Here is a 57,671-nt window from a genome sequence, read left to right as displayed (position 1 = left end):
TAATTCTTTTTGGTGTCATAAAACCCGTTCTCGGTATAAATGTAGTTTGTTTTCCCTGTTATGGTTGAAGGCCCAAACACATAAGCATGCCCGGAGTTAGTGTAATAATCAAGATGGTTCGATTTTAATACATACTTAGGATTAGTAAGTGTAACGGCAGTAAGAAACTGGTATTTTTTCTGGTTTACAAAGTACCTGCCCGATTTGCTCTTTAAAGTATTTTCATTATTTACAATGGTGCCATATGAATTATAATACGCCTGTTGTGCAGTCCTGTCAAAATAAACAGTATCGGTGGTAAGCCGCATATCGGGCGAGCGCATAACTACTTTGCCGCTTGCAAATGCAAAACTTTTATTACCGTTATATTCGGCATATTCGCTATTCATGTGCAAAGTATCGCCCTGCGTTATGCGTACATTTCCGAACAACTTAGCATAGTTTTCCTGCTCAAAAAGGTAGGCTTTATTGCAGTATATGTTGGCTCCGTTGTGCTCAAACTGCACATTGCCAATAAATACTACTGCACCCGGCACTTCATTCTCGTCGGCATTAAGGTATTCATTTTTTACCAGCTTTATTTTCTTATCGTTTTGTGCAGTAACGCAAAAGCAGGCTAAGAGCAGTAAAGCTGTATATACTAAGTGCTTTTTCAAATTCTAAAAATTTAGTGCAAATTTACGTAAAATCAGCTAATAAGGGGCTCAATCTCTAACGATGTGGATAAATATATTATTATCTGCTCCAGCAGATATTTAAGCCGGATAGCGTAATTGTTAATTATCAGTGAAAATTCTTTATATTTATGCATCCAAAAAAGAATATAAACAATTACTTAAATACGACTAATTATGATGACAACACCTTACACAGTCAACCCTCCGGGGCAAAAAATTGTTATTTTATCTGCCAACGCCGTAGGTAAAATAAGCTTTGAAAATAAATGCCCTGACATTCCGCTTTCCCCGTTGGTAGAGGCAACCTACTTTAGTGACTCAGACCAGATAAAAGTAAGCGCAGTAGTGTTTCTTGATGCAGCCATTGCTGATCCCTCTTTTGATGTTTTCCAGGATTTTCAGCCTTATGTTGAGGGTGAGCCACCTGTAAAATTTTACATCTGCTATGATTATAAGCGTACAATGGCAACAGAGTTTAATGCCTATCAGGTGAATTTTACACTCGACCCTGCTGCAGTGCATGGAATAGAGATAAGTAAAATTGCTGAAGTAGAAACCTTTTTATGGGACACAGACCCTAAGGCATCAAGGGGTACTGTAACCAATGTTCAGCGTAACTAAACTGAGGTTTTAATAGTAAAAAGCAGGCACAATGTATAAAATACCATTGCGGATATACCTATGGTGTATTGCCATGTGCCTGCCTGTTATAGCTTTTGCGCAGGCAGATACAACCCTATCATTGCTTAATCAGACAATAAAAGAAAAGGGCAGACAGTATAAGCAGCAGCCTGACTTTTATAAAGCCCATACTTTTTTCCTGGCGAAAGAGTGGGATTCTGTTATGGTATATTCCATGCGGCAGCTTGAAAAAAATAACAGTAGCGAAGTTGAAGACTATTCCCGTTACTTCCGTGCTACGGGGTTTGCAAGAAAGGGGCTTTTGGATGAGGCATTAAAAGAATATGCCGCCATTAGCCAACAATTCGATTTTTATTATAAAGTGCGGCTTTCTATAGGCGAAATACTGCTGGAGCAAAATAAATTTAAACTTGCCATACCATACTTTAAAGAGATTGAAGCACTGGAAGACACGCCCGCACTTGGCTTTAAGGTAAGCAGCGTGGCGCATAACCTCGGCCTTTGCTACCTGCACCTGGGCAGGTTTAAAGAAGCGGAGCAATGCCTTTTTAAAGGGTTTAAAATGCAGGAGAAGTCAAAAGACACGCTTGCGCTTATTGGTTCTTATATGGATATTGCAACACTTTATTATGAGCAATATCAGGATGATAAAGCCATACCTAACTTTATAAAGGCATATGAGCTTTCTAAAAAAGTGAATGATTTTGCGCTTAAGCAAAATGCAGCCCTCAATATGGCGGTGGTAGAGGAGAACAGGGAAAATTTTACAACCGCGCTAAACTATCGTAAGGAATATGAAGCATGGCGCGATTCTTTAAATAACCGTAACAAGGTATGGGAACTTGCTGAGCTTGAAAAAAAGTTTGCTGTGGCCCAAAAGCAAAAAGAGGTAAACCAGCTTATCAGCGAAAATAAAGTTAAGAAGGCAGAGCGCGACAGGCTTGTTTATACATCAGGTATATTGCTGGTTCTCATTGCTGTACTGATTTATTTTTACAGGCAAAAAATAAAGATTAACCGGATAATAGAAGCGCAAAAGGTAAAACTGAATGACCTTAATGCGGCTAAAGACAGGCTCTTTTCTATAGTAAGCCATGACCTGCGCAGCTCTGTAAGCGCTCTAAAAAGCAGTAACGCTTATTTATTGCAGCATTATGAACAGAAAGAATATGAAGTGCTTGACGAACAGCTTCATAACAGCAGCGAAATAGCCAACAGCACCTACAACCTGCTCGACAACCTGCTCAACTGGGCATTGCTGCAAACAAAGCAGGCCTACTTTAATATGGAGGCTTTGCGACTGCTGCCACTGTTAGAGCAGGTGGCTTATAATTATACTGCGATTATGCATGCTAAAGACATACATTTTACTATTGATGTGCCTGCAAGGGCTGTTGTGTTTGCAGACCGTGAGAGCCTGAAGCTGGTATTGCGCAACTTGCTGGACAACGCTATTAAATATACTGCCGGTGGAGGATTAATAAAAATTGATGCAGCGGTTAAAAAAGATAATAAAGTACAGCTCAGTATTACTGATACAGGTAAAGGAATGACAGCTGAGGTGATTGAAGAAGTATTAAAAGAATCGGATGTGCTGATTAATAAAAAGAATGGAACAGGAGCCGGATTAGGGCTTCAGTTGTGTAAATCGATACTCCTTAAAAACAAAGGGGCTTTAGCGATAGAAAGCGAGCCCGGAAAAGGTACTGCTATGATTATTACCTTACAAATGCCACACAAAAATGGATAAGCTTAAAGTTTTAGTAATAGAAGACACGCCTGCCGAAAGCGACAGGCTTCTGGCTGTATTGCACGCCAATAACTTTGAGGTTGTGGGTGTTGCTGCCTCGTTTAAAGATGCAATGGCACTATATTATTCAGCTACGCCTGATATTGCTATTGTGGATATATTCCTTAATGGCAACCCTGAGGGTATCACTTTTGCCGAAGCCATAAGTGCTGTGCCCGGAGCCGTGAAACCGTTTATTTTTTTAACAAGCTCTAACGACAGGCAGATATTTGAAAGGGCAAAGCTAACCCATCCGTTTAGCTTTCTGCTCAAGCCGTTTAATGAGCTTGAAGTATTATACGCTATAGAAATGGCAATCGAAAAATTTTACGGTCAGCATGAGGTTACTGAAGAAGAAACAAATGCAACGGTAAGCCCGGAGTATTTGTTTATAAAGAAAAATAAGTCGCTTAAAAAAGTAGCAATAGCAGATATTGTATATATAGAAGTAGAAGAGCGCTACTGTAATGTGATTACACAGCAGGAAAAATTTGTGGTAATGATATCATTAAACCGCATAGCTGAATATTTAAATCCTGCGGTGTTTTTTAAAACCCACAGGAATTTCATTATCAATATCAGCCACGCCTCCGAAATTATACCTTCAGACAATCTTATACTGATGCAGGGAGGGCATAAAGTTACGCTCAGCGATAAGTATAAGGACTTTCTTAAAGACACCGTTATTTTTAAATAATCAGTCTTTAACCCGTACAAAAGCTGCCTTTATTTAACAGGCGGCTTTTTTTTATGCCTGTAAATATCGGTTTCATGACAAGATATTGCCGTTTCATGGCATTTTTCTGCTATTTAGCTTTTTCCGAGTATAAATTTACATCAGTAAAAGCAGTAAAAATGGCCATTTAAACCTGTTAAACCAATTACTTAAACACGGAGGAAACCGAAAATCCATTTCTAAATAACAGAGTAGGTAACAACTATAAAAATTACAATTTATGAAAGCTTTAAAAGTAGAAAACGGAGCAGTTTATAACGATTTTGATTATGCAACTGCGGCACAGTGGTGTACACCTTCAGTATTAGGATGCAGTGCCTGTATAGGTGCAAGCGCACAGGGAGGTATTGTTACGCTAACCATTACATTTAACACGCCGTTTGGCAACTGGACTAAAAGTTTCCAGTTCGATACCAATACCAGCTTTACCTGGCAGCCAATACCAAGGGTTAAACTGGTAATCGCCATCGCAAACCTTACAGAGGCTAATAACACAGTAAGCTTTGACCTTAGCGGGCAAATATGTGTGGATGTGCCTTTCATCGGCTGGAAATGTGTTGGCCTGTCGCACCATTTTGATATTCCGCTGCCATTTGCTGCTGATGCACTACAGGCCAGCAAGCTTGACGACAACCAGTTTGCTGCATTACTTGCGCTGCATGCCAGTGGTGCAATGAACTCTTGCAACTGCAACCACTAAAAAAAGTTTCCCCTGTGCAAAGCAGGGGGAAATTTACAAATCTTATTCATCCAACTAAAATTTACTGATCATGTTTAAAAAAGAAAACTTAGAAGCAGCAGCACAATCAATGAACCTGTTGATTGTAATTGATACAGAGTATGTAAAGGCTAATTACCCAAGCCCGAGCCAGGACCAAAACAATCCTACCGGAATAGACCACAATAGCCAGTTTATGATTTGTACCGGCACACGGGGTGTAATCAGCGGGCAGGGTACAGCTGATCTTAGCTTTAAAGCTAATCCGGGTGATTACCTTTCGGTATATGGGCAGTCTATTTATGCCAATTCTGATGATGCGGTAATAGTATATGACCTTAAATACTGGAACGGCGACCAAGTGTTTAATAACTTTCAGGTAGATACCGTGTCGCGCACAAATGTTGTGTTTCCTCAAACCGGTACCGCAAACGGATTGCCGGCGGTAACAGGCCCTGCCAGTTTTATTTCACTTGACTCAAGGGTAAGCAAGCAGGGTACAGAAAACTTTTATGTGTGCTTTGCCTTATATACGCTTGCCGCTGACGGAGAAACGCAGCAGCTTTACGGATACTATTACTGGGATCCTACCATAACTGTTTCCTAACAGTAACTAACCTGAACTAAACCTGTTTAACAAAAAAGCCGCACTTTAATGCGCGGCTTTTTACTATTTTATTATTGTCTGTTTCCTGTCCGGCCCTACAGATATTACTTTTATAGGCACTTCCAGTTCTTTCTCAATAAACTCAATATATTTTTTAAGTTCCTGCGGCAGCTCCTCATAAGTACTCATACCGGTAAGGTCGGCTTCCCAGCCTTTTTTCTCTACATATACAGGAGTAACATTTTCAGGTTCTATGTTATATGGCAGGTGGTTTATCCTTTCTCCTTTATACTCATAAGCGGTGCAAACTTTAAGCGTTTCAAAGCCTGAAAGCACATCTCCCTTCATCATGTAAAGCTGTGTAACACCGTTCACCTGAACAGCATATTTAAGCGCAACCAAGTCTAACCAGCCGCAGCGCCTTGCCCTGCCTGTAACAGAGCCAAACTCGTTACCCACTTTAGCCATGGTTGCCCCGACTTCGTCAAAAAGCTCGGTAGGGAAGGGGCCGCTGCCCACGCGGGTAGTATAAGCCTTAAATATACCAAAAACCTCTTTTACCCTGTTTGGTGCAATACCCAAACCTGTACAGGCTCCTGCCGCAGTAGTGTTAGATGAGGTTACAAACGGGTACGTACCAAAATCTATATCCAGTAATGAGCCTTGTGCGCCCTCCGCAAGTATAGATTTACCTTCTCTCATGGCTTTGTTCAGGTACTCTTCGCTGTCTATAAAAGTAAGTTCCTTTAAAACCTCAACGGCTGTAAAGAATTCCTCTTCAAGCTCTTTAAGGTCATACTGCAGGTCAACATCATAAAAGTCGATCATTGCCTGGTGCTTATCGGCAAGAGCACGGTAACGCTCTTTAAAATCATCCATTTCAATATCACCTATGCGGATACCGTTCCTGCCGGTTTTATCCATGTAGGTAGGCCCAATCCCTTTTAAGGTAGAGCCTATTTTAGCTTTGCCTTTGCTTGCTTCAGATGCCGCATCCAAAAGGCGATGTGTAGGCAGGATAAGGTGTGCCTTGCGCGATATCAGCAGCCTTGTTTTAACATCGATATTAAATTTTTCAAGCCCTTCCAGTTCTTTCTGGAAAACCACCGGGTCCATCACCACGCCGTTACCAATAATGTTTACTGAGTTTTTATGGAATATCCCCGAAGGTACTGTGCGAAGCACATGCTTAATACCATCAAACTCTAACGTGTGCCCCGCGTTCGGGCCACCCTGAAAGCGGGCAATAATATCATATTTAGATGTAAGTACGTCAACGATTTTTCCTTTTCCTTCGTCGCCCCACTGTAAGCCAAGCAGTAAATCTACTGTCATTTGTTGTATTGTTGTTTTGTGTTATGTAGTTTATATAATTCCTTAAAAACAAAAACCAATCCTTGTTAGGGTTGGTTTGGTGTTGCTGCAATCAGCTATATTTTAATTTTCGGGTGCAGGCTGTTGTTTCTTCTGCCCGTACAGGTATAGTGAGTGGTTATGTATCTCTATACCGAATATTTCTTCTATCGTCTTTTTAATAGACTGGATACGCGGGTCGCAAAATTCTATTACCTCGCCGGTATCTGTCATAATGATGTGGTCGTGCTGCTTGTCGAAGTATGATTTTTCATAATGCGACTGGTTTTGCCCGAACTGGTGGCGGCGCACCAGGCCGCAATCCAGTAGCAGCTCTATAGTGTTATACAGCGTGGCACGGCTAACACGATAGTTCTTGTTCTTCATTTTTATATACAGCGACTCGATATCAAAATGTTCCTGGCTGTTATATATTTCCTGGAGTATGGCATAGCGCTCAGGAGTTTTCCTGTGGCCCTTGTCTTCCAGAAATTTAGTGAAGACATTTTTTACAATATCCTGATTTTTATTATTATCCATTTGCCTGTCTGTCAAAATGCAAAGATAATCTATTTTTTCCTGAACATAAAGTTTTAGTTATGCATTCGCTATCCGTGTTACTTTATCTATACCGTCTATCTTTTTGATATTGTCGATAAGCTTTTTCAGGATGGTGTTGTTTTGCACTACTACCGTTACCTGCCCGTTAAAAACCCCTGCATTACCGCTAAGGCTTATACTTTGTATATTTACATGCATATTATTACTGATAACCTTGGTAAGCTCATTAGTAAGCCCTAATGTATCCATTCCTGTAATTTTTAGCGTTGCCTTAAATTCTTCCTGAGATGAATCTATCCATTTGGCAGGTATTATACGGTAAGCATAATTACTTTGCAGCCTTATGGCATTGGGGCAGTCTTTTTTATGGACTTTAATGCCCTCATTTATGGTAATAAATCCAAACACATCATCACCGGGAATGGGGTTACAGCAGTTGGCCAGCTTATAATCAAGCTTGTCTTCGTTCTTACCGAAAACAAGCAGGTCATAATTTCGGCTTATTTCATCCTTCTGTATCTGTTCCTGCGAAACCTGTGGCGAACGCTTAATACGGTTCTTAAAGAAGTTCATCAGTGTGTTGCCCTTCATGGCCGCAAAATCCTTAAGCTGCTGGTTATCTATAGTGCCCACGCCCACACGGTAAAACAGGTCGAGGCTTGTTTTAAGCTTAAAGTAGCTTACCAGCTCATTTATTGTAGATTCGTTCAGTGTAACTTTTAAGTGCCGCATCTTGCGGGTAAGTAGCTCTTTTCCTTCTTCGGCAATTTTTTTGGTATTCTCGTTAAGGACATTCTTTATTTTGTTGCGCGCGCGGGATGTTGTTACATAATCCAGCCAGTGCGAATTTGGCTTTTGGTTGGCTGAGGTTATAACCTCTACCTGGTCGCCGCTGTTAAGCACATGGTTAAGCGGTACCAGTTTACCGTTTACGCGCGTACCTCGTGTATGTACACCAATTTCTGAGTGTATGCTAAAAGCAAAATCTAAAGAGGTGGCACCTTTGGGTAACGATTTTATCTCACCTTTAGGAGTAAAAACATAAATTTCTTTGCTGTACAGGTTCAGCTTAAAGTCTTCTACAAAATCTACCGCATTGCCCGATGTATTCTCTAATGCTTCTTTAAGCAGGTTAAGCCATGTTTCCAGCCCATGCTCTTCGCTGCTGCCCTGTTTGTATTTATAGTGTGCTGCATAGCCTTTTTCGGCTACTTCGTCCATCCTTTCACTGCGCACTTGTATTTCTACCCAACGCCCTTTAGGGCCCATTACGGTAATGTGCAGCGCTTCATATCCTGTAGATTTTGGCGAAGATATCCAGTCGCGCAGCCTGCTCGGGCTTGGGCGGTAATGGTCGGTTACAATAGAATATATTTTCCAGGCCAGGAATTTCTCGTCATTCTGGTTTGCTTTATAGATGATACGCAGTGCAAACTTATCATATACCTCTTCAAAGCTAACACCCTGGTTCAGCATTTTGCGGCGTATGGAATATATAGACTTTGGCCTGCCCTTAATTGTATATTCTATCCCTTCGGCATCCAATGATTTCTGTAGTACGTCAGATATCGACTTTATATAAGCATCCTGCTCTTCTTTACTTTCTTTAATTTTGCTTACGATGCTGTGGTAAACATCCGGCTCTGTATATTTAAGCCCTAAGTCTTCAAGCTGGTTTTTTATGTTATACAGCCCCAGCCTGTGCGCCAGTGGCGCATATATGTATAATGTTTCAGATGCTATTTTGGCCTGCTTGTAGTCAGCCATAGAATCCATCGTTTGCATATTGTGCAGCCTGTCAGCAATCTTGATAAGTATAACCCTTACATCATCATTAAGCGTTAGCAGCATCTTGCGGAAATTCTCCGCCTGCATTGATATTTCCTGGTCTGTTTTTACCTGTGCTATTTTGGTTAAGCCTTCTACAATCTGGGCTATTTTAGGGTTGAACATATTTTCTATATCTTCAACCGTAAGCTCTGTGTCTTCAACCACGTCATGCAGTAGTGCCGAGGCTATAGAGGTGGCACCCAGTCCAATTTCTGAGGCTACGATTTTTGCCACGGCAATAGGGTGGAAGATGTAGGCTTCTCCCGATTTTCTCCTTTGGTCTTTATGTGCATCAACAGCAACATCAAAAGCTTTTCGTATCAGCTTTTTGTCTTCTTCGGTAAGTGTCTGGTAACTGATGCGGAGTAACTCCTTATATTCTTTGGCTATTGCCTTGTTTTCCTGCTCAAGATCTATCTCTGTCATACAACTGTTTAGTATAGCCTAAAGTTACAGAAAAGATTTGTTATTAACAATATGCTGAAAGCCAATATTAACTATCCTGATAAACAAAAAAAGGCGGAAGCATTATTGCTCCCGCCTTTAATAAACCCACAAAAAATTAAACATTAACGTAATCCACCCGAAGCGGTTACTTTTTCACCTGTTACCCAGGCTGCATCATCAGAGGCAAGAAAAACAGCAACACGGGCAATATCATCCGGCTGGCCCATACGAGCCAGTGGTGTGGCAGCTATTATGCCCTGTTCAAACTCAGAGCCTTTCATGCCGGCTGCATCAAGTCCTTCTGTTTCGGTAAGGCCCGGTGCAATGGCATTAACCCTTATTTTTCTGGGCGCAAGCTCTACTGCAAGCGCTTTTGTAATGGTGTCTACAGCACCTTTTGTAGAAGAGTATATACTGGTGTTTGGCATTGGGCCTGTACTCACTACAGAGCTAAGGTTAATTATGCTGCCGCCTTCGGCAGGGAAGTACTTAAGTGCCTCTTTAGCAGCGAGCAGCGTGCCAAGCACATTGACATTATACTGGTGATAAAACTCTTCGGCAGAAACATCTTCAAGCGGGCCAAAGTTATAAATGCCTGCATTATTTACAAGGATATCTACCTTGCCAAACTTTTCGGCAGCCGATTTAAAAATACGTGCCACATCTTCAGCATTGGCAACATTGCCCTGTATTGCTATGGCCCTGCCACCATCTGCCTGGATATCATTCACGGTTTTATCTGCTCCTGTTTTATCTGAAGCATAATTTACGGCTACCAAAGCGCCATGAGAGGCAAGTTTTTTTGCAATTGCAGCACCTATTCCTTTAGAAGCGCCGGTTACTACCGCCACTTTACCTTTTAGATTTGAATTCATATTTATATATTTAAATTTTTCGATGTTTTTAATTTGGGATTTTTATATCTCATATTGCTGGTACAATATTACGAAAAAAATTAATACATTGAAATATTTCGATATGTTTTTTTACTGCGAAAAAGCAGAAAGGTAGTTTATGTAGTCAGTAAAAACTTTATCGTCAATAGAATAACGCATTTCCCGGCCTTCTTTTTCGGGTATAACAAGCCCGGCATCTATAAGCTGCTTAAGGTGGTGCGAAACAGACGGCTGCGCAAGGTCTATCATTTCCCTTATGCAGGCACATGCCATGCACTTGTTCTTCTTTATCTCCTGTAAGATCTTTAGCCGGTGGGGGTCGCCCAAGGCTTTAGATATGCGCTCAAATTCTTTTGCAGTCATAGTATTGAAAAATGCAAATTTATCAATAAATGGCCAAAGCTGAAAACTACTTAACATTTGGTTTGAGCGTGTCGATACTAAAAACAGTATAAAAAGCACTCAAAAGTCTCGAGCCTGCCGTCTTTAAAATACAGCCGCCATTCGTAAAGCGCATTTTCATCTTCCGGGAAAAAAGTAATGATCTGCCCGGTTTCACCGTTTTCATCTACATACTCTTCTGCCATGCCTGCTGCTATGGGGTATGCTTTTTTAAAGTATTTAAAAGTTGTACTATGGTCGAACCAGTCATTCTTGAACTGGATGTACATATTGCGCCTGCGGCTGAAATCGATACTCCGGAATTGAAGCGTGTCGTTTATTATTTCATACCGTGCACCTTTATAGTCCGCTACTGTAACAGTATTTCCGGTAGAGCAACTTTCACCGGGCAGCGGGTCAGTAACTTCATAATTGCCATTGTATTTTTTATCGAAATCTTTTTTAGATATGGTAAGCGGTATCTTCTGGTTAATACTTAAATCATCCCATGACATGTATTCATTCTTCTGTGCTGTTGCACAGAGCGTAAAAAGCAATACAAATATGGTTAGTAGCTTCATGGGAATTCTTTATTTAGCCGAATTTAAAGAAATTATCTTAAACCACAGCACTATCAGTTTTAGCAACTGTAGCGGGAGAAAGTGATGCCTGAAAATCGAGGAAGTCTTTTTTAGCTGCAAACTGCATGTTAGAAAGTGCTGCGCTAAAGTGGTTCAGGCTGTTAAAAAAGACAGTTAAAGCAGCTTCATTAAACATATCGTACTCAAAATATACCCATTCCTGTGAAAGATATTTTTCAAAAGCATCTTTGCTGTTAATGTTTACATGCTCATAAAACGGTTTTTCAGCCATTTGCCTTACGGCTTCTTTAAATGGCTTCTCGCAGTTGTAAAGCCTCTGCATTTTCGCCGGTATGGTATCTGCCTCGTTGCTTGTATTTAAAAATGCAGTAGCGTCGTGCAGCGGCTCAAGTGTTTTTGCTAATACATCCGAATCCTGCATTGTTTTCAGGTAAGCCTCATATTTATTTTTGTACTCTTCCTGTTTTCCCTGCTTTACGGCTAGGTGGTAATAGTAGCCGAATATTTTTGTTTCGTTGGCTGTAATGCTGTTCCTGTAATCGGTAAGTTTTATATTTAGGGTTTCGAGTAAGGTTTTGGTATCTTTGGCCTTATAGCGGTTACCGTCATAATCATACGTTTTTACCATAGTGCCGCCGGCAGCTATCTGGTTAAGTACGGCAATATCGCTTTCAAGCCCTATGCATTCGTTAACATTGCTTATAGTGCTCTCACAAAACAGCTCTTCTTCCGTTACATGCTCTTCTCCTGCAAGCGACTCTAAAGCTACAATGCCCAGATTAAGCTCATCATAAAAGCCGTTATATTTCTTATTGAATGAATATCTTTCAACGTCTTCGTTGTATTCATTCCTGAAATGCTCTTCGGTATGTGTAGTGGTATTGCCCGAATAATATACTTTAGAAAAGAGTTTTTCGGTAACCATTTGTTGCGTTACTTCTTTATCAGTAAACAAAGTCAGCGCATTTGCATTATCAGTATCGGGCTTTATAATATTGAGGCTGTTAAGGCGGGCTATCCTGTCGGCATCACTCGGGTGTGACGACCACTGGTCATCAAACTCCAGTTTCGATTTATTGAGCTTTTTAATATCCGAAATAGTGACATGCGGTAAACCATGCTTTACGGGTAATTGCAGATTATGTATTACCCTTTCCATCACGATGTGCTGTTGCGGATAAATGTTGACAGGCATGCGGTTGTCTCGTATTTTTTCGCCGTAAAAGTTCAGCACGCTGTTATATGCACTATCTGATAGCCCTCCACGCAACAATGATGTTACAAGTGCCTGAGAACCGGTAACATTTGCTGCAACTTCATCAGCATGAAACTCCATCTCCCGTGAAAGTGCGAGGTAGTTTATGTTCAGTACATGGTAAACCTGCTTAAGTACCCATTGTATGCCTGTTACAACCTTAACCCCGATTGCTACAAAAATAGCAAAGAACCCGCTTATGCTTGCCCAGCGGCTTATAGCATTACTATATCCGTTATTTTCAAAAAGCATGTTGTGGATGATGCGATTTACATTATGCACATAGCTGCCCACCTTCATGCTGCGCTGCGAAAAGTGCCCGAATTCGTGGGCAAGAATACCTTTAAACTCATCTACCGTAGTGGTGTTCATCAACCCTATACCTATCATCAGGTTTTTTCGAACGGGCAGGAACATGCTCCAGAACCCTGAGTTGTAAAATACAGCCGCATTTACATCGGGTGTAAGGTAAACATGCTTGGGGAATTGTGTTCCTGTCTGCTCAACAATATCTTCTATAAGGGCAAAGATCTTTGGTTCTTCTTCGCGGGTTATTTCGATAAGGTCATCCCTGTTTGCTTTAGAAGATGACACCACAAACTTAAGCAGGAAAAAGAGTACCAAAAGCCCCAGACTTATTACCCCTATACCAAGCATAAAAGTGATACCGTGGCGCCCACTTACAATAATATAAAAGCCTGCGTATGCGCATGCAACGGTTAATGCCACTGCCATTGCAATAAGTATAATGTAGGATATAACAAAAAGTATAACAGATAAAATAGCCTTTGTAGCTTTCTGTTTAAAATCTTTAGAGACGGTAACCTGGTTCATTGTTTATGGTAAATTAAATCCTCTTTGCCTTTTAGCTTCAAAAATAAGTATTGCAGCCGCCACCGAAACGTTCATCGAGTCGATTTCGCCATGCATAGGTATAATGATGTTTTGCTTTGCAGCATTGCGCCATTGTGGTGTTAATCCTGAATCTTCGGTGCCAACTACAAGCGCGGTGGGCTGGGTGTAATTCTGCGTGTGGTAGCTCACGGAATTTTGGAGCGTAGCGCTGTAAATGCTGATGCCTTTTTTATTAAGATAAGCTATAACCTCTTCTGTGCTGCCTGTGGCTACGGTATTGGTAAATAGACAACCCACACCTGAACGTATAATATTAGGGCTGTATAGGTCGCTTTTCGGGTTGGCTATAATAACAGCATCAAGGCCTGCGGCATCAGCAGTACGCAGTAATGCTCCAATGTTGCCGGGTTTTTCCGGGGCTTCTGCCACAAGTAGTAAAGGGTTTTCTCCCAATGCGAGTTTTTCAAGCGAATGATCTTTTGCTGCCGCTACGGCTATAAGCCCTTCGGTGCTATCGCGATAAGCCAGTTTTTGGTAAACTTCTTTTGTTATTGCAATTAGTTCTGCCTGTGTGCCTGCCAGTTCCCGCACCTGATTTTCTGTCAGCAGTTCCGGTACAAAAAGTACGGTTTCTATTTTATACCCACCCTTGCGGGCCAGCATAACTTCGCGCTGCCCCTCTATTAGAAAAGTGCCGCTTTGCCTGCGTGCTTTTGCTTTTTCCTGCAGTTGCACCAACGATTTTATAAAAGGATTCTGTATGCTGCTAATCTGTTTCATTACACTTTATAAAATTCCGCGGGCCTTAATTTCAAGATATTTGTTGATGCTGTCTATAGTAAGGTTTTCAGGCTTTGTAAGTACCGAATAAATACCGTATTTGCGGAGCTCATTTACGATGAGCCTTTTCTCGAATGCAAATTTCTCGGCAATCACCTGGTCGTAAACTTCCTGAATGGTATCCGCTTTTTTATTGATAAAAGCATCAAGCTCCGTGTTTTCGAAAAATACCACTACGAGCAGGTGGTTCCGGGCAATACCCTTAAGATAGGGCAGTTGCCTGTTTAAACCGTCCAGCGTTTCAAAGTTCGTGTAGAGCAAAATCAGGCTGCGCTGGGTAATGTTCTTTTTTATATCGGCATAAAGCCTGCTGTAATCACTCTCAAAAAAGTCGGTTTTAATATTATACAAGCTTTCGAGTATGCGCTGCATCTGAGAGGTGCGCCTTTCGGCTGCCACGCGGTTCTCTACCCGTTTGCTGAAGGCTAGCATACCGGCCTTATCCTGCTTTTTAAGGATAACATTGCTTAGCACAAGCGTTGCATTTATGGCATAATCTAAAAGGCTTAGCCCCTCAAAAGGCATTTTCATAACACGCCCTTTATCTATAACCATATAAACATTCTGCGAGCGCTCATCCTGAAACTGGTTTACCATCAGCTCATTTTTCTTGGCTGTGGCCTTCCAGTTTATGGTACGGATGTCATCTCCAGATACATATTCCTTTATCTGCTCAAACTCCATAGTGTGCCCAATGCGCCTTATTTTTTTAAGGCCGTACTGAAAAAGCCGGTTAGAGAACGCCATTAGGTCATACTTTCTTAACTGGATGTAAGAAGGGTAGGTGGGCACCATTTGTCCGTCACCAAACGCATACCTGCGCGAAACAAGGTGCAATGGCGAAGAAACATAAATGTTTAGCTTACCGAAGTAGTACTCGCCCCTTTCTACAGGGCGCAGGCTGTATTCAAAAGTGTCTGTTGCACCTGCTTTCAGGTGCCTTTTAATGCTGAAATTCCGCATCTGGAACTGCACAGGTACTTCATCAATAACTTTAAGGCTTACCGGAAATCCATAACTGCTTTCTGCCTTTACCTGAACCGGGTTTTCATCTCCGTTAGAAAATTTTTCGGGTGCCGTGCGCTCTGCTTTAAAACGGTCATTCCCGGCATAAAGCAGCAAGATGTCTATAAGTGTAAAAGCAGCCAGTATATAGACCAGCATCCATAATGCGGTATAAAAAGCAGGGACAAAATAGGCTATGATAAATCCTGCTATAATGCCGCAAAGGATATAGAAAAAGAAATTGGTTAAGTATAAGCTCCTGAAAAACTTCATTAGCGCGGTATTTCTACAGTATCAATTATCTGCTTAATTATTTCCTGGCTGGTAAGGCCTTCCATTTCGCGCTCGGGCGCTACCACAACACGGTGCTGCAATACAGGAATGGCAGCTTCTTTAATATCTTCAGGCGTTACAAAGTCTCTGCCCCTTAAGGCTGCATAGCCTTTCGCCGCGTTTAATATTGCAATAGAAGCACGCGGAGAAGCACCCAGGTACAGGAATGCATTTTCACGTGTGTTGGTTACTATGCGGGCAATGTACTGAATTAGCTGTGGCTCTACCATAATGTGCTTAACAAGCGCCTGGTACTTTATTATCTGTTCACTGTTTAACACAGGTTTTATATTTTCGAGCTTGTTGCGTTCCTGCAATGCATTTTCGCGTTGCAGTATAGATATTTCCTCCTCAAGGTTAGGATACTCAATAGTAATTTTAAAAAGGAAACGGTCTAACTGTGCTTCCGGCAGCCTGTAAGTACCTTCCTGCTCAATCGGGTTTTGTGTGGCAATGGTAAGGAAAGGTGCTTCCATTTCATAGCAGGTACCTTCTACAGTTATCTGCCTTTCTTCCATTACTTCAAACAGGGCGGCCTGCGTTTTTGCAGGGGCACGGTTAATTTCGTCAATCAGTACAAAATTTGAGAAAATAGGACCCTTTTTAAAATCAAATGTTGACTTGGAAAGATCAAATACCGATGTACCCAGGATATCCGAAGGCATTAAATCGGGTGTAAACTGTATCCTGCTGAAACCCAGCGACAGCGTTCTTGCGAGGAGTTTTGCGGTAATGGTTTTTGCCACACCGGGAACACCCTCGAGCAGCACGTGCCCGTTTGCCAGTATGGCAACAAGCAGCCTGTCTATCATTTTTTGCTGGCCTACAATAACGGTGCTTATTTCCTGCCTTATCGCCTCTATGCCCTGCTGTAGCTCGGCAAGGTCAAGGCGCGACTGAAAGTTAATGTTCTCATCGTTTACGGAAGCAGTTTCATTATTTATCAGTGCATCTGGCTGTTGCGGCGCTTCGTTATTATATCCGTTTGTTTCGGGGTTGCTATTTTCAAATTCTGTCATAACCTCAGTTTTTCAATTGCTTTGTTAATTTCTATTACATCAGCCTCAGTGCTTGCAAACTGCTGGCGGTGTTTTTTTATTAAATGTATAATTTTCTGGATGTCTTCTAATGGTTTACCCGACTTAAGGTGCAGCTTTTCAGCAAACGAATCATCAAGCGAGTAGGTGTCTATCAGGTATTCATTCCTTATTTTTTCAAGAAAATAAATAATCTTCTTATCGATTATGTTGCGATGGTCTCTTTCCTGGTAATACAGGTTACCTATGGTTTTTGTAAAAGCTACCGTAGTATTCCTCAGCGGCTCTGTTTCGGGCACTATGCGCTGCTTTCTTTTGGCGTTAAAGAACATAAAAATAATAAGGCTCCAGAAGGCAACCCAGAAAGCCGCATGCAAAGCAGGTTGGTTTAATATGTATCGTAAGGGCGAACCCGACAAACGCTCGTTTAAGTTGCTGCCGGTATTCCAGTACACATCTGCCTGCGGCATATAGGCAAGCACATCCTGTGCATATTTATAATGGTCGTCTTTCAGCAGGTGAAAGTTGCCAAAAGCGGCAGGCTGGGTATGCAGTAAAAAATTACCCTGCCCAAAAGGTACGCTTATGTAGTTAACATCTTTACGGTTTAAAAATTCCTGGTGTCCTAAAACCGTTGTTACCGCAGTATCAATCGATTTAAAGTAAACAGGCATTGCGCCCTCCCTTAAGTAGTACTTTTCAGATTCTGGATTATCAATATAGGTTAAAATAGAATCGCTTATATAATAAAAAGATTCAGTCCTGACTTTCAGGGTATCTAAAATTTCCTGCGGAAACTCGTGCATGCTAAGGAAAACCGTATTGCCGTGCTCTGCGAAATACATCAGTTCTGTTGCCGATTCCTCGTCCAGATTATTTCGGTCAGAAATGCTGATGAATGAGCCTTTAACCGAATATTCTTTTGCATCATAGTCATACTGGTCATCAAAATACTCGTATGGCGTTATGTTAAATTTATTTACATCATGCCCCTTAAAAAGTGATGGCAGTTCTTTATCAAATACAAACAGCCCAAATGGTATTTTATCATTTGGGTCATAAGTTTGAGACCAGTCAATAGGTTTCGGGCGGGTTGCATCAATAATGATTATTATCGCGAGTACGACTACAATTAATACAACATAAAGGGTGACTTTCCTGTTCATCTTTAAATTGTATTTATAGTTTTACGGAATGCTTTTTCCGCTTTATTAAATGCTGCTTCATCTATGGGGAATTCTCCATACCAGCTGTAATCATATACGTAAGAAAGATACTCAAACTCTTTTCTCAGGTTGCTGTCTTTAATTTCATAGGCATATTCTGAGTTGGTTTTATCCCAGTGCCAGTTTATTATTTCTTTTACCGACATTTTTTTGAGTAGCCACAGGTAGTAATAGCGTATGGCAAGGCGGTAGTTGGCAGACTGGCGTGTTTCTTCTATCAGTGAAGGAAAATCCATCTGCCTTATATCTTCTTCGGTAAGGTCATGCGTTGCAATGTTCTTACCCGATTTACCAAATATCCATCCGCTTTCTTTGTTAAGAACTGCTTTTACAATCATGTATATGGCAAAAAGTACTATAGCTCCCGCCAGCAAGTACCCCATATATGACATTATGCCTGAATTAGCGCCTTCTTCACCGGCTCCGAAAAGGTCGCGTAAAAATTCGCCTACAGATTCCCAGAAACGATCCCATGCCGATTTTGCCCTTGTCTTGGTTTCATACCTAAACTCGCCATCGCTATAGGCATCCTTAAAATCATCGTTAAAATTTCTTGGGGTGAAAGAGGGTGGGGCAGCTACGGCAGCGCTATCAGCGGCCACTGCAGTATAGGCTGCGGTGGTATCGGCAGCCTGCAATGGTGTATAAGGATGAGCGGCTACTGCAAAAAGCAGCAGTATATATATAAAATATTTATTCAATGTCTGTTCCTATTAGGTCAATGTCAGAATGCAGCGAGTTATTCTCTATGTTTTCCCTGCTGCTGTAATATATCATTCCCTGGTTTATTAAAAGCACATTGGTAAGCAGGTAACCCACCACCGAGGATATAAGGAAAGAAACCAGCATCAACACACCCATTGTTGACAATGCATCGGCCTGGTCTTCGGGTCCCTGTATTTCCGTAAGAGTAAGAAAGCCACCAATTATATAGGGAATAAGTGATGTTATGGTTTGTACCACATAAAGAATAATAATAAATATGGCAGTAGAACCTGTATGCGCCCAAAAATTGGAAAATACGTTATTATAGCCGTTTCTCATGGAGGTAAAAAAGCCGTTGTTATTGTTGAGGTAGTCATAAAATGACTGAAACACCCAACAACTGATGAAGGCAAAAACAAACAGGGCAACAGGTATGCCTATAAGTATCATAATCAGCAGTACGCAAATAACACCCAGTATTGCAGCGATGGGTAAAAAGGTAATGAGCGAAAGCAGTGAGAAGATAATTACTCTGCCAAAGCTCTTTTTAATGCCGCTAACAAGCTCTCCTGTTGTGGGAGAAGGTTTGGTTTCCATAATGCGCAGGTAAACCACGGGGAAAGCATAATTTATGGCACTTAATACTAAAATAAGGATACCGCAAAAAATAGCGGTGGCTATAAAAAAGCCGGTATTGTCGTAAAAATAACTTTCGAGTAACTGGTCCTGCTGCGGGTTGGTAAACCTTGTAAAAAGCCCTTCAAAAAACACTTTGGCTCCCAGGTACATTAGCACAACAAGCACCAGCAAAAAGCCACCTGCAATTTTTATATAATTGCTAAAGTAGTTTTTACCCGCAACCCTGAAAAAAGTAAAGGTATCATTAAAGATATTATTGAAATTCCTCTTTTTAAATAGCTGGAACATTAGCTTTCATTTTTTTATTTACCCGGAAAGGATATATCAGGAAATACCACGATATAACCGAAAGTGTAAACAATATTATAAATATATTAAGTGCCCGCGGCATATCCGGCGAGTAACGCGTAACAAAGCCTTCCAGCATACCTGCGGCAAATGTAAAGGGCATTGTGCTCAGTACTATTTTTATACCGTCTTTAAACCCGGTTTTTAATGAGGCAGTGCGTGAGTAGGTCTTGGGGAAGAGTATAGATGCCCCTAATACAAAACCTGCCGCCGCTTCTATCACTATGGCAAATATTTCCATAGCGCCGTGTATCCATATACCGCGAACGCTCTCCCAAAACACATCCTGCTCATAAAAGAAGTACTGGAATGAACCCAGCATAATACAGTTTTGCAGCAGTATATAACCTGTGCCGAAGCCTGCAAAAATACCTGCCGTAAAAGATAACAGCCCAACCCTTAGGTTATTTAGTGTTATACCTATGGCGCTGCCCCAGTTACTGCCGCTTTTATATACGGCAACCGGGTTTCCTTCTTTGATGTTTTCGAGTGTCATGTTTACGTAATAATCACCCATGATAAGCCTTACAAAAGAGCCATCATTAGCGGCAGATACCGCCCCTATGGCCGTAAACAAAAAGAAAAGTATAAACGCATAAAGTACATAGCGCCTGTTGCGGTACACAATAAGCGGGGCTTCGGTTTTAAAGAAATGCACAAGCCTGTTGGTCTCTTCGCGTTTGGTTTTATAGATTTTCTGGTATATGACAGAGGCAAGATGATTAAGATAGGTAACTGTCTTGCTTTTAGGGTAATAGGTCTGTGCGTATGATAGGTCATTTACCAGGTGAATGTAGAGGCTGGCAAGCTCATCCGGATTTTTTTTGGTTTTACCGAAAATAGCCTGCTCAAATTCAAGCCATTTTTCTTTATTTTGTTTTATAAACGCAGCTTCTCTCATACAAAGGCTAAAATATAAAATATGTCAGAACTATCAATAACCACCACACAAAATGTTAATATAAATTTTAATGCGGCTACGCTGGGAGAACGCATTCTTGCCTACCTGCTCGATCTGGTTATCTGGATAGCCTACTTTGTAATAATATACGGAGTACTTTTCCGGGTTACAGGCCTCAATGATCTTTTAAATGAAATGGATACATGGTCGGCTATGGCTATTTCACTTATTTTTTACCTGCCTGTAATGTTATATACCCTTATTCTGGAAAGCCTGATGGAAGGGCAAACGCTTGGCAAGCGCATCATGAAAATTAAAGTGATAAAGATAGACGGCTACCAGGCGGGTTTTGGTGACTACCTGATCCGCTGGATATTCAGGCTGGTTGAGGTTACACCCCCATTATCGTTTGTGTCTGTTATAGCGATGATGGTTAATAAAAAAACACAGCGCCTTGGCGATGTGGCGGCGGGTACTGCTGTTATAAGCCTCAAGAATAATATCAACATTAACCACACCATACTGCGTGAGCTTGATGACCGCTATATTCCGGTTTATCCAATGGTTATAAAGCTAAGTGACAACGATGTGCGGATTATTAAGGAAACCTATGAAACCAGCCTAAAAACAACTGACTGGGCTATGATACAAAAACTACAGGAAAAGATTGAAAAGGTTACAGGTATAAAATCGGTTTCTGCAAATGCTACTGCTTTTATAGAAACCGTGCTGAACGATTATAACTACTATACACAGAAAATGTAATGTTCCACCTGCTGGATGTATTGGGTACTATGGCGTTTGCCATATCGGGCGTGCTAACGGCTATTAATAAAAAAATGGATCCGTTTGGCGTTTTCGTCATTGCCTTTGTAACAGCAGTGGGCGGGGGAACACTGCGCGATGTCCTGATTGGGCGTACACCTGTAGGCTGGATGCGCGACCTGACGTATGTTTATGTTATTACTGCAGGCTTTTTTACCGCACTGCTGTTCCGCAGGAAGCTGGACAGGCTGCGCACTTCTTTATTTTTGTTTGATACTATCGGGCTTGGTGTTTTTACGCTGATAGGCCTCGAAAAAGGACTGGAAGCAGCCCTGCACCCGGTTATATGCATCGCGCTTGGCACCATGACGGCCTGTTTTGGCGGTGTAATACGCGATATACTCTGTAACGAAATACCCGTTATTTTTCGAAAAGAGATTTATGCAACCATTTGCCTGCTTGGCGGAATGTTGTTCTTTTTGTTATTATGGCTTAATGTGCCGCAAACACTTGTTTACCTGCTTACTTCGGGTATTATAATTGCCATAAGGCTAATGGCTGTTTATTATAAATGGGCATTACCGCCTTTAAGCAAATGATTTATTTAGTTACATAAACCCATCCTACAATTGGTTCCGGATATTCAGGGTCATTGAGTTCTAATACAAAATAGTATGTGCCCACAGGTACTGTGTTTCCTTCAGGCCCTACCTTATCTACACTTGCAATACCATCCCAGTCGGCGGTACTGTGGTTGCCTGTCCATACCAGGCTGCCCCAGCGGTTGTAAATACTCATTTTAAAATTAAAGAATATATTGCGCAATCCTTCTACAAAAAAAGAATCATTATAGCCGTCTCCATTAGGGGTAACATAGTTATAGGTAGTTGGCGGGCATTTTTTTGTACTCAGCATAAACGACGTTAAGCTGTAACAGGTCTGGTTATCTACCCTTACAAAAATTTCCTGGGGGTTAGCTGTGCTGTTATATGCCGAAGTATTTAAAATACGGTTGCTGTCCTGGTTGGCATCGGCTTCTGAAGCATAAAAATAAACAGTATCGCCCGGTTGGGTTTTAAGTGTTTCTTCATAAGCGGAGAAGTCAAATATTCCAAGTTCAAAACCTAAATTACAGGAAACAAAGCTTTCCGGTTTTTGCAGGCTTGGTGAAAGCGGAAGTGATACAAGTGACGAATCGGTATTATTCGTTTCATCCGTTTCAACCACCATACCTGTACCGTCACCAATATCATCTGCTACAAAGAGCAAATCAAAATTGAGTGGGATGTCATCAGGTATCACAAGGCTGATAGTGCTGCTCTCGCTGCCCCCAATGGGAATATCAAGTATTGTTTCGGCATATTCTAAAAAAGTACCGTTTATATAAATTGATATTGGCAGCCCGCCGGGAAGTATATCAAAACTATTGAAGTTGTTCACCGTAAATTCTACTGTTACAATGCGGCTGTCGCACTGCAAAATAATATCCGCTATGGTTATGGTAGCGTCAGGGAAAAGGCAGTCAATGGCAGTAAGAGTAAAACTGGTGGTGTCGTAGCAACCGCTTTCATTTTCCAGCCTAACGTAAATGGTTTGCGGATTATTGCCGTCAGAAATATAAGCGGAAGGGTCTGCAATATCATTATCTCCCGTGTTGGCATCATTTTGTGTAGTATGGAATGTAACCATATCTGAGGGGTTATTTTGAAGCAGTGCTATGTAACCTGAAAAATCGAATATACCTATGTTAGTTCCATTATCCGTTTCACACTCGGTCAGGTTAGGCAGTACTTCTGTTATAACAGGGCTCACGAATAACGTACCGGATAGTGTTGCGGTATTATTTGTTTCGTCAGTTTCTGTTTCTATGCCCTGCCCGTTTCCTGTATCGTCAACAACAATTGTAATATTCAGATTTAAATTGCTGCCCGGTATTGTTGCCGTTACCGTACCACTTTCAGATCCGCCAATGGGCATGTCTGCCAAAGTAGCGGCAGTTGCTACTAATATACCGTTATTATAAATAGCGATAGGCGTTCCGGCAGGCAGTATATCCTGGCTGTCAAAATTATTTACAGTATAGGACAGGGTTATGGTACGCGAATCGCAGCTTTGATCTAAGTTATTGATTACAATAGTCCCGTCAGGATAAAGGCAATCGTCTGTTACTAAAAGGAAAGAACCAATAGAAACACAGCCTTCCTCATTTTCGATCCTCACAAATATTTCCTGTGGGTTACTTGTTGACTGGAATGACGATGTGTTGGTAATGGGGTTTTGTGGTACATTTGCATCAGTTTCTGAGTTGTAGAACGTAACGATATCTTCCGGTTCTGTTTTAAGCGACTCTTCATAACCTGAAAAATCAAAAACAGCTAAACCCGAACCATCATCACAACCTATAACGTTGGGTATTACTGCCGGTAGCGGTGGCGAAAGTATTTGTGACACTTCCAGTATAAAGAAGTTATTTTCTTCGTCAGTTTCGGTTACTATGCCACCCTGCCCATTGCCCTGGTCATCTACTACAGCCAATAACTCGAAATCCTGTGGTGTGCCTGCCGGTACGGTAATTATTGCCGTTCCACTTTCACTGCCTCCAATAGGCAGTGCCTCCACAGTTACGGCTGAACCGGCCTGCTGCCCGTTAGCATAAAATGTTATGGGTGTACCTGCCGGTAAAACATCAGTACTATTAGTGTTATATACAGTATAGCTTATTTCAAAAAAGCCTGCGTTACAGCTTGTTGTTGCATTATCTATGGTTATGGTTGCGTCGGGTAACTGGCTATTTAATTTGGTAACAATTGCATTTATCATTACAAAATCCTGACCCGATTGCAGTGTTATATCGGCAGTTTCATCGCCAATGTTTATATTGTTTTGTATATCATAAATGTCCAGGTCCATGTTATACAGCGTGTTTGACCCTGTAACACTATTTGTGCCGTTAAAAGCGTTGTTTACAGGATTAAGCGCATTACTAAGCGGGTTACCGTTGATACTCAGCGTTTCGCTTATAGCTAATGAAGAGTCGCCTTCCCAGGCAAGGAAACCTATTTTGGCTCCAACATTATCAATAACATTAAGGCTGGGCAGTGTTATGTTTATTGCTGTCGGTACATATTGAAGCCCATCGTAAAGGTTAAGCTGGTTAAGCGGCAGGTTAGGGTTGTAGTAAAATACTATAATGGCCCAGCCACCAAAATTTGTTTTAATACCGCAATAAAGCTGCTCTGCAACTACTGCTGTAAGATCTAATTCTGAAACTGTATAGGTTCCGTTTCCGGTTGCCTGTACCAAATCGGTAACATCTGCAAAGGCGCTGAAATAAGCCCGTGTTTGCCCGTCGGTATTCAGCGCCATTAGCGGAAAATCACGTTCAGCGGTTATGTCAGTACCGTTAAGCTTTATATCAAAATCGCCAAAACCTGAGCCTGCCCAGTACAGGTAAGCGGCAACAACTTCATCATCGGGGTTAAGGTTTAAATCTTCTGATGAAGATGTATTTATAGTACATGTAGCCGTTGGGTTGTTTTCGGCAGGATTAAGAGTATTGCCAACAAATGTAAAGTCGTACCTTCCGTTAAATTGCTGGTATAGCGATATGTCCTGCGCATTTGCGAAGTACCCTGAAAGCAGTAATAGTATAGTGTGTAATAGTCTTATTTTCACGTTGGTTAGCGATTTTTGCTTAAAATTAGCAATTATTTACTAAAACCAAATTATTTGAAGAAAAACAACATAAAGCAATCAGGTTGAGTTATTAAAAGAAAAGGTATATTTTTACATCTTAAACTAAAGCTTAATGTATAGCATAGCGCAATACACCCCGACATATTACACGCAATGGAATGATTTTGTGGCCAACTCCAAGAATGGGACTTTTTTATTCCACCGTGATTATATGGAGTATCACAGCGACAGATTTACTGATTTCTCCTTGCTTGTGTTTGAAAAGAACAAACTTGTCGCCGTTTTACCCGCCAACAGGGTAGGGGATGTTGTATATTCTCATCAAGGGTTAACGTATGGGGGACTTGTTTATGGCTTTAATGCTAAACAGAGAGATGTAATTGCGATATACAGAGAACTGCTATTATGGCTTGATACTGCAGGGATCTCAAAATTACATTTAAAGCCTATACCGGCTATTTACCATAAATTACCGGCACAGGAACAGGAATATGTATTTTTTTTACTAAATGCCGTTTTAGAAAGGCGAGACGGGCTTTCTGTTATAGATTATGCTAAGAAGATACAGCCAACAAAATCAAGAAGGGAAGCTATTAAAAGAGGTGTAAAAAAGAATTTGAAAATTGTTGAAGAACCTGATTTTAAATTATTCTGGACTGAAATTTTAATGCCAAACCTTAAAAAGAAACATGATGTAAAGCCTGTGCACACTGTTGAGGAAATAGAATACCTTTATTCGAGATTCCCTGACAGTATAAAACATTACAATGTATATTTTGAAGGAAAGATAGTTGCAGGAACGACTATGTACCTTACAGATACAGTTGCACACCCGCAGTATATTTCGGGTCAGGAAGATAAAAATGCTTTGGGTAGCCTTGATTATCTTTATAATTATTTAATCGAAACATATTCAGGTAAAAACTATTTTGATTTCGGGCCTTCTACAGAATCAAATGGCAGAAAACTTAATGAAGGATTAATTTTTTGGAAAGAAACTTTTGGTGCTCGCACAATAATTCAGGATTTTTATAGTGTAGCAACAGATTCTTATAAGCTGCTTGATAACGTTTAATATAGATTAAATTGAAATTTATAAAGTCTATAACTGCTAATCCCGTATTTAAAGTTTCTTCGTTAAATGCTTTGAGTGTGCTGGTTAAAATACTGGGTAATATTTCCTAATATCATAAGGTTATGTCAGATAACAGTAAAGCATATCAAAGTATTCTGAAAGCCTCGGCCATATTTGGCTCTGTTCATGTAACCACGATGATTATTTCTGTTATAAGAACCAAAGTACTTGCTGTTTTAATAGGCGCTGGCGGTTATGGTATATTCGGACTTTTAACTTCTACTATAGAATTAGTGAGGCAAGCTACAGGGCTAAGTATAGAAACAAGCGGCGTTAAAAAAATAGCTGAATCAAACTCAGGCGATAAAAATGAACTATCAAGCCAGGTAAATTTATTACTTTACATAGCGCTTTTTACAGGTATTTTTGGTGCAATTATTACCACTCTTTTTGCCGGACAGCTTAGTGATCTCACATTCGGTAATCAGGAAAAATTTATTGCAATAGCTTTTGTTGCAGTGACGATAATTTTTAAACAACTAACTTCTGCTCAGTCTGCTGTTATGCAGGGGACTTCAAATTTAAAGTTACTGGCAAAATCAAATTTTATCGGTAATGCAGCATCACTAATAATAACCTTACCCATTTTTTATTTTTATGAAGTTGATGCTATAGTCCCGGCAATAATACTTACTTCAGTAATTAATTACTTTGTTTCAAATTTTTTTTTAAAAAAACTTAGTTTACAATCAGGAAAAATTCCTTTTCAGGAAGTCATCAAAAAAGGGAAAGAAATCTATATATTCGGCGCTATGCTATCATTAAGTGCATTTTTACCTGTATTGTCCAATTATTTTATTCAGGTATTTATCCGCTTAAATGATACTATTGAAACTGTAGGGCTATTTAATGCAGGACAACTTTTTGTAAATGCATATGTAGGAGTTATTTTCACAATAATGGCTACAGAATACTACCCTCGACTTGCAGCAATGAAGAAAAATTCTGTTCAGCAGGGTGAAGCTTTTAACCAGCAGGCGATTATATCAGTTTTAATTATTGTACCTGTTATTGTTGTATTTATGTTTTTTAAAGATCTGATAATAAAAGTACTTTTTTCAAGTGATTTTGCAGGTGTTGTCTCTCTGCTTGTTTGGGCTGTACCCGCTATGCTTTTTAAGGCAGTATCCTTGTCATTAGGTTATATTATCATTGCCCGTGCTGACTCTACTATATTTATAAAAACGGCGATAGTTTATAATTCCTTATATTTTATACTTTGCACCTCAGGTTTTTATCTTTATGGTTTAGAAGGTTTAGGTATAGGTTTCTGTATTTATTTTCTTTTACATTTAACTGGCAATTATTTAATAATAAAAAGTCGGTATGGTATAAATATTACAGATGAAATGCTGAAAGTTCTATTAAAAGGACTGGCAATTACAATACTAGGCTGCTTAATAAGTTCTGCAGATAAAAATATATACAGTTACTTAGCATTTGGTTTACTTTTTACAGTAACTGCTATTTACACAGTAAGAGGAATAACTAAAAGGGCAGGCTTAAAGGATATTTTCAAAAAAGTCAGTAAAGAAGATGAGTAAAAAGCAAAGTTATAGCAAGCATATTTACAGCAAAATAAAATTCTACCTTACGGTAAACTGGTATAAAACCCTGTATTTTAATTTTAAGAAGTTCCCTCTTGCAGTTGCTCTAAAACTTCCTGTTTTCTTTTACGGCCCGGTCAGGTTCCAGTCTCTGAGCGGTAATATAATTGTTAATGCTCCAATAGAAAGAGGAATGATTGGTTTTGGCCAGCCCTATGAAAAGAATACAGTTCATGCAGGAGTAGCCGAAGTAGCTATACGTGGTGAGGTTATCTTTAAAGGTCACATTCAATTTGGTAAAGACTATTTTTTTTATGTAGAAAAAAATGCTGTCGCAAAATTTGGCTATATGGCGTCTGTAGGTACAAGAGGTAAAGTTATTTGTATGCATAGTATTACCTTGGGAGACTATGCTCGCTTAGGTTCTGAATCACAAATTATAGATACAAATTTTCATTCTATGGCAGATACTGTTACAGGTGAAAAATATGCTATGACTGCACCTGTTATTATTGGTAACTATAATTATATTAGTAACAGGGTAACTATATTACAAGGGACAGTAACACCTGATTTTTGCACAATCGCCTCAAATAGTTTGTGTACTAAAGATTATTCTGCATTTGGTGAAAATATACTTATTGGTGGTGTACCTGCTAAACTACTCAGGAATAATATATCACGCGATTGGAAAAATGAGAAAGATCTTTTAGACAAATGGCTTAAAATAGATAATCTGTTTAAAGATTTTTAGTTTACGCTGTTCTATTTTAATCCCCATGCCTTTAAATATTGCTCTGCTATTTTAATATAACTATGCTCCCTTTCAATAAAACTGCGGGCATTTTTACTAATTTCTATAATCTTTTCTGGGTTTTCTATCAGGTAAGAAAGTTGATCAACAATTTGCTTTGCATCAGGCACTGCATTAATGGCAACCGTTTCTTTTAAGTTGTAGTGTTCTGTAAATTCAGTCTCGGCTCCTGTAAATACAACCTTACCTTTAGCCATTGCTTCCAGCGCATTATATCCCTGATCGTATCCATAAACCTGGTCGAGTAATATATGGGCACTGTCATAAAGTTTTATGTATTCTGCGTACGGAATATTTTCAGTAACAATTATCTCTACTTTATCGGCATATTTTACACTTATTATCTTTAGGGCTTCTTCAAAATATGCAATACCTTTTTTTAAGTAACTAAGCCTGTTTATGCCCAAAAAGATTATAATTTTTTCATTAATAACGGGTTCAATATATTTTAGCTTATCAGTATTAATTGGGTTGGGTATAAATTTAGTTGTAAATCCCATTTTACGCATGGGTAGCTCATAATCAAGATCGGATGTTATAAGCACATTGCTTAGTTGCAAAACATGCTCAAAAAGCCTTCTGTAACTTTCATTGGTATATTTAAGAGAATATTGAAAATACTTTTCAAGGCTTCTGTCATAAAGATAGGGCGATAGAACAGAATATTTTAATTTACCAGTTAAGTTGTAGTCTACAATAGGTGTTTCATCGCCACATATCAGCAGGCTTATCTGTTTATTATTTTGTAAAAGCTTATTGTAAAGTTTAATCTGGTAATGTGGGTAGGTTTCTAAAGCATCAGAATTAATAAGCTGAATGTGGTCAAAACCTCTTAATTCTGGTATTAGACGTTTAAAGTTTATTGCTATCTCAACTTTATGTAAATCAATACTTGTAAGTTTCCTGAAAGCATTTAATGATTTCGTTATAAATCGGTTCTTGGTAGTAAACTTAGGCGAAATATCATAATCAATACCATAGTTTTTAAAACCGTCTCCTGTGCCGAGTATATATACTTCGTGCCCAAGATTAGTAAGCCCTTCTTTAAGGGAATTGTGTAACCTGCTGTACTCGCCTATTAAAAGTATTTTCATTAACTGTACTGCTAAATCTTTTATATTTGTGTAAATATAAAAACATTTTGGCGGGAGAGTATACAAAAGAAGATATTGAAATTCTTATAGCCACAATGGACAGGCAGGATGATGGCTTCCTAAAATCCATGTTTCCGTTTACGGATTATCACGAATACAAATTACTAATAGTCAACCAAACTACAGAAGAAAATAAACTTCATATACAGCATAATAACATACGCGTTTTTAACGTATTTGAAAAGGGACTTTCAAAGAGCAGGAACCTTGCACTAAAAAATGCAAATGGTAAAATTTGTATTTTTACAGATGATGATGTTATTTTTAAAAAGAGCTTTACAGAGTCTGTCGCTAAAGCATTCAATGAGTTTCCTGACGCTGGGTTAATAAGCTTCATGACTGAAGATGAAAAAGGTCAGCCTTTTAAAAAGTATGCCGACAGCACTAAAAGAATAGTTAGTACAAAGGACTGCCTCAACATAATGTCGATTGAAATGGTTGTTAATCTTCAAAATGTAAAAAATACAGGATGCAGGTTTGACGAGCGTTTTGGTTTAGGGGCACAGTTTGGTATGGGGGAAGAAGCGATATATTTAAGTTGTCTTTTACAAAATAATCTTGAACTATACAGCTATCCTGAAACAATAGTTATTCATCCTAAGTTAAGCACACATACAAGCATATCAGTTAAAGATAAATATTATATACAAGGGGCTTTTTTCTCTAAACTGTTAGGGAGCAACTACATGTATTGGCTTTTGCTCAAAATTATGTATGAATTCAAGCAACATAGAATAAGATTAAATCAAATTATACCAGCAATTACTGCTGCTAAAAAAGGCAGGGCAGATTTTTTGAAATATGAATGAAAATAAAGTAGAGGATTGTAAGATAATTCAGCTTCCTAAAATAGAAGACCGCCGTGGTAATCTTTCGGTTATAGAAGGTGATATACTTCCATTTGATATTGAGAGGGTGTATTATTTATATGATGTGCCCGCAGGAGCTGAAAGGGGAGGTCACTCACATATTGAGCAGCTTGAATTTTTAATAGCACTAAGTGGTAGCTTCGAGGTTATCGTTAGTGATGGTAAAGAGGAAAAAACTTTTATGCTCAACAGGCCCGACAGGGGCTTACTTATCCCGACGGGTATTTGGCGTGAACTTAAAGATTTTTCATCGGGTGCTGTTTGCCTTGTTATAGCTTCTGATGTTTTTAAAGAAGAAGACTATATCAGGGATTTTGAGGAGTTCAGGCAGTCAAAGCTATGAAACTGCTTTACATCACAAATAAAATAGCAGGGGTAGGGGGCATTCAGCGGGTTCTGTCGGTAAAGGCGAGTTATTTGGCAGAATATTATGGTTATGATGTTACCATTCTGGCAACTAACCAATTTGATAACAGTAAGATTGAATATCCTTTAAGTCCAAAAATTAATACCATTACTATTAATCCTAAACGGTCTCTGTTGTTTTACTTTTTCTCGTATAAAAAGCTAATAAAGCAAGTTATAGCTATAGAAAAGCCGGATATAATCATAATGTGCGATAATGGTATAAAAAGTTTTTTGCTTCCTCTGTTAATAAAATATATACCATTGGTTTATGAAAGCCATACCACACAGTACAATGTTGCGAATGAAAACAAAGGGATAGCCCGCATATTTTATAGAATTGCAGCCAGGCTAATTCGCAAATTTGATGCTGTTGTGGCCTTAACTAAAACTGGGGCGGCAGAGCTTAATACATCTAATGCTCATGTTATTCCTAATCCGCTGTGGATAAACGCAGTTGAAGAATCTTCATTATCAGCAAAAAAACTTGTGGTACTTGGCAGGCATGATTACCAGAAAGGATTTGACAGGTTATTTGAAGCATGGAAAATCGTTTCAGCGAAGCATCCTGGCTGGGAATTGGAAATTTACGGAGAGGATAACCCTGATTATGATATTAAAGCTATGGCCGCCGCTTTGAGCCTTGACAGGATTATTTTTAAAAAGCCTGTACAGGATGTAGCTGTAGCTTATGCTGATGCTGCAATTAACCTGTTGCCATCGCGCTATGAGGGGTTTGGACTGGTTATAATAGAGGCCGCAGCATTTGGCGTACCTACAGTAGCCTTTGACTGTCCTGTTGGTCCCGGGGAAATTATTACCAACAATAAGGATGGCTTACTAATTCCTGATGGAGATATAAAAGCTTTTGCAGAAGCAATATGTATGCTTATAGAAGATCAGTCTTTAAGAAAAGAACTGGGAAAAGAAGCCATAGTCATGTCACAGCGTTATGCCATAGTGCCTGTTATGGGACAGTGGGACAGGCTGTTTAAGTCTTTAAAGCGAGCAGAGGTAACCTAAACGGTAAATATCGAGTACAAAAAGGCTGGGATTGTTTTTGAGTATCATCTTCCGCATTATCGGTTCCGTAAGTTTAAATCCGGCTTTTACAATTGCTGTTAGTCTGTACTTTTGCAGCAGTCTGTAGCTTTTCATCAATGGGTTTACCATGCCAATTTCAGGGAAGCTTTCCATAAGTTGCTTTTTTGTGGCAACAGAGTCGAGCGCTTTTTTAAAGAAAACTTCATTTTCTTCTATTCCCAAATGGTAGATTGGGTTATCAATTTGTATTACCGGAACCCCCGACCTGAAAAGACTGTAGCTGAACCATACATCGAGTCCGTAAAATTTACCTCTGCCATTAAAGTTATTTTCCATAAAAACATCCTTACGTAGCAGTATATTACCCGAAAAAACAAATCCATACGGATTTTGCTTTCTTACGTCAACCGGTTTTTCTTCGCGGCATCGGCCATACTTATAGCGTAAAATCCTGTTCTTTTCGGGTGGCTCGGGCGTATAAGCATAACCTCCAAAAACAGCAGGAGCACCTTCGGTAATATAAGGCAGATAATCTTTTATAAAAGTTTCTTTAACCGGTAATACATCCGCATCAAGGAAAAGCAGCATGTTATACTGTGCGGTTTCGGCAAGCAAACGGCGGGTGTATGTCCGCCCCATGTTACTGCTGTTTTCAATCAGCCTGCAGTTTTCCAGGCTGTTAATTATGCTGTTATCTAATGTGTATTCTTTATCAGAAAAGTCATCTGTGGCAATAATTTCATATAAAATACCCAATGCATCACATTGCTGCTTTACCTGCTTTACAAGCGTTACTACGTTATAGTTATATGTGGGTATCAGTACAGAGAGCATCCTTAGTTTTATACCCTGCAAAAGTAATAAAAGTAAAGCCTTAACTGTTTAAAAATACACAGCTATCCGTTATCTTTGGCAAAACATATATTTTCAGGTTATGAAAAGGCAGGACTATTCAGCAATTATATACCAAAATATTTTAGATAATAAACAAACGCTGAAGCAGCAATATGAAAGCAGCAAGAGCGGTATTGGGTATTTTTACCTTGATAACCTGTTGCCTGAAGAACTTGCTTTAGAGATATATAATGCATTTCCTGAAGCTAAAGATATGGTATGGAAAAAATCCATACGCGAGGATAAATATGTTGCGGCGCAGATGAATTTGTACAACCCGCTGCTCGAAGAGATAATCTATGCCTTTCAGGATGCAAAAATAGTTGACCTTGTAGCCGAAATTTGCGGACTTAAAGGAGCTATACCCGATGAAAACCTGTATGCCGGCGGTATATCTATGATGGGGCACAAACAGTTTTTAAATCCTCACTTAGACAATTCACACGATAAAGACAGGAAGCTGTGGCGCATACTAAACCTGTTGTATTATGTGACACCGGAATGGGAAGAGTCGTATGGCGGTAACCTGGAGCTATGGCCTGATGGTTTGAAAAACCCTCAGATAACAATACACAGTAAATTTAACAGGCTTGCAGTAATGGCAACGCACAACAGGTCGTTACATTCGGTGTCGCCTGTTACACATAATGGCTACAGGTGCTGCGTATCTAATTATTACTTTTCGCAAAGCCCGGTGCACGATGATGATACCTTTCATGTAACATCATTCAGGGGCAGGCCCGAAAATAAGCTGACAGATAAAATACTACAGGCCGATGCATGGCTGCGCATGGGCATAAGGAAAATATTTAAAAAGGGAATTGTAGAAAACCCTCATGTATATAAAAAGGATAAAAATGATTAAACTGTTTTCTGCACCACTTCAAAAAGCGAGCCGCTGTCGCATTTAAGGGTCTTGCTGGGGAATTTCATCAGCAGCGCATAATCATGCGTTGCCATAATTATGGTTTTACCGTTCTGGTTAATTTCTTTCAGCAACTGCATTACCTCTACACTGGTTTGCGGGTCAAGGTTTCCGGTAGGCTCATCGGCAAGTATAACCTCAGGGTCATTAAGCAGGGCGCGGGCTATGGCTACACGTTGCTGCTCGCCGCCTGATATCTGGTGCGGCATTTTGTGCACGGCATTCTTCATACCAACCTTGTCAAGCACCTCGTTTATCTTCACATCCATTTCACGCTTTTCGCTCCATCCGGTGGCTTTTAGCACAAACAGCAGGTTGTCGTAAACAGACCTGTCGGGTAACAACTTAAAATCCTGGAAAACAATACCTATTTTCCTGCGGAGGTAAGGTATATGCTTATCGCGCAGCTTGGCAAGGTCATAATCTACAAAAGTGCCTTTGCCTGATTTAAGCGGAAGGTCGCCATACAGGGTTTTCATAAAGCTGCTTTTACCTGTACCCGTTTTTCCGATTATGTATAAAAACTCACCCGGATTTACCTCAAGGTTTACATTGGTAAGCACGGCATTATTACCCTGGTAAATGGTAACGTCATCAAGTTTCAGTACAGGTTGGTACATAAGGTATAGGTTTTTTAAGTTTGGTAAAAATACTAAGTATGCGGCTGTATTCAAAATTTTATTTTAACGCATTTTTCGTGCGGCTGCTATTGCTAAAATCATACTAAAAGCCACAAAACATCCGTTAAATACCATTAAGAATTGATATATTTGGCTATCCTAATAAAACAAGAAATATGCGCAAGATAAACAGGCTGCTTCTTTTTGCGGTGCCGCTAATGGGCATGAGCCTCTCGGCACAGCAATCTACCATTTACACACACGAACTTCAGGAATTTGAAAAAGGCGTAGACCTTTACAATCAGCAACAATATCAGGCCGCACAGATACTTTTTGAAAAAGCACAAAAAGAGTCGGCAGATACAGAGGTACAGGCAGACTGTGCCTATTACATAGCCAATTGTGCCATACGCCTTAACCAGATGAATGCCGATGTGCTTATGGAAGATTTTGTGGAAGATTACCCCACAAGCCCTAAGCAAAACCAGGCTTATGTTGAGGTGGCAAGCTATTACTTCGGGCAGGGGCAATATGCACAGGCTTTAAAGTGGTATGACAGGGTAGAGGAAAGCACCATGAGCAATGCCGACAGGGAACGCTATAACTTCCAGAAAGGCTACAGCTACTTTAGCGCAGGCGACAAAAAGCAGGCTGAAAAGTATCTTAATAAAGTGGTTAACAGCAAAGAGTATGGCTCTCAGGCAAAATATTATCTGGGCTATATTGCTTATGAAGGTGATAACTATAAACAGGCTACCCAGTACTTTGAGCAGGTGGAAGACCAGGACAGGTATAAAGAAAAGATGTCCTATTTTCAGGCCGATATGAACTTTAAGCTGGGTAACTTCCAGAAAGCGATAGAGCTTGGTGAGCCGCAACTGGCAAAGAGCAATGCACAGGAGCGAAGCGAGCTAAACAAGATTATCGGAGAAAGCTACTTTAACCTGAAACAATATGACAAGGCAATACCTTACCTAAAAGAATATAAAGGTAAAAAGGGCCGCTGGAACAATACCGACTTTTACCAGTTAGGCTACGCTTATTACAAGCAGGGCGATTATGAAAACGCCATTGCTGAATTCAATAAAATAGTGGGCGGTAACGATGGTGTTGCACAAAATGCCTATTACCATTTGGGCGAAAGCTATTTAAAAACCGGCAAAAAACAGGAAGCGCTTAATGCATTTAAGAATGCATCTGAAATGGACTTTGATGCCAAAATTCAGGAGGATGCCTACCTTAACTATGCTAAGCTTAGTTATGAAATAGGTAACCCGTACCAAAGTGTGCCCGAGGTACTCAACGCTTTCCTTACAAAATACCCGCAAACGCCGTTTAAGCAGGAAATACAAAATTTGCTCATTAGTTCTTATATCACCTCTAAGAATTATACAGAAGCACTTTCATTGCTTGAAAAGAACAAATCGCCCGAAAACAGGCTTGCTTACCAGAAGGTAGCTTTTTACAGGGGTATGGAGCTTTATACAGATGGCAATTATCAGCAGGCACTTGCTTTATTCAGGAAATCTATAGCAGAGCAGCGTGATGCCCGCTTTACCGCCCGTGCAACGTTTTGGAAAGGCGAAACAGAATATGTTTTAGACCAGTTTAGCGAAGCACTGCTTAGCTTTAAGCAGTTCCAGCAGTTTAGCGAGGCTAAAACAACGCCCGAGTACAAGAATATCAATTATAACATAGCCTACACTTATTTTAAACTGAAAGAGTATGAGCAGGCTGCACAGTTCTTCCAGTCGTATATAGATACAGCCAAGAACGACAACACAAGGCTGAATGATGCCTACCTGCGCCTGGGCGACAGCCACTTTGTTTCGGCTAAATACTGGCCTGCAATGGAGGCTTACAACAAAGCCATAGAGATGAAAGGAATTGATGCCGATTATGCGCTGTACCAAAAGGCGATAAGCTACGGCTTTGTTGACAGGAACGAAAAGAAGATAGACGACCTTACCAAATTCATACAGTCGTACCCGAAATCGAAATTTGCGGACGATGCGTTGTACGAACTGGGTAATACCTATGTTGCCGAAAATAATACTACCAAAGCACTGCAAACGTATGACAGGCTTATTGCAGATTATAAGGGCAGCTCTTATGTGAGCAAGGCAATAATGAGGCAGGCGCTTATTTATTATAATGCCGAACAGGATGCTAAGGCACTTGACAAGTTTAAAAAAGTAGTAGCCGAATTCCCTAATACGCCTGAGGCTATGGAGGCGGTATCTACCGCAAGGCTTATTTATGTTGACAGCGGGCGTACTGATGAATATGCGGCATGGGTTAAAACACTCGACTTTGTTGATGTAAGCGATTCTGACCTTGATAATACCGCTTTTGAAGCTGCCGAAAAGCAATACCTGCAAAACAACCTAAAGCAGGCAATATCGTCGCTTAACAGCTATCTGGCTAAGTTCCCTAACGGTATATCGGCACTTAAAGCACACTTCTACCTGGCGCAGGCATATTTTGCTGATGGGCTTGAGAAGAATGCTGTAGAGCATTATGAATATGTAATATCCAAATCAAGGAGCGAATATACAGAGCAGGCGCTGGCAAGGCTGTCTCAGATACACCTTAAGGCAAACGATTATGCAAAGGCAATACCGGTGCTGAAAAGGCTCGAAACTGAGGCTGAGTTCCCGCAGAACGTAACCTTTGCGCAAAGCAACCTTATGAAGAGCTACTATGAGCAGAAAGACTATTCCAATGCAGTAGCCTATGCCGATAAGGTAATGGCAAACAACAAGATTGAAGACAGGATAAAAAGCGACGCGCAGATTATAATTGCACGTTCTGCCATAAAAACCAATAATGAAGAAAAAGCAAAGGCGGCTTATGCCAAACTGCTTACCATAGCCAAAGGTGAACTGGCTGCCGAAGCGCTTTATTATGACGCTTATTTTAAAAATAAAGAAGGCAAGTTTGAAGCTTCTAACGCATCGGTACAAAAGCTTTCTAAAGATTATTCGGGATATAAGTACTTCGGTGCCAAGAGCCTTATTGTAATGGCCAAAAACTTTTACAGCATGAAAGACAGCTTCCAGGCTACCTACATACTGGAGAGTGTTATAAAGAACTTTACCGATTATCCGGATGTAGTAGAGGAGGCACAGAAAGAGCTTGATGCCATTAAAGCCGAAGAGGCCAAACGCAACTCATCTGTTCAGAATTAGTTTTAATATAAGCCATCTAAATTAACCATGAAGATATCATTTCAATATACATTAGCCATAGCACTTGTACTTGGCGCCGCAGGCGGGGCATTTGCACAAAAGAAAGATGAAAACATAGGTACAGAGGTTGTAAACGTGGTAAAGCCATATACGCCTACAGTATCGGATGCCTTTAAGGTAAAAGAAACACCTGTAATAGAAGATGAAGAGAACACCCAGAAAGAGCAGATAGAATATAATATCTTTTCTTTTCCGGTAGCTTCTACCTTTACCCCTGCAAAGGGCAGGGCAGCAGGTGTAGAGCCTCAAAAACGTGACAAACTTTATAATAATTATGCTACACTGGGTATTGGCAATTATGGTACCGTTAATGCCGAATTGTTTATAACTGAAAACATAGACCGTAACCAGTATGTTGGCGGTATGTTAAGGCACCTTAGCAGCCAGGGCGGTATAGACGGAGTGGTGCTCGATGATAAATACTATAACACCGCTGTAGATCTTACCTATGGCAACAGGCAAAAACGCTACAGTTGGAATGCCGATTTGGGATATGAAAACCGGGTGTATAACTGGTACGGGCTGCCCTATGAACTTCCGGATGAGGTTATTGCAGGCATAGATGAGCAACAGGCTTATAACACTATAACCGTGGGGGCTGATATCACTATGGAAGAAAGCCTGTTTTTTAGCGATGCTTCTATACAATACAAGCGTTTTTGGGATGGTTTTGATTCGGCAGAGAACCGTTTTATACTAAAGCCTGCTTTTGACCTTAGCGTGATGGAAGAGAAAATAAAGCTTGACCTTGTGATGGATTATGTAGGTACCACATTTGATAATGCCGCACTTCCGGAAGAGCGTACCTATAATTATTTTAACCTGGGGGCGCAGCCAAGCGTGCTTTTTCAGCGCGATGATTTTTCGGTAAGCCTGGGTGCGGGTTTGTTTTACAGTATGGGTAAGGCAAATGATGAAAATGATAATAAGTTTTTTGTGTACCCACAGGTTAAAGCTTCATATAAAGTAGTGGAAGGTATTGTTGTAGCCTATGCCGGTGCAGAGGGTACGCTTAAACAAAACTCATACGAACAGTTTTCAATCCAAAACCCTTTTGTGTCTCCAACACTTGAAATAGCGCCTACAAACCAGCAATATGATATTTACGTAGGGTTAAAAGGCAAGCTTGCAAGCAACGTGTCCTATAACATTAAGGGTTCTTACATGAATGAGGATGACAGGGCTTTCTTTATAAACAGCAACAGTACTTTTGATCCGACTATGAATCTTGAAGGTTTTCAATATGGCAATTCATTCGCCGTACTGTATGACAAGTTACGTACTATAAGCTTCTTCGGCGAATTGAAAGCTGATTTTTCAGATAAAGTATCTGCCGGAATAAATGCTTCTTATTTCAGCTATGATACAGACCAGCAGGAGGCATGGAACCTTCCGGAGCTAAAGGCTTCAGCCAACCTTGATGTGAAGATAACCGAGAAATGGTCTGCCGGTACTAACCTGTTTTTTGTGGGAGAAAGAAATGATGTTCTTTTTGTACCCACAACCGACCCATTAATTAATACACCTGATTTTATAACCTTAAAAAGCTTTTTCGACCTTAATGCCCATGTTGGGTATCAGTATAATGAAAGGCTTTCGGGATTCCTGAGGCTTAACAACATAGCGAACCAGGATTATGAAAGGTGGGTTAATTATCCTGTGCAGGGATTCCAGTTTATGGTAGGTGCCTCTTACAAATTTAATTTATAAAGACAATTGATAATATAATAAAAGCCTGCAGGTACAACCTGTAGGTTTTTTGTTTAACAGCCATGCAGCACTTAAAACAAAAAGTTATAGCCTACTACAGGCAGCAGGTACAGGATAAAGAAGATGCTTTTCGCGATATGATAGCAGCGTTGACCGAAGATGCCGCTAACGATGCCAAAGGCTCGGCTGGCGATAAGCACGAAACAGCCCTTTCTATGATGCATTTAGAGCAGGAAAAGCTCAATGCCAAATTAGGTGAGATACTTGCCCAAAAAGCTGTTCTCAGCAAACTGGATGCTGATGCCGTACATAAAAAAGTGGCGGCAGGCAGCTTGGTAAAAGCTAACGGAATGTATCTGTTTCTAAGCCTCGCGCTTCCTAAAATTACTGTTGAAGGTATTACGGTTATAGCACTTTCGCCCCAATCGCTTTTAGGAGCTAAACTTTTGGGAATGGAAGCCGGCGGCAGTTTCGAGATTAACGGCACAAAATATACTGTTGAAGATATTGTTTAAGAGAGTTCTTGTTTATTGTTAGCTGTTATTTTCAAGTTTTCAATCTTAGTGTCTAAGCCATTAAGCATGCCATAATAAAGAGCTAAAAATACAATTAGAGTTGTGATACGATCTGAGTAATCAAACTCATTTTCAATGTCTTTTTTAGGAGGTTTATACATCGCAATATTTTCCCGAATTGCAAGTTGATTTTTAGGATCGCTAAACTCTGGTCTCCCTAATTGTTCATAAAAACGGTTCAATGTTCTCAGCCGTTCGTTTTCGCTCATTAGTTCGTGATGTGAATCATATAATGGCATTACAATAAAAAGTATACCAGCTATCCCGCCTATCTGTAGTACAAACTTTAAAATGATAAGTATGTTTAACTTCATAATTCATTTTTATGATGTAAATATAGCTATCCTTTTAATATTATAATTTGTAATCAAAATATACCAATCAGTTTACCTATTGTTTATTAAAGTCGCGAAATATGATTTTTTAGCTTAAAAATGTAATCTAAATCAATATTATCGTTTTAAAATTTAAACTTCAATCGCATATTTGCTTTGTTGTATTAACAGCAGTAACCAGTAAAGCAAAGCAACCATGTGCGGAATTTTAGCAATAATAGGAAAAGGAAAAGACGAGGCATTAGTAAAACAACTCAGCAAAAGGATGTCGCATCGCGGCCCTGATGAGAGCGACCTTCATGTAACAGAAAAAGGACATATACTAAGCCACGAACGCCTGTCTATTATAGATGTTAATGGGGGCAGGCAACCCATACAGGGCAGCCAGAATGCATGGATGGTGCACAATGGCGAAATATACAACCATAAAGAACTGCGCGAAACGGTATTAAAACACCATACTTTCCGGACGCATTCTGATTCGGAGGTTATAGTGCACCTGTATGAGGAGTTTGGTTATAACTTTTGTAATATGCTCGATGGTATGTTTGCCTTTGTTGTGGTTAACGGAGATGATTTTATAGCAGGGCGCGATCCGCTTGGCATTAAGCCTCTGTATTATGGACTTGACGAAAGAGGACGCATATATTTCGCAAGCGAAATGAAAGCCATTGCCGACCAGTGCCAAACGTTCTCTACTTTTCCTCCGGGGCATTACTACACTCCGCAAACTGGGTTTGTAAAGTACTACAGGCCACAGTGGGAAGACGCTGCTAAAGCTGTTGAGGAGACTGATTATACAGCCATAAGGGAAACACTAACCGCCGCTGTAAAGAAAAGGCTGATGAGCGATGTGCCTGTGGGTGTATTGCTTTCTGGTGGGCTTGATTCATCATTAACATCAGCTATTGCAGCACGATTAATGAAGGAAAAAGGCGAAACGCTGCATTCATTTTCTATAGGCCTTACTGCTGATGCGCCCGATGTTGTGGCAGCACGCGAAGTAGCAGCATTTTTAGGCACGCAGCACCATGAAATATATTTCACGGTAGAAGAGGGTATAGCCATACTCGACAAGCTGATATGGCACTTAGAAACGTATGATGTAACCTCGGTAAGGGCAAGTACGCCAATGTACTTTCTGTCACAGGCAATTACACAAAAAGGCGTAAAAGTTGTGCTTTCCGGCGAAGGGGCCGATGAAATTTTCGGGGGCTACCTGTATTTCAGGAATGCGCCTTCGGCTGCCGATTTTCAGAAAGAAACCATAGAGCGGGTACAAAAACTCTTTACCGCCGATTTGCTGAGGGCAGATAAATCTACCATGGCACACGGGCTTGAGGCAAGAGTGCCGTTTCTTGATAAAGCTTTCTTAGAGCTTGCTGTTAAAATTACCCCGTCAGAAAAACAGCCACAGACCTACAGTGGAGTAGAAAAATATATACTTCGCAAAGCCTTTGATACACCACAACAGCCTTACCTGCCGGATAGTGTATTATGGAGGCAAAAAGAACAATTCAGCGATGGGGTAGGCTACAACTGGATAAACAGCCTTATAGATTATTGCGCCGATATGGTAACCGATGATGAGTTGGCTAATGCACAGGAACGTTTTCCGTACAACACCCCGGCAACTAAAGAGGCATATTACTACAGGTCGGTTTTTGCAAAGCATTACCCGCAGGTTAGTGCAGCACAAACTGTAAGGCGCTGGATACCCAAGTGGCAGGCCAACACCGACCCAAGTGGCAGGGCTAACGAAGCACACGTAAATGCGGACACTGACTTGTCATGCCCGGTAAAGATTAATATAGCAGTATAATTTCAGGTTTTTTGGAATTTAGTTTGTTTGTTTGTAGAGAAGCGCTCCCGCATGGGGGCGTTTTTTTATTTAGTTGTTTATTTTAATAAGTGATGTATGAGTATATAGTGTATTTCACATATCATCAGCATAGTTTGTAATGAATGATTAGTTTTAATAAATTGTTAATAACTTGGATGCTAAATACCCCCGTTTTGCACAAATATCCTTAGCGTTTTCTTATATTTGTTCGTTAAACTTAAAATTTCGTTAAGAATATATTTTTATGAGTGAGGAAATAAAGAAGAACAATTATTCGGCAGACAGTATTCAGGCCCTGGAGGGAATGGAGCACGTAAGGATGCGTCCTTCCATGTACATTGGCGATGTGGGTACAAGAGGTCTTCACCACCTGGTTTATGAGGTAGTAGATAACTCTATAGATGAGGCACTTGCCGGTCATTGTGATACTATTTATGTTACCATTAATGAAGATAATTCCATTACTGTAGAAGATAATGGCCGTGGTATACCGGTAGATATACATAAAAAAGAAGGCGTATCGGCACTTGAAGTGGTTATGACCAAAATTGGTGCCGGCGGTAAATTCGATAAAGACTCCTATAAGGTATCGGGCGGTTTGCACGGTGTGGGTGTAAGTTGCGTTAACGCACTTTCAGATCATTTAAAAGCCACTGTTTTCCGTGAGGGTAAAATATACGAGCAGGAATACGAAAGGGGTAAGGCAATATATCCTGTTAAGCAGGTTGGGGAAACAGAAAAAAGGGGTACTACTGTAACCTTTAAGCCTGATGCAACCATATTTACCCAGACTACAGAGTATTCTTATGATACGCTTGCGGCACGTATGCGTGAGCTTTCTTTCCTTAATAAAGGCATAACCATAACACTTACTGATAAAAGGGAAACCGACAAGGAAGGTAACTTTGTTGCGGAGACATTCCATTCGGAAGAAGGGCTTAAGGAGTTCGTTAAATTCCTTGACGGTAACCGTGAACCAATTATTGCCAGCGTAATAAGCATGGAAACCGATAAAGGCGATGTGCCGGTTGAGGTTGCCCTTGTTTATAACACCAGCTATACAGAAAATATATTTTCTTACGTAAACAATATTAATACCCACGAGGGGGGTACGCACCTTTCCGGTTTCAGGAGGGGGTTAACCAACACCCTTAAAAAGTATGCTGAAACTTCGGGGATGCTCGAAAAACTGAAATTTGAAATTTCTGGTGATGACTTCCGCGAAGGCTTAACGGCTATTATATCGGTTAAGGTAGCAGAGCCTCAGTTTGAAGGGCAAACCAAAACCAAACTGGGTAACCGTGAGGTGGTTGCACCGGTAAGCCAGGCGGTATCTGAAATGCTGGAGAACTATCTTGAAGAGAACCCTAACGATGCCAAAACCATTGTGCAAAAGGTTATACTTGCGGCACAGGCACGCCACGCTGCTAAAAAAGCCCGCGAAATGGTGCAGCGTAAAACTGTTATGGGTGGTGGCGGACTTCCGGGTAAACTTTCTGACTGTTCTGAGCAGGACCCTGCAAAATGCGAAATATTCCTTGTAGAGGGTGACTCTGCGGGAGGAACTGCAAAGCAGGGCAGGGACAGGGCATTCCAGGCAATTCTTCCGCTAAGGGGTAAAATACTTAACGTAGAGAAAGCTATGCACCACAAAGTATTCGAAAATGAAGAGATACGTAATATTTTCACGGCTCTTGGTGTAACTATAGGTACAGCTGAAGACAGCAAGGCGCTTAACCTTGAAAAGCTGCGCTACCATAAAGTGGTTATTATGTGTGATGCCGACGTTGACGGCAGCCACATCTCTACACTTATCCTTACATTCTTTTTCCGTTTTATGAAGGAACTGATAGAGAACGGGCACGTGTATATTGCAACCCCGCCTTTATACCTTGTTAAGAAAGGTAACCGTAAAGAATATGCCTGGACGGATGCACAGCGCGACCAGATTAACCATAATATGGGTGGTGGCGCCAACATTCAGCGTTACAAAGGTCTTGGAGAGATGAACGCAGAGCAGCTTTGGGATACCACTATGGATCCTGAGCGCCGCACGCTGCGCCAGGTAAGCATAGATAGCCTTACCGAAGCTGACAGGATATTCTCTATGCTTATGGGTGATGAAGTACCGCCACGTAGGGATTTTATTGAGAAAAATGCCGCTTATGCCAATATCGACGCATAAGTTTGGTCTCAAAATATTTTTTGCAGCAGCAATGTTCGTTACAACGGATAAAGCCGTTGCGCAATCAAATACACAGGTTTTAGAACAAATGGGGCATCTTATAGACGATGCCCTGTTTTTTTCTGACCAGTATGTAACCCCTGCTACAGATGCAGCCGTTTATCAGGCGGCTTCAGGGTGGATAACAACTCCGCGCAAGCGCGAGTTATGGGATGTTTCCCTCGGTATTCATACCAATGTTTTCTTCACCCCAAAACGCGACAGGGAGTTTACCATCAACAATTCCGATTTTACTTTTTTCCAGTTAGAAGAAGGGACTTCTGCAACGGTGCCTACCGCCTTGGGTAATGACGACCAGGTATATCTTTCCGGTATGCTTGGCGATAGCGAAGTAAGGCTCGAAACGCCTCAAGGCATGGATATGCAAACCGTTGCTTATCCCTATCTTCAGGGTTCGGTTGCACTTTGGGGTGGCACAGAACTGGTGGCAAAATACTCTACCCGGGTTAAACTGAAAAAAAGCAATTACCAAGTGTATGGTTTTGGTGTGAAACACAATATCAGCCAGTATTTGGACAGCCTGACACAGAAAAAATTTCATATCGCCGTTTTAGCCGCTTATTCTAATGAAGATGTTTCATTCAATTTTCTTGATATAAAAACCGATTACGGCACACTTGGCATAAGCGAAATTAATGGTATTGTAGACACATGGCATTTTCAGGCAAGCGCTTCTAAAGAGTTTGGCAGGTTCGAGGTTTTAGGCAGTTTTATATACAGCACCAGCGATGTAGAATATAAGGTGGGCGGAGAGAAAGGAAGTATAGAAGCGATAATACCACTACAGGATGTATTAAACACCAAGCTGAGGGAAATTTACAAAACAAGGGTTAATTATATAGGTGAAGCAGGAGTTTCTTATAAAATTAATAATTTTTCTGTGCAAACTATACTTGCTTTTGGTAAATTTGTAAACACAAATATCTCTTTACAGTATTTATTTTAAAAATTAACCAATATAAAAAAGACATTATATTATGAAAGTTACCATTGTAGGCGCCGGTAATGTAGGCGCTACCTGTGCAGACGTAATATCATACAGGGGAATTGCGAGCGAAGTGGTTTTACTGGATATTAAAGAAGGTTTTGCAGAAGGCAAGGCTATGGATATCATGCAGTGTGCAACTACTACAGGCTTTAACACAAGAGTATCTGGAAGCACTAATGATTACAGTAAGACTGCAGGCAGTAATGTTGTGGTTATCACTTCGGGCATACCAAGAAAACCGGGTATGACAAGGGAAGAGCTTATCGGTATAAATGCCGGTATAGTTAAATCTGTTGCTGATAATGTGCTGCAGCATTCGCCTGATGCAATAATAGTAGTGGTATCTAACCCAATGGATACTATGACCTATCTTACCCTTAAGGCTACAGGCCTGCCAAAGAACAGGATAATAGGTATGGGCGGTGCGCTTGACAGCTCACGTTTTAAATATTACCTGTCAACTGCGCTTAACAAGCCTGCTAACGATGTTCAGGGTATGGTGATTGGTGGCCATGGCGACACAACCATGATACCGCTTACAAGGCTTGCGTCTTATAACGGCGCGCCTGTATCTCAGTTCCTTTCTCAGGATGTGCTTGATAAAGTTGCTGCCGACACTATGGTGGGTGGTGCTACGCTTACAGGCCTTTTAGGCACTTCTGCATGGTATGCGCCGGGAGCTTCTGTAGCTTATCTTGTAGACAGCATACTTAACGACCAAAAGAAGATGATACCATGTTCAGTAATGCTGGACGGCGAGTACGGGCAAAACGATATTTGCATGGGCGTGCCATGTATCATTGGTAAAAACGGTATAGAAGAGATTGTAGATGTACAACTTAACGATAAAGAAAAAGAATTGTTTTCTAAAAGCGCTGATGCTGTGCGCAGTATGAACGATGCTTTAAAATCGGTTCTTGCTTAACAGTTAGCATAAAGTTAAAAAGGCTGCCGCATGGCAGCCTTTTTTTTAAGATATTATTTGGAAATAAATTGTTTAATCTTTTGGTAAATTATATATTTGCTCGTTTTTAAAAAAAGGAATAATTAATTTTTAGTACTAATGCAGAATAAGGGACTCATTAAATTTTTCGCAATAATATTTGCGATAGCATGTATCTACCAGCTTTCTTTTACGTTCGTAGCCGGCAAGGTTGAGGACGATGCAAAAGAATATGCCAACGGCGATACTAAAAAAGAGGTAGAATACCTGACCATGATGAAGGATTCGACAATTTACCTCGGCTTTACTTATGATGAAGTAAGGGATAAGCAAATAAACAAAGGCCTTGACCTTGAAGGCGGTATTAACGTAACGCTTGAAATATCGGTAAAAGATATAATTAAAGGGCTTGCTAATAACTCTGACAATCCTGTTCTAAACAGGGCGCTTGACAGGGCTACTACCGAAAAGCAGGGTAACCAGGATTACCTTGAAGCTTTTTTTATTGCTTTTGAAAATGAGTCCAAGGGTAATGTAAAGCTTGCTTCTCCGGAGTTGTTTACCAACAGGATAATGGGTGATGATGTTAACATCAATATGACTAATGAAGAAGTTAAAACCGTTATCAAAAGAAAGGTAAGCGAATCTATAGACAGTGCTTTCCGCGTACTTTCTGAGCGTATAGACAAGTTTGGCGTTGTTCAGCCAAATATCCAGAAGCTTGGCGAATCAGGAAGGATTCTTGTAGAGTTACCGGGTGCAAAAGATATAGATCGTGTTCAGAAACTTTTACAAAGTACAGCACAACTTGAGTTTTGGGAGACTTATAAAATAACTGACCTTCAGAACTTCCTGCTTGCTGCAAACGAGACTTTAAAAACTACTGAAAAAGCTGCAGAAGTAAATACTAAAGAGGAAGCTCCGGTTTCTGCGATAGATACACTTTTAACAGATAAAGCTAATGATTCTGCTGCTGCAGTAAAAGGTAACAATCCTCTTTTTGAAAAACTTATTCCCGGCCAGGGAGGCCCTGTTATCGGTTATGCAACAGCAGCCGATACTGCAAAGGTAAACTCTTGGCTAAACAGGAATGATATCCGTTCATTATTACAAGGCGACCAGCGTTATGCTAAATTTGTATGGGGCAAGCAGGATGATAGGCTTGAAGGCAGGCTTGAGCTTTATGCGCTTAAAAGCAACCGCGAGAACACTCCGCCGCTAAGTGGTAATGTTATTACAAACGCATCTGATAGTTTCGACCAGATGGGACGCCCATCAGTAGAAATGCAGATGAACGGTAAAGGTGCCCGCGACTGGGAAGCACTTACAGGTAAGGCATTTTCTGAGCAGGGTAATATAGCTATTGTTCTTGACGATGTGGTGTATTCTGCACCGGGTGTTACAGATGGTGCTATTTCTGGCGGGCGTTCACAAATTACAGGTTCATTCAATATAGAAGAGACAAAAGACTTAGCAAACATATTAAGGGCAGGTAAACTTCCTGCATCTGCAGATATTATCCAGTCAGAAGTAGTAGGTCCGTCATTAGGACAGGAAGCTATTGATTCAGGTATTACTTCTGCACTTGTAGGTTTATTGCTTATATCGCTTTGGATGATTGTTTACTACGGTAAAGCAGGCTGGTATGCCAATATAGCACTTGTGGTTAACCTTTTATTCCTTTTCGGTTTCCTTGCAAGTATTGGTGCGGTACTTACATTACCGGGTATTGCAGGTATAGTGCTTACTATGGGTACTGCAGTGGATGCGAATATTATTATTTATGAACGTGCTAAGGAAGAACTTCGCTTTGGCAGGACAATAGACGAAGCTATAAAGATAGCATTTAGCTGGAAAGGCGCTATGTCGGCCATTACAGATGCTAACGTAACTACATTCCTTACAGGTTTAGTACTTCTTGTATTTGGTACAGGTCCTGTAAAAGGCTTTGCTACTACACTACTTATAGGTATCATAACATCACTTTTCACAGCGATATTCGTAACAAGGATGTTGCTTGACATGGGTAAAAACACTAACCTTACTTTTGATACTACACTTTCTAAAAACTGGTTCAGGAACTTTAACTTTAACTTCCTTGGCAAAAAGAAAATTGCCTATGCAGTTTCAGGTATCCTTATTGCCGGTAGCCTTGTGTCGCTGTTTACAAACGGCCTTGACCAGGGTATCGATTTTGTAGGTGGGCGTACATTCCAGGTAAGGTTTGATAAGCCTGTATCTACAGAAGATGTAAGGAACGATCTTACAGCTGCCTTTGGCAGTGGCGTGGATGCTAAAGTATTTGGTGAGGATAACCAGTTAAGGATTACTACTAAATATAAAGTTGACGAATCTGGTGTTGGTGTAGATAAAGAGGTTAACACCATTATGTATGATAACCTTAAAAAATACTACTCAGGCAACATTACATACGATCAGTTTGTTAATACTTATGAAGGTAAGGAACTGGGTATAATGCAGGCTGTTAAAGTTGGCCCTACCATTGCAGAAGATATCAAGACAAACTCATACTGGGCGGTTATCGGTTCACTTGCAATAGTGTTCCTGTACCTGATGATAAGTTTCCGCAAGTGGCAGTACAGCCTTGGTGCCGTAGCTGCTGTAGCGCACGACGTTATCATAGTATTGGGTATTTACTCTGCATTCTATACAATTGCTCCTTTCCAAATGGAAATGAACCAGCACTTTATAGCTGCTATCCTTACAGTAATTGGTTACTCGCTTAACGATACCGTTATTGTATTTGACAGGATACGTGAATTTGTGGCGGGTAAAATGCCGGGCACTTACGCCGAAGTAGTTAACAAATCGATCAACACTACCATATCAAGGACTATCAATACATCACTTACAGTAATTTTTGTATTGCTAATCATGTTCATATTTGGTGGCGAATCTATCCGCGGATTTATCTTCGCCATGCTGATAGGTATATTTGTAGGTACTTATTCATCACTGTTTATCGCTACCCCTATAGTAGTAGATACAGTTTCTGATAAAGAAAAAGCAATGATAGAGGAGCAGCACGCTGAGCCTGTTACAGAAGCTTAACAGTACATATACCAAAACATATAAAACCTGCCTGGATTTTCAGGCAGGTTTTTTGTTATATATTAACGCTATTATCTAATGATTGCAGGCGGTAAAAGCAATTTTTAAACTATATTAGCGTTAATTTTTAAAAACATAACCAAAAGATTTTTTTTCTATGCTGAACATTCAAGATGCCGATAGCCTGGCAGTTGCTAATGAAGCCCTGATGGAAGGGCAGGAGCCTGTTGCAAAATCATTGTCTGTATGGGAATTATTAACCAGTGGCGGGCTTGCAGGTAACATTATCATGATTATACTAGCAGTACTGCTGTTTGTTGCCATTTACCTGTACATAGAACGCACTATGGCATTAAAGGAGGCCTCTAAGATAGATAAAGGCTTTATGAACCAGATTCGCGACCATATAACCCACAGGCGCTTTGACAGTGCCAAGCTGTTGTGTCAGCATACCAATACACCCGTATCACGTCTTGTAGAGAAAGGCATATCCCGTATCGGGAAACCCCTTGAAGATATTAATACCGCTATAGAGAATGCCGGTAAGCTTGAAATTTATAATTTAGAGAAGAATGTAAGTATACTGGCAACAATTTCCGGTGCCGGGCCTATGATTGGATTTTTAGGTACTGTGGTTGGTATGATACTTGTATTCTTTGAAATAGAAAAAGGCGGAGGACAGATACAGATAGACCTGTTAGCGGGTGGTATCTATACTGCGATGACTACTACAGTAGTGGGGCTTATAGTGGGTGTATTTGCCTATATTGGCTATAACCACCTTGTAGTTAAGACTGATAAGATTGTTAACCAGATGGAGGCTACTGCTGTAGAATTCCTCGACCTGCTAAATGACCCGGTATAATTATGAAATTCAGGAGCAGAAATAAGGTAACACCGGAGTTTAACATGTCATCGATGACGGATATCGTATTCCTGTTGTTGATATTTTTCATGCTGACCTCTACTATGGTTACCACCAATGCGCTTGACCTTAACCTGCCAAAGGCTAAAGGCAAGACCGAGAATAACCAGAATGTATCGGTAAATATTACCAAAGAGCTGGAGTATTTTATAGACCAGGATCCTGTTGCCGAAGATAACCTTGAAGCACAGCTTTCGGGTATAATGGCGGGAGCCGAAGATAAAGCCATCGTACTGCGGGTGGAGCAGGGGGTGCCGATAGAAAAAGCTGTTACGGTAATGGATATTGCCAACAGGAACCATTACAAGATAGTACTGGCAGTTAATCCTAAATAGACCTGTTATGGGACAACGCGTTCAAAAAATATACAGAGAACCTGAGGAGGACAAAGAAAAAAACAAAAAGGCATTTGCAATTACAGCCGCAATATTTGCTGTGTTGCTGCTGCTTTGCTTTTTTTTAGGCTTAACCTATATGGATCCGCCGCCTGAAAACGGTATTGCCATTAACTTTGGTACAAGTGATTTTGGTATGGGCGATGTGCAGCCAACGGAGCCGATAGCTTCTGCGCCACAGCCCTCGCAGTCGTCTGCCGACCCGACGCCTGTGCAGTACGAGGTGGTAACACAGGATGTAACCGATGCGCCGGTAATAACTAATAAAAAGCCTAAAGAAAAACCGAAAGAGGATAAGCCTGTTAAACCAAAACCCGAACCGGCACCCACACCATCCAAAAGTACGTCTGATGCGCTTAATAGCCTTATAAATGGCCCTAAGAGCGATGGTAAGGCAACCGGAGGGCAGGGTAATGATAACCAGGCAGGAGATAAGGGAAGAATTGACGGTACGCTTAACGGCAGCTACGGCAACGGCGGTGGGGGTAGCGGTACGGGGGGCGGTAACTACCAGCTCGGAAACAGGAATGCTTTAGCAAAGCCTCAGCCAAAATATACCTGTAATGAGCAGGGCGTTGTAGTAGTTCAGATTTTTGTTGACAGGAATGGTAAAGTTATAGATGCTAATGCAGGTGTAAGAGGTACTACTAATTCTGCAAGCTGTCTTTTAGATCAGGCAAAGCAGGCAGCGATGAGAACCACTTGGGAAGCTGACCCGGATGCGCCGGATAAACAGGTTGGCAAGATAATTTACAACTTTAAACTTACCGAATAAGCACAAAAAAACCGCCATCAGGCGGTTTTTGTTTTTATAAAGTTTCGGTTCTGTTTTTTGCGGTAAACATAAGGTAGAAACCGGCAAGTATAAAAGGTATGCTTAGCCATTGCCCTGTAAGTAAAATAGGGTTGTCGCCTTCAAACCCTCCCTGGCTTTGCTTAACAAATTCTGCTAGAAAGCGAACTGTCCATAGTAATATAAGGAATACGCCAAATATAAGCCCGTGTTTTTTGCGGGCATCAGTTTTCCAGTACATATAATACAGTATAATGAAAACAATAACATAGCCTGCCGCTTCATATAACTGTGCGGGGTGGCGGTAAGGTATGGCAGCAAGATAATCGGCAAATCTCGGGTCTTTCTCTATAAGCTCATAAGCTTGGTTATAATCCTTTACACCGGTAATCTTAGTTACATCATATTTGTTCAAATTATCCTCACCACGAATAAACCTAACAGCAGTAGGAACATTCTCCGGGCTGCTTACAGGCTCACCTAATATTTCAGAATTAAAAAAATTGCCAAGCCTGACAAAGATACCACCACTGGTTACAGGTATCACCACCCTGTCTAGCACCCATAGCAATGGCCTGTGAATAATTTTCCTGCTGTACCATATCATTGCCAGTATGATACCTATTGCAGCGCCATGGCTGGCAAGGCCTGCAAAACCGGTAAATTCAAATTCAGGCTTAAATTTAAAAGGGAGTAATATTTCTTCAGGGTGCTGGCTAAAATAATCCCAGTCATAAAAAAACACGTGCCCCAGCCGTGCGCCAAGCAGTGTGGCTACAAGCGTATAGATAAAAAGCTTGTCCAGCTTTTCTATCGATTCGCCTTCGCGTTCAAATATTTTTTTCATTATGAACCATCCGAGGCCAAAGGCTACCACGAACATAAGGCTGTAATAGCGTACCATTATAAAGCCAAGGTCTAGCCCTTCGCTGGGATTCCAGGTAAAGCTTAAAGCATGTGCCATAGTGCAGTTTTATTAGTTGGCGTAAAAATAGCGAAATGCAGCCTACAAGCCTAACAAAAAATATTAATGTTTATGGCTGCATCTCTTTGGCGGCACAGGGTCGTAACCACTGCCACCCCAGGGGTTACAGCTTGCAATGCGCTTAGTGCCGAGCCATAAGCCTTTAAACAGGCCGTGGGTTTTAAGCGCCTCTATCATGTATTGAGAACAGGTAGGGGAGTAGCGGCATGCAGAAGGCAGGAAAGGCGATATACCCCACTGGTAAAAGCGCACCAGCGCCACAAATGGCAATATGGCAAGCTTTCCTGCTTTCATACCGTTATGCTATAGAAAAGGTTGTACCCTCTTTTGTATCTTTAAGCTCTATGCCAATGTCTTTAAGCCTGTCACGTATCTGGTCAGACAGTGCAAAGTCTTTGTTAGCCCTTGCTTCATTACGCATGCCTATAAGCATGTTAACCACACCTTCCAGCCTGTCGTTTGTAGTATTTGTTTCGCCCTCATTTTTAAGTCCGAGAACATCAAAAACAAAGCCGTTCATGGTCTTGGTGAGCAGGTCAAGGTCAGCTGCGGTAATGGTTTCCTTACCGTCTTTCAGCAGGTTTATATAACGTACCCCCTCAAAAAGCTGTGCAATAAGTATAGGGCTGTTAAAGTCATCGTTCATGGCATCATAGCATTGCTGCCTCCAGCCACTAATATCAACAGATGATGTGCCCGATGTTTTTATACCGGATAAGTTATCTATTGCCTCCATAAGCCTGTTAAAGCCTTTTTCTGCGGCAAGTATGGCATCATTACTGAAATCGAGTATGCTGCGATAGTGTGCCTGCAATATAAAGAAACGTGCTACCGATGGTGTAAATGATTTACTTAAAACAGAATTATTGCCCGAAAATATTTCCCTTGGCAGGATGTTATTTCCGGTTGATTTTGACATTTTTTTACCGTTAAGCGTCAGCATATTGGCATGCATCCAGTAGTTAACAGGTGTCTGCCCGGTGCAGGCTTCATTTTGTGCAATTTCGCATTCGTGATGCGGAAACTTAAGGTCCATACCGCCACCGTGTATATCAAAATGATTACCCAGGTATTTAGTACTCATGCTGGTGCACTCTAAATGCCAACCTGGGAAACCGTCGCCCCAGGGCGATGGCCAGCGCATTATATGTTGTGGCTCTGCTTTTTTCCATAGCGCAAAATCCTGCGGGTTCCTCTTTTCAGATTGCCCCGAAAGATCGCGTGTATTGGCTATCATATCTTCAATATTACGCCCGCTAAGTTTTCCGTAATTATGTTTTTCATTAAACTTAACCACGTCAAAATAAACAGAACCTTCAGATACATAAGCATAACCGTTATCCAGTATGCCCTTAATGGTTTCAATCTGTTCTATAATGTGCCCTGTTGCAGTAGGCTCTATGCTTGGTGGTAATGTATTAAACAGCTCCATTATCTGGTGGAAATCTACACTGTATTGCTGTACAATTTCCATAGGCTCTACTTTTTCGAGCCTTGCTTTTTTTGCAATTTTATCTTCGCCTTCGTCGGCGTCATCTTCAATATGCCCAACATCGGTAATATTACGCACATAACGCACCTTATACCCTAAATGTTTAAGATACCTGAAAACAAGATCGAAAGAAATAAAGGTGCGGCAGTTGCCTAAGTGTACATTGCTGTAAACCGTTGGGCCGCAAACATACATACCTACATTACCGGCATGTATAGGTTTAAAAAGTTCTTTCTCTCCGCTTAAAGAATTGTATATCTTTAAAGTTTGTTCCTGGTATAAGTGCATTTTTAGCTTAATGATATGATGGTTTGCAATATATATTAAAACTGTGTATCAAGCTTAATATAATCTAAAAATTCCCTGCGCACATTTTCTTCTTTAAACCTTCCTCCAAATTCAGAAGTAACAGTGCTGCTCTCAATATCGCGAATTCCACGCGAATTAACACACAGGTGCTTGGCATCAATTACACAGGCTACATCTTCAGTATTAAGTACTTTTTTAAGTTCTTCCACTATTTGTATGGTAAGCCTTTCCTGTACCTGTGGCCTTTTAGCAAAAAAATCTACGATACGGTTCATTTTAGAGAGTCCCACAACGGTACCATTAGATATATATGCCACATGTGCACGCCCTACTATAGGGAGCAGGTGGTGCTCGCAGGTTGAGTAAATTGTAATATTTTTCTCTACCAGCATTTCTCCGTATTTATACTTATTTTCAAAAGTAGAAGAGCCGGGCTTGCGTTCCGGGTTCAGCCCGCCGAAAATCTCTTTTACAAACATCTTTGCCACACGGTTAGGAGTACCCTTTATACTGTCATCTGTAAGGTCCATTCCTAATGTATAAAGTATTCTTTCTACATCTTTTTTTATAGACTCTATCTTTTCTTCATCGGTCAGGTCAAAAGCATCAGGTCTTAGTGGTGTTTCGGCGCTTGTGGCTACGTGGTTTTCGCCTATTTCGTCTTTTTTATCTTCGTTAATTATCATTTATTATAAAATATCAGTTATGGCTTTTATCAATTAGTCTGCAAAGATAATTATAAAAGTTGATTTTGCTTTAAGTACTTAATCTGTAAATTCTGCGTTATGTAATAATGTTACTATTGCTATAAAGCTGTTTATGTGGCTTTTAAAGTATATTCTATTCTTTTTTGAGATTTATATAAAAATTTCCGGAAATGTTGGTAGGGATATTTATCTTTCAAATGTTTTATTGATAAAAAAATAGGGCATAAATGTTTTATTTATGTCAATTTTATGTAAATTTCGCGTTTTAAAAAAATACCTTTTCAAATGAAGAAAAATTATTTATTACTGCTGCTGTTAAGCTTATTAGGACTTACCACCTTTGCCCAGGCTCCCGGTTGTCCTGATGTGACCGCAGGCGCAGTGCCCGCAATTTGCCAGCCACCGCAGCCTGGTGAAGAATGCCGTACGCTTACTGCTGATTATTTTGAGACAGGTGCTACTACGTCTTATTCGGTTTCATCCGTTCCATATGCGCCCCCTTATCCTTTTATAGGCGGAACACAAATATCAGTAAATACTGATGACGTATGGTCTTCAGCAGTAAACCTGCCTTTCAGTTTTTGTTTTTATGGTAATAACTATACAAGTGCCTTTATCGGTTCTAACGGTGTTATTACTTTTAATACACAAACAGCAGGAGGCTATTGTAACTACGCCTTTAGCCAGGCTATACCAAATACAGGTTTCCCTATCAGGAATGCTATTTATGGCGTGTATCAGGATATAGATCCAAGTGTTGACAATAATTTTGCGAATCCTAATATTAACTATCAGGTTTTAGGTGCTTATCCGTGCCGCACACTGGTTGTTAACTTTTCTGAAGTTGCACAATATGGTGTATCTTGTGAAAATAATGCTAATATTGGTGCACAAACATCTCAGATAGTTTTATACGAAACTACTAATGTTATCGAAGTTTATGTTGAGAGAAGGGTACCTTGTACTTCATGGCAAAATGGTGTAGGGTTAATAGGTATACAAAACGCTGCCGGTACTCAGGCTTCAGTTCCTCCGGGGCGTAATACCGGTTCATGGACTGCTATCCAGGAAGCATGGAGGTTTACCCCAACAGGTCCTTCAATAGTAGATTTTGCATGGATGGATGGTCCTACACAAATTTCTACCAGTACAAGTGTAAGTGTTTGTCCTGAAGAAACTACAACTTATACTGCTGTTGCAACCTACAACAGGTGTGACGGAACAACTGTTGTAAAAACAGCTAACGTTACAGTAGAAGTAGCTGACCCGCTTGATCTTGGTGAGCCTGAAGATTTTTATATCTGCGAAAGCGGCCCGGGTCCTTTTACATTTGATTTGACTGAAAATTCCGAAACCATATTAAATGGGCTCGACCCATTTATAAACGTTATTACTTTCCATAATTCCGAACTTGATGCTACAGAAGGTTTTAGCCCCATATCTGACGCAGATGCTGCAAATTATGTAACCGATGGCGAACTGGAGACTATCTGGGTTCGTGTGGAAAACTATTTTACATCATGTATTGCAACAACATCATTTACAATAGAGGCCAGTACTGCCCCACAGGCAGGTACACCGGCAAATATTCAGGTTTGTGATCCGGAAAATGATGAGGTTGAAACATTTGACCTGACAGCTCTTGATGGCGATGTACTGCAAGGGCAGGACCCGAATCAATTTGTTGTAACTTATCATACATCTCAGGCAGATGCAGAAAATAATGTAAATGCAATAACAACCCCCGAAGCCTATACAACAGGCAGTGCCACTATATATGTAAGGTTAACTAATGCAGCAGATGAAGACTGTTATTCTACAACTTCATTTATGATAACTGTAACACCTACACCTGTTGTAGATGACCCCGAAGATGTGTTTGTGTGTGACGATACTGGATATGTACTTCCGGAACTTACTGTTGGTGGTTATTTTAGCCAACCAAATGGTGTAGGCCCGATAGCGGAAGGTACAACAGTAATAGCTACTCAAACAATATATATATATGCAGAATCAGGAACTACTCCTAATAACTGTACTGATGAGAGCAGCTTTGTTGTTACAGTATATGAAAAACCCGAAGTAGATACCCCTGCAGATGTTGATGCATGTGAAAGTTATGTACTTCCGGCACTTACAGAAGGTAATTATTATACAGGTTCCGGTGGAACAGGTACACAGCTAAATGCCGGAGATGAAATTACCGTTACTCAGGATATCTATGTTTATGCTAACTCAGGTATTGAAGTTGAATGTTCAGATGAGCATGTATTTAATGTAGAAGTTTTTTATCCGCCTGTTCTTGTACCGGCTACAACAATAGAGGTTTGTGATGATAACTTTGATGACTTTGGTATATTTAACCTTCTTCCTGCCGGGCAGGAAGTTATAAATGGTCAGTCAGGCCTTACCGTAACTTTCCACGAAACTATTGAAGGAGCAGAGTTTGGCTCTAACGCTATCAATAATCCTGGAAGCTATTCAGCAATTACCGGCGAAATTTATATAAGGGTTGTGCAGGAAGGCAGTACAATAAACTGTCCTTCTATAGAGCCTTTACAACTTATTGTAAACCCAAGGCCCACCCTTCCAACACCATCGAATTATCCTTTGTGCGATGACAACAACCCGGGCGATTTGCAGGAAGAGTTCGACCTTACCACGCGCGATGCGTCGGTAACCGGCGGAGTAGCAGGCGTAACAGCGGCATACTACCTAACCCAGGCCGATGCCCTGTCGGGTAACAACCCGATAGCCAACCCACAGGCCTACACCAACACCACCAGCCCTCAGACCATCTGGGCGGCTGCCATCACCGAGTTCGGCTGCCGCAGCGTAGCCAGCTTCCAGCT

At 40.6% G+C, this 57,671-nt stretch carries 50 protein-coding genes (1 of these 50 running past the window's edge); 26 read left to right on the top strand and 24 right to left on the bottom strand.

What is annotated here, in order from left to right; all coding sequences use genetic code 11:
* Nucleotides 1-656, bottom strand: partial view of an OstA-like protein gene (locus KJK34_RS14300; protein ID WP_223054579.1) — the start only. It extends 1,018 nt beyond the left edge of the window; the window shows 656 of its 1,674 coding nt (coding positions 1-656); its start codon is at nucleotides 654-656; its stop codon lies off the left edge, out of view.
* A 195-nt stretch (nucleotides 657-851) separates the two neighbouring features.
* Between KJK34_RS14300 and KJK34_RS14295 the strand changes: the two genes are divergently transcribed.
* The 5 genes from KJK34_RS14295 (at nucleotide 852) to KJK34_RS14275 (ending at nucleotide 5,169) form a co-directional block, all read left to right on the top strand.
* The gene (locus KJK34_RS14295; RefSeq protein WP_223054578.1) at nucleotides 852-1,298 is read left to right on the top strand and encodes a hypothetical protein; all 447 of its coding nucleotides are present in this window, start codon (nucleotides 852-854) and stop codon (nucleotides 1,296-1,298) included.
* 31 nt (nucleotides 1,299-1,329) lie between these two features.
* Nucleotides 1,330-3,069 carry a tetratricopeptide repeat-containing sensor histidine kinase gene (locus tag KJK34_RS14290; RefSeq protein WP_223054577.1) on the top strand — a complete coding sequence of 580 codons (1,740 nt, stop codon included), beginning with the start codon at nucleotides 1,330-1,332 and terminating at the stop codon, nucleotides 3,067-3,069.
* Nucleotides 3,062-3,805: a LytR/AlgR family response regulator transcription factor gene (locus tag KJK34_RS14285; RefSeq protein ID WP_223054576.1), complete on the top strand. Its 744-nt coding sequence runs from the start codon at nucleotides 3,062-3,064 to the stop codon at nucleotides 3,803-3,805. The genes KJK34_RS14290 and KJK34_RS14285 overlap by 8 nt, the downstream gene beginning before the upstream one ends.
* A 259-nt stretch (nucleotides 3,806-4,064) precedes the next feature.
* Entirely contained in the window at nucleotides 4,065-4,544 is a 480-nt protein-coding gene (locus KJK34_RS14280; protein ID WP_223054575.1) for a hypothetical protein, read from the top strand.
* A 70-nt stretch (nucleotides 4,545-4,614) separates the two neighbouring features.
* Nucleotides 4,615-5,169 carry an inclusion body family protein gene (locus KJK34_RS14275; RefSeq protein WP_223054574.1) on the top strand — a complete coding sequence of 185 codons (555 nt, stop codon included), beginning with the start codon at nucleotides 4,615-4,617 and terminating at the stop codon, nucleotides 5,167-5,169.
* A gap of 63 nt (nucleotides 5,170-5,232) precedes the next feature.
* On the opposite strand, the gene KJK34_RS14270 is transcribed toward KJK34_RS14275, so the two are convergent.
* The 14 genes from KJK34_RS14270 to KJK34_RS14205 form a co-directional block, all read right to left on the bottom strand.
* Nucleotides 5,233-6,504 carry an adenylosuccinate synthase gene (locus tag KJK34_RS14270; protein ID WP_223054573.1) on the bottom strand — a complete coding sequence of 424 codons (1,272 nt, stop codon included), beginning with the start codon at nucleotides 6,502-6,504 and terminating at the stop codon, nucleotides 5,233-5,235.
* Between the two features lie 102 nt (nucleotides 6,505-6,606).
* Nucleotides 6,607-7,062, bottom strand: coding sequence for a Fur family transcriptional regulator (locus KJK34_RS14265; protein WP_223054572.1), 456 nt, complete (start codon nucleotides 7,060-7,062; stop codon nucleotides 6,607-6,609).
* A gap of 57 nt (nucleotides 7,063-7,119) precedes the next feature.
* Nucleotides 7,120-9,339 (bottom strand): RelA/SpoT family protein, encoded by a 2,220-nt coding sequence (locus KJK34_RS14260; protein WP_223054571.1) that lies wholly within the window; start codon nucleotides 9,337-9,339, stop codon nucleotides 7,120-7,122.
* A 143-nt stretch (nucleotides 9,340-9,482) separates the two neighbouring features.
* Nucleotides 9,483-10,235 (bottom strand): SDR family NAD(P)-dependent oxidoreductase, encoded by a 753-nt coding sequence (locus KJK34_RS14255; protein WP_223054570.1) that lies wholly within the window; start codon nucleotides 10,233-10,235, stop codon nucleotides 9,483-9,485.
* Between the two features lie 111 nt (nucleotides 10,236-10,346).
* Entirely contained in the window at nucleotides 10,347-10,619 is a 273-nt protein-coding gene (locus tag KJK34_RS14250) for an ArsR/SmtB family transcription factor (RefSeq protein ID WP_223054569.1), read from the bottom strand.
* A 77-nt stretch (nucleotides 10,620-10,696) separates the two neighbouring features.
* Nucleotides 10,697-11,218, bottom strand: coding sequence for a hypothetical protein (locus KJK34_RS14245; RefSeq protein WP_223054568.1), 522 nt, complete (start codon nucleotides 11,216-11,218; stop codon nucleotides 10,697-10,699).
* Nucleotides 11,219-11,255: 37 nt separating this feature from the next.
* Nucleotides 11,256-13,328, bottom strand: a complete 2,073-nt coding sequence (locus tag KJK34_RS14240) for a M48 family metalloprotease (RefSeq protein ID WP_223054567.1) — start codon at nucleotides 13,326-13,328, stop codon at nucleotides 11,256-11,258.
* A 3-nt stretch (nucleotides 13,329-13,331) separates the two neighbouring features.
* On the bottom strand, nucleotides 13,332-14,129 hold the full coding sequence (locus tag KJK34_RS14235; RefSeq protein ID WP_223054566.1) for a TrmH family RNA methyltransferase: 798 nt from the start codon (nucleotides 14,127-14,129) through the stop codon (nucleotides 13,332-13,334).
* A 6-nt stretch (nucleotides 14,130-14,135) separates the two neighbouring features.
* Nucleotides 14,136-15,467 carry a DUF58 domain-containing protein gene (locus tag KJK34_RS14230; RefSeq protein WP_223054565.1) on the bottom strand — a complete coding sequence of 444 codons (1,332 nt, stop codon included), beginning with the start codon at nucleotides 15,465-15,467 and terminating at the stop codon, nucleotides 14,136-14,138.
* On the bottom strand, nucleotides 15,467-16,546 hold the full coding sequence (locus KJK34_RS14225; protein ID WP_223054564.1) for an AAA family ATPase: 1,080 nt from the start codon (nucleotides 16,544-16,546) through the stop codon (nucleotides 15,467-15,469). Before KJK34_RS14225 ends, KJK34_RS14230 begins: the two co-directional genes overlap by 1 nt.
* Nucleotides 16,543-17,730, bottom strand: a complete 1,188-nt coding sequence (locus KJK34_RS14220) for a DUF4350 domain-containing protein (protein WP_223054563.1) — start codon at nucleotides 17,728-17,730, stop codon at nucleotides 16,543-16,545. The genes KJK34_RS14225 and KJK34_RS14220 overlap by 4 nt, the downstream gene beginning before the upstream one ends.
* A gap of 2 nt (nucleotides 17,731-17,732) precedes the next feature.
* A complete protein-coding gene (locus KJK34_RS14215) occupies nucleotides 17,733-18,491 on the bottom strand; it encodes a DUF4129 domain-containing protein (protein WP_223054562.1) in 759 nt (252 codons plus the stop codon).
* The gene (locus KJK34_RS14210; protein WP_223054561.1) at nucleotides 18,484-19,422 is read right to left on the bottom strand and encodes a hypothetical protein; all 939 of its coding nucleotides are present in this window, start codon (nucleotides 19,420-19,422) and stop codon (nucleotides 18,484-18,486) included. Before KJK34_RS14210 ends, KJK34_RS14215 begins: the two co-directional genes overlap by 8 nt.
* Nucleotides 19,406-20,383 (bottom strand): stage II sporulation protein M, encoded by a 978-nt coding sequence (locus KJK34_RS14205; RefSeq protein WP_223054560.1) that lies wholly within the window; start codon nucleotides 20,381-20,383, stop codon nucleotides 19,406-19,408. Before KJK34_RS14205 ends, KJK34_RS14210 begins: the two co-directional genes overlap by 17 nt.
* Before the next feature lie 21 nt (nucleotides 20,384-20,404).
* Between KJK34_RS14205 and KJK34_RS14200 the strand changes: the two genes are divergently transcribed.
* Together KJK34_RS14200 and KJK34_RS14195 are read left to right on the top strand one after the other, a co-directional pair.
* Entirely contained in the window at nucleotides 20,405-21,148 is a 744-nt protein-coding gene (locus tag KJK34_RS14200) for an RDD family protein (protein ID WP_223054559.1), read from the top strand.
* Nucleotides 21,148-21,747 carry a trimeric intracellular cation channel family protein gene (locus tag KJK34_RS14195; RefSeq protein ID WP_223054558.1) on the top strand — a complete coding sequence of 200 codons (600 nt, stop codon included), beginning with the start codon at nucleotides 21,148-21,150 and terminating at the stop codon, nucleotides 21,745-21,747. Before KJK34_RS14200 ends, KJK34_RS14195 begins: the two co-directional genes overlap by 1 nt.
* Before the next feature lies 1 nt (nucleotide 21,748).
* Here the strand turns inward: KJK34_RS14195 and KJK34_RS15335 are convergent, their stop codons facing one another.
* Nucleotides 21,749-24,823 (bottom strand): FIDD domain-containing protein, encoded by a 3,075-nt coding sequence (locus KJK34_RS15335; RefSeq protein WP_223054557.1) that lies wholly within the window; start codon nucleotides 24,821-24,823, stop codon nucleotides 21,749-21,751.
* A gap of 133 nt (nucleotides 24,824-24,956) precedes the next feature.
* Between KJK34_RS15335 and KJK34_RS14185 the strand changes: the two genes are divergently transcribed.
* The 3 genes from KJK34_RS14185 to KJK34_RS14175 all read left to right on the top strand — a co-directional run bounded on the left by KJK34_RS14185 (nucleotide 24,957) and on the right by KJK34_RS14175 (nucleotide 28,280).
* Nucleotides 24,957-25,919: a GNAT family N-acetyltransferase gene (locus KJK34_RS14185; protein ID WP_223054556.1), complete on the top strand. Its 963-nt coding sequence runs from the start codon at nucleotides 24,957-24,959 to the stop codon at nucleotides 25,917-25,919.
* A 122-nt stretch (nucleotides 25,920-26,041) separates the two neighbouring features.
* Nucleotides 26,042-27,523 (top strand): oligosaccharide flippase family protein, encoded by a 1,482-nt coding sequence (locus KJK34_RS14180; RefSeq protein ID WP_223054555.1) that lies wholly within the window; start codon nucleotides 26,042-26,044, stop codon nucleotides 27,521-27,523.
* The gene (locus KJK34_RS14175; RefSeq protein ID WP_223054554.1) at nucleotides 27,516-28,280 is read left to right on the top strand and encodes an acyltransferase; all 765 of its coding nucleotides are present in this window, start codon (nucleotides 27,516-27,518) and stop codon (nucleotides 28,278-28,280) included. Before KJK34_RS14180 ends, KJK34_RS14175 begins: the two co-directional genes overlap by 8 nt.
* Nucleotides 28,281-28,291: 11 nt before the next feature.
* Here KJK34_RS14175 and KJK34_RS14170 read toward each other — a convergent pair whose 3' ends face one another.
* Nucleotides 28,292-29,434: a glycosyltransferase gene (locus KJK34_RS14170; RefSeq protein WP_223054553.1), complete on the bottom strand. Its 1,143-nt coding sequence runs from the start codon at nucleotides 29,432-29,434 to the stop codon at nucleotides 28,292-28,294.
* Between the two features lie 47 nt (nucleotides 29,435-29,481).
* On the opposite strand from KJK34_RS14170, the gene KJK34_RS14165 reads away from it, so the two are divergent.
* The 3 genes from KJK34_RS14165 to KJK34_RS14155 are packed head-to-tail and all read left to right on the top strand — an operon-like array spanning nucleotide 29,482 to nucleotide 31,791.
* On the top strand, nucleotides 29,482-30,303 hold the full coding sequence (locus KJK34_RS14165; RefSeq protein WP_223054552.1) for a glycosyltransferase family 2 protein: 822 nt from the start codon (nucleotides 29,482-29,484) through the stop codon (nucleotides 30,301-30,303).
* Nucleotides 30,296-30,706 (top strand): sugar 3,4-ketoisomerase, encoded by a 411-nt coding sequence (locus KJK34_RS14160; protein WP_223054551.1) that lies wholly within the window; start codon nucleotides 30,296-30,298, stop codon nucleotides 30,704-30,706. Before KJK34_RS14165 ends, KJK34_RS14160 begins: the two co-directional genes overlap by 8 nt.
* Complete coding sequence (locus tag KJK34_RS14155) at nucleotides 30,703-31,791, top strand: glycosyltransferase (protein WP_223054550.1); 1,089 nt, start codon at nucleotides 30,703-30,705, stop codon at nucleotides 31,789-31,791. The genes KJK34_RS14160 and KJK34_RS14155 overlap by 4 nt, the downstream gene beginning before the upstream one ends.
* On the opposite strand, the gene KJK34_RS14150 is transcribed toward KJK34_RS14155, so the two are convergent.
* Complete coding sequence (locus KJK34_RS14150) at nucleotides 31,768-32,667, bottom strand: glycosyltransferase family 2 protein (protein ID WP_223054549.1); 900 nt, start codon at nucleotides 32,665-32,667, stop codon at nucleotides 31,768-31,770. The genes KJK34_RS14155 and KJK34_RS14150 overlap by 24 nt on opposite strands.
* A gap of 79 nt (nucleotides 32,668-32,746) precedes the next feature.
* Here KJK34_RS14150 and KJK34_RS14145 point away from each other — a divergent pair, with 79 nt between their 5' ends.
* Nucleotides 32,747-33,571, top strand: a complete 825-nt coding sequence (locus tag KJK34_RS14145; protein WP_223054548.1) for a 2OG-Fe(II) oxygenase — start codon at nucleotides 32,747-32,749, stop codon at nucleotides 33,569-33,571.
* Here KJK34_RS14145 and KJK34_RS14140 read toward each other — a convergent pair.
* A complete protein-coding gene (locus tag KJK34_RS14140; RefSeq protein WP_223054547.1) occupies nucleotides 33,568-34,251 on the bottom strand; it encodes a cell division ATP-binding protein FtsE in 684 nt (227 codons plus the stop codon). The genes KJK34_RS14145 and KJK34_RS14140 overlap by 4 nt on opposite strands.
* Before the next feature lie 176 nt (nucleotides 34,252-34,427).
* On the opposite strand from KJK34_RS14140, the gene KJK34_RS14135 reads away from it, so the two are divergent.
* From KJK34_RS14135 to KJK34_RS14125, 3 genes are all read left to right on the top strand, one after another.
* Nucleotides 34,428-37,442, top strand: a complete 3,015-nt coding sequence (locus tag KJK34_RS14135) for a tetratricopeptide repeat protein (RefSeq protein ID WP_223054546.1) — start codon at nucleotides 34,428-34,430, stop codon at nucleotides 37,440-37,442.
* Between the two features lie 27 nt (nucleotides 37,443-37,469).
* Nucleotides 37,470-39,212 carry a porin family protein gene (locus KJK34_RS14130; protein ID WP_223054545.1) on the top strand — a complete coding sequence of 581 codons (1,743 nt, stop codon included), beginning with the start codon at nucleotides 37,470-37,472 and terminating at the stop codon, nucleotides 39,210-39,212.
* 62 nt (nucleotides 39,213-39,274) lie between these two features.
* On the top strand, nucleotides 39,275-39,727 hold the full coding sequence (locus tag KJK34_RS14125; RefSeq protein WP_223054544.1) for a hypothetical protein: 453 nt from the start codon (nucleotides 39,275-39,277) through the stop codon (nucleotides 39,725-39,727).
* Here the strand turns inward: KJK34_RS14125 and KJK34_RS14120 are convergent.
* Entirely contained in the window at nucleotides 39,724-40,101 is a 378-nt protein-coding gene (locus KJK34_RS14120; RefSeq protein WP_223054543.1) for a hypothetical protein, read from the bottom strand. The two genes, KJK34_RS14125 and KJK34_RS14120, sit on opposite strands and share 4 nt — an antisense overlap.
* 217 nt (nucleotides 40,102-40,318) lie before the next feature.
* On the opposite strand from KJK34_RS14120, the gene asnB reads away from it, so the two are divergent.
* The 8 genes from asnB to KJK34_RS14080 all read left to right on the top strand — a co-directional run bounded on the left by asnB (nucleotide 40,319) and on the right by KJK34_RS14080 (nucleotide 51,308).
* Complete coding sequence (gene asnB / locus KJK34_RS14115) at nucleotides 40,319-41,944, top strand: asparagine synthase B (protein WP_223054542.1); 1,626 nt, start codon at nucleotides 40,319-40,321, stop codon at nucleotides 41,942-41,944.
* A 265-nt stretch (nucleotides 41,945-42,209) separates the two neighbouring features.
* A complete protein-coding gene (gene gyrB, locus KJK34_RS14110) occupies nucleotides 42,210-44,150 on the top strand; it encodes a DNA topoisomerase (ATP-hydrolyzing) subunit B (RefSeq protein WP_223054541.1) in 1,941 nt (646 codons plus the stop codon).
* On the top strand, nucleotides 44,131-45,156 hold the full coding sequence (locus KJK34_RS14105; protein WP_223054540.1) for a DUF6588 family protein: 1,026 nt from the start codon (nucleotides 44,131-44,133) through the stop codon (nucleotides 45,154-45,156). Before gyrB ends, KJK34_RS14105 begins: the two co-directional genes overlap by 20 nt.
* Before the next feature lie 31 nt (nucleotides 45,157-45,187).
* Nucleotides 45,188-46,123: a malate dehydrogenase gene (locus tag KJK34_RS14100; protein WP_223054539.1), complete on the top strand. Its 936-nt coding sequence runs from the start codon at nucleotides 45,188-45,190 to the stop codon at nucleotides 46,121-46,123.
* A 138-nt stretch (nucleotides 46,124-46,261) separates the two neighbouring features.
* Entirely contained in the window at nucleotides 46,262-49,213 is a 2,952-nt protein-coding gene (gene secDF, locus KJK34_RS14095) for a protein translocase subunit SecDF (protein ID WP_223054538.1), read from the top strand.
* A gap of 157 nt (nucleotides 49,214-49,370) precedes the next feature.
* Nucleotides 49,371-50,078 (top strand): MotA/TolQ/ExbB proton channel family protein, encoded by a 708-nt coding sequence (locus KJK34_RS14090; RefSeq protein ID WP_223054537.1) that lies wholly within the window; start codon nucleotides 49,371-49,373, stop codon nucleotides 50,076-50,078.
* Between the two features lie 2 nt (nucleotides 50,079-50,080).
* Entirely contained in the window at nucleotides 50,081-50,473 is a 393-nt protein-coding gene (locus tag KJK34_RS14085; RefSeq protein ID WP_223054536.1) for an ExbD/TolR family protein, read from the top strand.
* Nucleotides 50,474-50,480: 7 nt separating this feature from the next.
* Entirely contained in the window at nucleotides 50,481-51,308 is an 828-nt protein-coding gene (locus tag KJK34_RS14080; protein ID WP_223054535.1) for an energy transducer TonB family protein, read from the top strand.
* Between the two features lie 34 nt (nucleotides 51,309-51,342).
* Here the strand turns inward: KJK34_RS14080 and lgt are convergent, their stop codons facing one another.
* From lgt to folE, 4 genes are all read right to left on the bottom strand, one after another.
* Nucleotides 51,343-52,290, bottom strand: coding sequence for a prolipoprotein diacylglyceryl transferase (lgt, locus tag KJK34_RS14075; RefSeq protein WP_223054534.1), 948 nt, complete (start codon nucleotides 52,288-52,290; stop codon nucleotides 51,343-51,345).
* A gap of 63 nt (nucleotides 52,291-52,353) precedes the next feature.
* Nucleotides 52,354-52,605 carry a membrane protein insertion efficiency factor YidD gene (gene yidD, locus KJK34_RS14070; RefSeq protein ID WP_223054533.1) on the bottom strand — a complete coding sequence of 84 codons (252 nt, stop codon included), beginning with the start codon at nucleotides 52,603-52,605 and terminating at the stop codon, nucleotides 52,354-52,356.
* Between the two features lie 4 nt (nucleotides 52,606-52,609).
* On the bottom strand, nucleotides 52,610-54,091 hold the full coding sequence (cysS, locus tag KJK34_RS14065; protein ID WP_223054532.1) for a cysteine--tRNA ligase: 1,482 nt from the start codon (nucleotides 54,089-54,091) through the stop codon (nucleotides 52,610-52,612).
* Nucleotides 54,092-54,126: 35 nt separating this feature from the next.
* Nucleotides 54,127-54,798, bottom strand: a complete 672-nt coding sequence (gene folE, locus KJK34_RS14060) for a GTP cyclohydrolase I FolE (protein ID WP_223054531.1) — start codon at nucleotides 54,796-54,798, stop codon at nucleotides 54,127-54,129.
* Nucleotides 54,799-55,104: 306 nt separating this feature from the next.
* Between folE and KJK34_RS14055 the strand changes: the two genes are divergently transcribed.
* The coding region (locus tag KJK34_RS14055) for an FIDD domain-containing protein (RefSeq protein ID WP_498366263.1) at nucleotides 55,105-57,671 on the top strand (2,567 nt) is incomplete at its 3' end.

This window comes from Flavobacterium coralii (assembly GCF_019891545.1).
Lineage (GTDB): Bacteria > Bacteroidota > Bacteroidia > Flavobacteriales > Flavobacteriaceae > Flavobacterium > Flavobacterium coralii.
The sequence above is the reverse complement of the archived record's forward strand: the minus strand, read 5'-3'. Positions and strand labels throughout refer to the sequence as shown.

Coding starts and splice junctions, on each gene's coding strand:
- KJK34_RS14295 (WP_223054578.1), top strand. CDS start 852: ATGATGACAACACCTTACACAGTCAACCCTCCGGGGCAAAAAATTGTT.
- KJK34_RS14290 (WP_223054577.1), top strand. CDS start 1,330: ATGTATAAAATACCATTGCGGATATACCTATGGTGTATTGCCATGTGC.
- KJK34_RS14285 (WP_223054576.1), top strand. CDS start 3,062: ATGGATAAGCTTAAAGTTTTAGTAATAGAAGACACGCCTGCCGAAAGC.
- KJK34_RS14280 (WP_223054575.1), top strand. CDS start 4,065: ATGAAAGCTTTAAAAGTAGAAAACGGAGCAGTTTATAACGATTTTGAT.
- KJK34_RS14275 (WP_223054574.1), top strand. CDS start 4,615: ATGTTTAAAAAAGAAAACTTAGAAGCAGCAGCACAATCAATGAACCTG.
- KJK34_RS14270 (WP_223054573.1), bottom strand. CDS start 6,504: ATGACAGTAGATTTACTGCTTGGCTTACAGTGGGGCGACGAAGGAAAA.
- KJK34_RS14265 (WP_223054572.1), bottom strand. CDS start 7,062: ATGGATAATAATAAAAATCAGGATATTGTAAAAAATGTCTTCACTAAA.
- KJK34_RS14260 (WP_223054571.1), bottom strand. CDS start 9,339: ATGACAGAGATAGATCTTGAGCAGGAAAACAAGGCAATAGCCAAAGAA.
- KJK34_RS14255 (WP_223054570.1), bottom strand. CDS start 10,235: ATGAATTCAAATCTAAAAGGTAAAGTGGCGGTAGTAACCGGCGCTTCT.
- KJK34_RS14250 (WP_223054569.1), bottom strand. CDS start 10,619: ATGACTGCAAAAGAATTTGAGCGCATATCTAAAGCCTTGGGCGACCCC.
- KJK34_RS14245 (WP_223054568.1), bottom strand. CDS start 11,218: ATGAAGCTACTAACCATATTTGTATTGCTTTTTACGCTCTGTGCAACA.
- KJK34_RS14240 (WP_223054567.1), bottom strand. CDS start 13,328: ATGAACCAGGTTACCGTCTCTAAAGATTTTAAACAGAAAGCTACAAAG.
- KJK34_RS14235 (WP_223054566.1), bottom strand. CDS start 14,129: ATGAAACAGATTAGCAGCATACAGAATCCTTTTATAAAATCGTTGGTG.
- KJK34_RS14230 (WP_223054565.1), bottom strand. CDS start 15,467: ATGAAGTTTTTCAGGAGCTTATACTTAACCAATTTCTTTTTCTATATC.
- KJK34_RS14225 (WP_223054564.1), bottom strand. CDS start 16,546: ATGACAGAATTTGAAAATAGCAACCCCGAAACAAACGGATATAATAAC.
- KJK34_RS14220 (WP_223054563.1), bottom strand. CDS start 17,730: ATGAACAGGAAAGTCACCCTTTATGTTGTATTAATTGTAGTCGTACTC.
- KJK34_RS14210 (WP_223054561.1), bottom strand. CDS start 19,422: ATGTTCCAGCTATTTAAAAAGAGGAATTTCAATAATATCTTTAATGAT.
- KJK34_RS14205 (WP_223054560.1), bottom strand. CDS start 20,383: ATGAGAGAAGCTGCGTTTATAAAACAAAATAAAGAAAAATGGCTTGAA.
- KJK34_RS14200 (WP_223054559.1), top strand. CDS start 20,405: ATGTCAGAACTATCAATAACCACCACACAAAATGTTAATATAAATTTT.
- KJK34_RS14195 (WP_223054558.1), top strand. CDS start 21,148: ATGTTCCACCTGCTGGATGTATTGGGTACTATGGCGTTTGCCATATCG.
- KJK34_RS14185 (WP_223054556.1), top strand. CDS start 24,957: ATGTATAGCATAGCGCAATACACCCCGACATATTACACGCAATGGAAT.
- KJK34_RS14180 (WP_223054555.1), top strand. CDS start 26,042: ATGTCAGATAACAGTAAAGCATATCAAAGTATTCTGAAAGCCTCGGCC.
- KJK34_RS14175 (WP_223054554.1), top strand. CDS start 27,516: ATGAGTAAAAAGCAAAGTTATAGCAAGCATATTTACAGCAAAATAAAA.
- KJK34_RS14170 (WP_223054553.1), bottom strand. CDS start 29,434: ATGAAAATACTTTTAATAGGCGAGTACAGCAGGTTACACAATTCCCTT.
- KJK34_RS14160 (WP_223054551.1), top strand. CDS start 30,296: ATGAATGAAAATAAAGTAGAGGATTGTAAGATAATTCAGCTTCCTAAA.
- KJK34_RS14155 (WP_223054550.1), top strand. CDS start 30,703: ATGAAACTGCTTTACATCACAAATAAAATAGCAGGGGTAGGGGGCATT.
- KJK34_RS14145 (WP_223054548.1), top strand. CDS start 32,747: ATGAAAAGGCAGGACTATTCAGCAATTATATACCAAAATATTTTAGAT.
- KJK34_RS14140 (WP_223054547.1), bottom strand. CDS start 34,251: ATGTACCAACCTGTACTGAAACTTGATGACGTTACCATTTACCAGGGT.
- KJK34_RS14135 (WP_223054546.1), top strand. CDS start 34,428: ATGCGCAAGATAAACAGGCTGCTTCTTTTTGCGGTGCCGCTAATGGGC.
- KJK34_RS14130 (WP_223054545.1), top strand. CDS start 37,470: ATGAAGATATCATTTCAATATACATTAGCCATAGCACTTGTACTTGGC.
- KJK34_RS14125 (WP_223054544.1), top strand. CDS start 39,275: ATGCAGCACTTAAAACAAAAAGTTATAGCCTACTACAGGCAGCAGGTA.
- KJK34_RS14120 (WP_223054543.1), bottom strand. CDS start 40,101: ATGAAGTTAAACATACTTATCATTTTAAAGTTTGTACTACAGATAGGC.
- asnB (WP_223054542.1), top strand. CDS start 40,319: ATGTGCGGAATTTTAGCAATAATAGGAAAAGGAAAAGACGAGGCATTA.
- gyrB (WP_223054541.1), top strand. CDS start 42,210: ATGAGTGAGGAAATAAAGAAGAACAATTATTCGGCAGACAGTATTCAG.
- KJK34_RS14105 (WP_223054540.1), top strand. CDS start 44,131: ATGCCAATATCGACGCATAAGTTTGGTCTCAAAATATTTTTTGCAGCA.
- KJK34_RS14100 (WP_223054539.1), top strand. CDS start 45,188: ATGAAAGTTACCATTGTAGGCGCCGGTAATGTAGGCGCTACCTGTGCA.
- secDF (WP_223054538.1), top strand. CDS start 46,262: ATGCAGAATAAGGGACTCATTAAATTTTTCGCAATAATATTTGCGATA.
- KJK34_RS14090 (WP_223054537.1), top strand. CDS start 49,371: ATGCTGAACATTCAAGATGCCGATAGCCTGGCAGTTGCTAATGAAGCC.
- KJK34_RS14085 (WP_223054536.1), top strand. CDS start 50,081: ATGAAATTCAGGAGCAGAAATAAGGTAACACCGGAGTTTAACATGTCA.
- KJK34_RS14080 (WP_223054535.1), top strand. CDS start 50,481: ATGGGACAACGCGTTCAAAAAATATACAGAGAACCTGAGGAGGACAAA.
- lgt (WP_223054534.1), bottom strand. CDS start 52,290: ATGGCACATGCTTTAAGCTTTACCTGGAATCCCAGCGAAGGGCTAGAC.
- yidD (WP_223054533.1), bottom strand. CDS start 52,605: ATGAAAGCAGGAAAGCTTGCCATATTGCCATTTGTGGCGCTGGTGCGC.
- cysS (WP_223054532.1), bottom strand. CDS start 54,091: ATGCACTTATACCAGGAACAAACTTTAAAGATATACAATTCTTTAAGC.
- folE (WP_223054531.1), bottom strand. CDS start 54,798: ATGATAATTAACGAAGATAAAAAAGACGAAATAGGCGAAAACCACGTA.